The sequence below is a fragment of the Arthrobacter sp. UCD-GKA genome, from assembly GCF_001863355.1.
In the GTDB taxonomy this organism is placed as follows: Bacteria; Actinomycetota; Actinomycetes; order Actinomycetales; family Micrococcaceae; genus Paeniglutamicibacter.
Map to the genome: position 1 here is coordinate 57,672 of NZ_MOLR01000007.1, position 55,176 is coordinate 112,847.

Below are 55,176 nucleotides of genomic sequence, written 5' to 3' on the forward strand. Positions count from 1 at the left end.
CCCGGCCTGCGCCAACATCACTCCTGTTGCAGCCATTGGATTGGGCATTGTTGCCGGCGTCGCCTCGGCCCTGGCCGTGGGTCTGAAGTACCGCTGGGGCTACGACGATTCCCTTGACGTGGTGGGTGTTCACTTGGTCTCCGGCATCATTGGAACCGTGGCCCTGGGCTTCATTGCCCTTCCCGTTGACGGCGTGGGTGGCGGACTCTTCTACGGCGGGGGATTCGGCCAGCTCTGGGCCCAGATCGTAGCCTGCCTGGTGGTCATGTCCTTCACCGCCATCATGACCGCCATCATCGGCCTGGCCATTCACAAGACCATGGGCTTCCGCATCACCACCGAGCACGAAATCGCCGGCATCGACCTGATGCAGCACGCCGAGACCGGCTACGAGTTCGGCGGCCTGGGTACCGGCGGGACCTTCGTCCCGCACCCGGCCACCTCGGCACACCTGAAGTCCGCCGCCCAGAAGGATGCGGATCGAGTCAAGGAAGAGGTCAACGCATGAAACTCGTGACAGCCATCATCCGGCCTGAAAAGACCGACCAGACCCGGGAGGCACTCGAGTCCTACGGGGTCCAGGGCATGACGATCAGCCAAGCCAGCGGTTACGGTCGGCAGCGCGGACACACGCAGGTCTACCGGGGCGCTGAGTACACTGTCGACCTCCTTCCCAAGGTCCGCCTCGAAATCTTGGTGGAGGAGGACTCCTGCGACGACATCCTGGATGTCTTGATCTCCACGGCAAACACCGGTAGCGCCGGCGACGGGAAGATCTGGGTCACCCACGTGGAGGAAGTGATCAGGGTTCGCACCGGTGAGCGCGGCCTGGCCGCGGTCTAGAAGATCGATATCAAGAGGCAGGGTGTTCATGGAGCACCCTGCCTCTTTTTGAGCCCCAATCGCTAGGGTGCTGCCTTGGGTCACTCGACCTCGCCGGAATCGATGGCGTTCGAATGAAACAAGAAAGACTTCAATTGTTCCTGGCGATCCGAGACCAAGGAATCCACCGCAGCCAGGAAAGCCCCGGTGGAGTCGCCCTTCTTCCGGTCCCCGAAGTAGAAAGAACTCATCTGCCGGCGGTCTTCCGCCGAGGTGGTCTCCAGGAGCGACGCGAAATCGGAAAGCATCGTTTCCCGCGAGTCTTCGCTGATCACCGGGCAGGCGCGGCTGATGGGTGCCTCGCGGTTGAGCGCTGTGAGGTCGTTGCGGCGGTCGGTCAGTACCAATGGCCGCTCCGGATGCAGGTACAGGAAGTCCAGACCCACACTGGAGACGTCGGTGACCAACACGTCCACGCTCTCGAAGAGGGCCAAGATGTTCTCGGTTTCCGCAATCACATGGTGGGCCCCCGCATCGTTTCTCTCCTCCAGGATCTCGCGAATCCGCAGGTGGGCGTTTATGACCGCCGGAAACGTTGAGGTCACCACGCGGGGGTGCGGCTTGTAGATGACGCGGGTGCCGGGCAGGTCCACCAGTGTCTGGATGATTTGTTCACCGAACAGGTCGACCGAGGTGTAGTTGTTGGCTTCGTTTTCGCCTTCCCAGGTGGGCGCATACATGACGGTGCGCCCGGCAAAGTGCGGCAATGGCGTTTCGAAGTCCAGGTCCAGCTGGGGACGTCCCACGCTGACGAGCCGGTCCAGGTCGAAGTCCAGCAGGACTTCCCTGTGGCGTTCAATGGCGGCCGGGCCTGCAACGAAGATCTTGTCGTAGGCCTTGGCCTGGTTCGAGACCATGGACAGCTTGTCGCTTTCCCCGTGGTTGATGTGCACGTGGACGAGTCGCGCGGCGCTGAGCGACTGGAAGTTTGCCACGCCGTTGTTTACATACAGGCAGAGCGTGAAGTCGTTGAAGTCATAGAGGTTCACYAGGTCATCGAGCCGTCGCACGAAGATCTTGGGCAGGTCGGTCAACTTGCGGAAATGGCGCAGGGTGGGCACCTTGCGGAAGACGAGGACGACCGGGTGCCGTTCGTGGAGCTTTTCCAACGTGGGCAGCCATTGCTCAAGCTGGTAGGCCTTGTTGGCCACGTCGCTGAAGTAGACGACGACTTCGCCGGGAACCGGAATGTGGTCCATCTCCTGGTTTGCCACCGTCGCGGGGCCGATACCCAGCCAACGCCGTGTCTTCACCGCGGGTTTCGAGGTGATAGCGGTCTTGAGCTGTTGGCCTAACCAATCCTTCATTTGCTTCAACTACTTCCGTGGTGTCATGCCTGCGGGTCAGACCCGCCAAGGGGAATCCGCCCGCAAGGTCTTTCTATCGCGTGGTTGACGTCCAACATTGGCGTGGCCACCTGTGTGCTTCATGAGGATTTGCTTGATGGAACCTATCTTCCGGCACGCAAGGGAGTATTGATAGGGCGGGGCGGCCGACCGCGGTCAGCGGATTCCGACGTACGAGCTCAGGGATTCCTGTCGCTATTTGAAGCTCAGGTTTCCGTAGGCCGTGAAATAGGGCACAGAAGCCGGTTTCGGCGTGGCGCCGAGGCGGATGGTGCGTTTCAGACCGCCAACGTCAAGGACGGCGTTGATGTCCAACGCATCGGATCCCGGAAGCTGGGCGCGCAGGGAGGCTGGAATCCTGAAACCGAAGATGCCGTCCGATTCGTTGTACGGTTCGAACGACCTTCCCTGGCTGGCGTCGGTTCCCCGTTCGGTGACCACGAGCGTGAGCCCCCCGAGTTGCTCGGAGCCGGTGTTGACGGCCACCTCCAGATCGGTGTCGCCGTCGGGGTGGAAGCGCAGCCCGGCCAGCCGGATCGTGGCGGCCGCGAGGACCTCGCGGTCTTTCTTGTTTAACCGGGCCATCTCGAGGGCTTCCTTCCATTGGGTGAAGATTTGCTCGCTGCTGTACTGCCTGGCCGATTCAAGCGCCCGGGCTGACATCCCGGCGCACAGCGCATCGTCAGCCAGAAGCCGTCCCACGGCCATGGCTGCGGCTTCCTGGTCGCCAAACGGGACCAGGAAGCCGTTGTCTCCATCCTGTATGACATCCCTGGGGCCGAAGTCCACGTCGTAGGCGACCGGCACGCAGCCGTGGGCCTGGGCTTCAAGGATGGCCAGTGACTGGCCCTCGAACCTGCTGCACAACAGCAGGATACGGGCCTTGGACAGTCGCCGGGCCACGTCATGGACGTGCCCGTGGAACGTCACCAGATGACCGATGCCGAGCTGGCCGACCTGCTCTTCCAGGACCGGGCGTTGGTCCCCGTCTCCGATCAGGTCCAGGTGGACAGGAACGTTCGCCGCGGCCACGGCGTTGACGATGTCAATGACCGCGCCGATGTTCTTGCCCTTGGTGAACCGCCCCACGTGGACCACAGCGCCGGGGTCCCGTTCCTCATAGGCCGGCAACACGGCCGGCCCATCCACGGGGTTGCTGATCACCACGGTGTTGGCGCAGTCGCCGAACCTCCGCACAAAGGCGGTGCGCTGTGATTCGGTCAGGAAGGTGATCCCGTCCCAGGCGTCGCGGTTGTCGATGATCTTCCGGTGGGCGGGGGAGAGCTTGCCGGTCAGCGTGTCCTGACCGGCTGCGACATGGGTGCTGTGGAAGTTGACGAACTTCAGTGCGGTGGGATGCTGCCAGGCGAAGAGGAACCCGGCGGAGAACTTGCTGTCAATGATTACATCGGCATTGCTTCGATCGACCAATTCGGTCAGCCAATGCCGGTATAGCCGTGCGGCACTGGTGAATTCGAGCTGGACGGTTCCGTCGGCGGCCAGAAGCTGCAGTGTCCTGACTGTCTGGTCGGGATCGTGCGGGGCCGGGAGCGTGGCGTCCACCAGGTACACGCTGCCGTCGCGCCGGTGGTATTCACGCTTGGACAGCTTGTCGTTGCCGGCGGAAGTGTAATCAACGCAAAACAGCGACCCGTCCAACGACCGGTCGAGCCGCGCGGCCTCGGTCCAGGGAATCCCGGTGCCGCGCAACTTCAGCTCGCGACCCCCTGCCGTGGCCGGAGCCTGCTCGGCGTAGTACTCGTGGAGATTGAGCAGCGGAACCTCGGGGTGGAGCTTTCCGTTGGCCTTCAACGCGGTGCGAATGGCGTCGAGTTCCGGGTTGGCGTCAAAGGTCACCACGGCGCTGGGAACGCCGCCCTCGTGGAAGAGCCCGGCACGCTTCAAGCACATGGCCGTCATGCCGCCGAAACCCTGCTCTATCGCCCACGTGACCATGAGCGCGCCCCTAGGCGCCCGGTGGGGCTGTGCCGGCTGGCTCACCACGTGGCCCGAAGGCCTTGGGGCTTCATGGAATGGCATGGACGGGTTCTCCTTGGGTCGGGGAAGCGGCTTCGGGGGAGTTGCCTTCGTCCACCGTAACGTCTCATCCTTGGCACTGGCCAAGAACGGATACCCCTCTTGTCTTGGAAAAACTGTTCGTCCTTGCGCAGGCATCGGAGCTTGAGGAGCCGTGAGTCTTCCCTGGACATCGCCGTACCGTACCGATGTCCGATCCAATATTCGACCTGATCGCCCAAGAGTGCCGCACCAACAATGATCGAAATCAACAGGAAGGGGGTATTCCCAGCCGTTCGTGGACCATACCGGCGGTGAACACCAAGGAATCCCCGGTGATAAAGGGGGAAAAGGAGACCGGAATCGACAAAGACGATCTCCGCAATGGAACCCAGAATCCAGGGTTCGGCGTTCTCCGGGAGTGTGAGTGGATTGGCAAGGTCCGTGCTGCTGATTCCGAGGGGGAACCAGAGCGGCGGTGGCATGGGCGAATTCCTCGGTTGGGGCATTTCCGGGCAGGTGACGCCCAGCACCACGTCTAAAGAAGCATGCCCCCGCAACACCGGGTCGTGCCGTGTCAGCTCGGTGAAGCCGGGCGACCTCGCAGCCGGGCTCGACGCCGCACGCAGCCGATTCCGCCCGGAATCGGAACTGCTGTGCGGTAAACCATCCTTGGCCGCCGTTCCAGCGTCGCCGAGAGCGCTGTGACGCATGGTGGCAAGGTCGTTTTCGATTCCCCGCCGGCGGACGGCCGCGCAGTGCTGACGGTCTTCCCGCCCCCGTTACTGTTTTAGCACCCCCACTTCCGAACCTCATGGGCAAGGATGGGGATGCTGGCCTGTCGGCCCCGGCATGGTTCGTCCCCCCAGTTAATTCCAATGATCCGGGGGGTGCTGCCACCGGGGCTCGATAGGCACCGAGGACATCGCTAATAGGGGCCGGACCAGGACAGAGAACCAGCGTCCAAGGTCGGGCGTAACGTGGATGCCGAGCCGAGGAGCCGTAGGACAAGCCAGCACCGTTTCATCCGTCAAACCCAGGCTTTACGGAAGGTGCGCAATGATCAAAGACCACGAATCCATCGACGTGTTCATCGGCGTCGATGTCGGCAAGACCGACCACCACGCAGCGGCCCTGAACAAGGCCGGCAAGAAGCTCTGGGACAAAGCCCTGCCGCAAGACGAAGCCAAGCTCAAGACCATGATCAAGGTCCTCTTCAAGCACGGCCGTCTGCTCTTCGTCGTGGACCAGCCAGCGACCATCGGCGCGCTGCCGGTCGCCGTCGCCCAAGCCTCCGGAATCGAGGTCGGTTACCTGCCCGGACTGGCCATGCGGAGAATCGCCGACTTACATCCGGGCGAGGCCAAAACTGACGCGAGAGATGCGATGATAATTGCTTCTGCCGCCCGCACCATGCCCCACACCCTGCGCAACGTGGAGACCGCCGATGAGCAGGTCGCCGAGCTGACCATGCTCTGCGGATTCAATGACGACTTGACCAAGGAAAACACCGCGACGTCCAACCGGATCCGCGGCCTACTCACCCACATCCACCCGGCCCTGGAACGGGTCATCGGCAAGCATCTGGACCACCCGGCGATGCTGGAACTGCTGGCCAAATACCCGACCCCGACTGCCCTGCGACGGGCTGGAAAAGCCCGGGTGGAATCACTGCTGCGCAAGCATGCACCCAGGGCTTTCAAGCGCTGGGTGCCCGAGCTCTTTGAGGCTCTGGAGCAGCAGAGCGTGGTCGTGCCGGGCACCGAGGCCGCAGGCACCGCTCTGGCGCACCAGGCCCGTTCCTTGGCCCACAACCGCGCAGCCCAGGCCGACGTGCTCAGCCTGATCCAGGCTCTGGTCGAGGCGCACCCGCTGCACGAGCTGCTCGTCTCGATACCGGGGGTCGCCGTCAAGACCGCCGCCCGGATCCTGACGGAGGTCAGCGGCAAGGAATTCGCCTCACCGGGGCATCTGGCCTCCTACGCGGGCTTGGCGCCTGTGACGTGGAGGTCCGGGACTTCGATCCGCGGGGACCACTCCTCGAAGAAGGGAAACAAGGTCCTCAAGAGCGCGCTCTTCCTCTCGGCATTCGCTTCCATTTCTTCCAAGGACCCCGCTTCGAGGGTCTACTACGACAAGAAGCGCGCCCAGGGGAAGAACCACACCCAGGCCGTCATCGCACTGGCCCGGCGCAGTTGCAATGTCTTGTTCGCGATGCTGCGCGACGGGACCATCTATGACACTCTCGTGACGGAATTAGCCGCCGCCTGAACCCACCCACCACGACCTCCCAAACCAAGGTGGTCCGCGTCGAAAACACCGACCAGGACCACCTTGGCATGCTTACGAATAGGTGCAAAGATTCTTGGAATACCCCGCGAAAGACTTGACGAACCGGATAGGGGCACCCCCCTGGCCAAGGGCCGAACGGACGCCTTCCACCTGCGCCGGGCCCGCCATCATCGCTGGGGGTCGACCGCCTGGGCGTTGGCTGGCACCGTGGCCGGCAGCGTCGCGGTGGTGTCCTTCTGGCCCAGGTGAAGCGTGGCCAGGCGCGTGGCCAATACCCCGGAGAGCAAATCGTGCCCATCCTGGGTCAGATGCACGTCGTCGGCCAGGTGGCTCACCAGGCCGTACCGTGCCAACCAGTCCCCGGCTCCCACGAAGGCGATGTGGTGGCTGCGGGCGTAGTTCCCCAGCAGGCGATCCACCTCCGCGCGCCGGGAGCCGGCCGGTGACCGGACACCGGAGAGGGTCCCGATCATCAGCATCCGCGATGTCGGGTAACGGTGGTGAAGTGCTTGGACGGTTGCGTCGGCCCCCTGCAGGATCTGGGCATCGGTGGCCCCGGTCCTGGCATCGTTGCCGCCGCCTTCGATGACCACCAATGCGGGCGCCCCGGATGGAAGAGCCCATCGGCCTTGGTTGAGCGAGGTGGGGTAGTTCGGCGATCCGGACCCGTTCGATGCGACGAACCCGATTCCTCCGGCACCCACGAACTGCACGTCGTATCCGGAGGCCCGCAACGCGGTTTGGGTCCACGTCCGATGCCCGGGAACGTTCGCGGCTCCGGCCGATTGCGAGTCGCCGACCAGCAACGCGGTTTTGGCTGTTGCTGCGGGGCCCGCGCGGTGCGGCACCAGCTCTGCGTGGCCGGCGGTACTCGCGGTGCCCACCGCCGGGGGCGTCGAAAGCACCGGCGACGGCGAGGTTCCAAGCAACAAGGCGAGGGAAATGCACGCGGCCACGGCCAAGGCGCCGAGACGTTCCGGGAGGCCGGTTCGCGCCATGGCGTGCTCGCAATCGCTCGGTTTCGTGCCGGTTCTCCCCGTGGAGTTGGGGGGGGCAAACGGCAGACCGGTGTGGTCTTGCTATAAGGATGCGCCCGATCGGCTGCAATGTTGCCGGGAATCGCCGGGCGTTACCCCGATGTCTTTTCCGTGCCGGTGATGTTCAGGTTTCCAGGGATCCTCGGTGTTCTCTTGGCAACACCGGGCGAGGGTTGTTCCATGTCACGCTTCGTCCGGTGCCGGTCCGGGGCACGGCGGATCCCGGCACCACCGAGAGGCAGCCTGGGGGTGGCGTTGCACTGCTGCTCTTGACGGTGGCGAGGGTTTTCAGGGTGAATGATGGATAGCCACTGCGGCGTGGCACCCAGTACGGTGTCCGATAGGCCCTGGAGCGGGATGGAAATCATGAATTCGGCCCGGCTATCCTTGCGTTTCCCGCGGGGTCCGGGGAGCACCGGACGACGCCGTTGCGCACAGTGCGGGTGGCCATGGAATGCCGGGAGAAGAACCGTTCCTTGTCACCGCGCAGCGCAAATCAGTCCAGTGTCCCGCCGCGACTGGTCGCGAACATTGCCCGGGCCTTTGATGGTCGGCACGATGGGCCGAGCCGGTCACCCGGCAAGGCCAAGAACGTCGCGACTCCCGGCACCGGCACTGCGCCTCGCAGCCTGACAATCCCCGCTTTAATGGCCGTTGCACGGCTGGGGGACCACGGCAAGGTCCCGTGCGCGGTGGTCAACCACATGGCTGCGACCAGCGCAACGATCGCCTCTTCGTAGTCGATTTACCTGGCTGGGTGGAAGATGCCCGAGAGCACCACCAGCAGCAGCATGCCGCGCAGCGGGCGTGGGGCAGCCGAAAGCAACCCGATGCCGGCCAGGAGCGCGACCACGTGGGAGGCCATGCGCGGGGAATTGTCCCGTCGGTTTGATTGCCGTATTTTCCGTGGTGAGAGGCATCCCTGGCAACCATGGCCTCAGCGGCGTGGCGCAGCCCCAGATGGCCGGTGGTGCGGCGTTGTGCCGGGTTAGCTGGCCTGCCCGGGTCCGGTCCCGCCATAGTGGGAGGCGAGCCGATCCAGCCCCTCGTCAATGCCCACGCTGGGCTCCCAGTCCAGCACCTCGCGGGTTTCGCGCTGGTCGAACCAGTGCGCGGTGGAGAGCTGCTCGGCCAGGAACCTGGTCATGGGCGGTTCGTCGCRAACCAGGTTCCGCGACCCGGCCGCGAGCCACAAGCGCTCAATGACCGAGCCCGCACCTCTCGCCAGCCAGCCCGGGACGCTGATCCGCGGCGCGGGAACGCCTCCGGCATTGCAGATCCCGGCGATCAGCTCGCCCACCGGGCGCGGTTCGCCGTTGGTGACCACCAGTGCACGTCCGTGCGCGTAATCCATGCGCTCGAGCCCGCGCACGATGGCACCTGCGGCATTGTCGATGTAGGTGGTGTCGATCAGCGCGGCTCCCTGGTCCAGCAGCGGAAGCCTGCCGGCCCGGGCCCGCTCGATCACCCGTTCCACCAGCTGGGTGTCGCCCGGGCCCCAGACCACGTGCGGCCGGATGGCCGTGACCCGGAATTCCGGTGAGTCCCGGGCCAGCGCGTTGAGCTCGGCGGCAGCCTTGGACCGGGCGTAGTTCCCGCGGGCACGGTCCGGATCGGCAACCCCGGCCCCGGCTCCGGCCAGCGGCTCGCCGAAGTGGGCGACCGAGGGGGAAGAGACAAACACGAAGTCCATGGCTCCGGCGTCCCTGGCCGCTTCGAGCAGGGTGTTGGTTCCGGTGATGTTGGTGGCCACGAAGTCGTGCCAGGACCCGGTGAAAGAGACCTTGGCCGCGAGGTGGATGACGGCATCCATGCCCTCCACGGCACGGCGGACCGCGGCCGGGTCGGTCAGCGAGCCCAGCACCTCGTCGGTGGCCGCGGTGGAGGCCCGTCGCTGGAAGGTGCGCACCTGGTGCCCCTTGGCCCGCAGCAGCGCGGCCACGGCCCCGCCGAGCAGCCCGCTGGCCCCGGTGACCAGCACGCGGCGCGGGGCCACGGGATTCGGCTCGGTGCTCATGGGTTGCGGATCCTTCCGCCGGCCAACGTGGTGGTGGCCCATGCGGCCAGTGCGGCCCGGTCGATCTTGGAGTTGTGCCTGATGTCGGTGGGCAGCTCCGGGACCACCAGCACCGCGGAGACCTTGGTCCCGGTGCGGGCGACCGCGGCACGCACGGCCTGGGCCAGGGTCTCGGGTGCGGGGGCCGCGCGGCGGGCCGGTGGCAGGGTCTCCATGACCACCACGGAGGCCTGGGTCCCCGCGGGGCCCACGCCGACCAGCGCGGCGCGTCCGGCGCCGGTGACGGATTCGGCGGCCTGCTCGGCAGCCACCGGGGTCTTGGGCCCGGTGGGGGTGTTGAGCACGTGGCCCAGCCGTCCCTCGACCCAGAGGCGTCCGGCGTCATCGAGGTGTCCCACGTCCCCGGTGCGGTGCCAGCCGGGGATCGAGGTGCTCAAGCGCTCGGTGATCCAGAGCCTGTCGTAGCGGTCCTTCACATGCGGGGCACGGACCAGGATCTCACCGGTGTGGTTGGGCGTTGTTTCAGGCGTGTCGCCAGCCGTTCCGTTGGCGTCCAGGGGCGCAATGGCAACCTGCGCCCCGGCGACCGGGGTGCCCACGCAGACCCCGTTGCCCGATCCTGCGGCACGGATGGACTCCAGGTCGATGTCGGTGACCGGAAGGGCCTCCGTCATCCCGTAGGGGGTGTGCACCCGGGCATTGGGGACCAGCTCCTGGACCTTGGCGAGCAGGGGTTCGGGGATCGGGGCCCCGGCCGAAAGCATCAGCGAGATGCCTTCCAGGACCAGGCGCTGGGATGCGTCCAAGGAATCCCGGGTTTCCAGGACATTGGCCAGGGCCGCGGGGGAGGCAAACACCGTGGTGGCATCCACGGCCGCTGCGGCATCCGCCAGGGCGCCGGCGGTGAGCGTGCGCGGTGCGGTGACATCCATGTCCGGGGTCACCGAGGTGGCACCCAGCGCGGGGCCGAGCAGTGCGAATGGGGCGAACCCGGCCACCAGGGCCGAGCCGGCCTTCAGGTCGTAGGTCTCGCGCAGGGTGTCGCGCATCGCGGCCAGCTGCCGGTGGGTGTACACGACGCCCTTGGCTGGCCCGGTGGAGCCTGAGGTGAAGAGCACCGCGGCGTCCGCGTCCGGGTCCGCCTCGGCGAAGTCCGTGCCCGTTGGTGTTGCGTGGCTGCCTGCCTCGAGCAGCTCGGGGATCGTGTGTGCCACCCCGAGCAGCTTGCGCTTGGCGGTTGGCATGTCCGATACGGCGATCCGGGTTCCGGGCCAGCCCAGGAACCTGGCGCCGGTCAGCGCCCGGTCGATTCCTATGAGGTAGCTCGGTCCCGCCCCGCGGATGGCCCGTCCCAGTCCCTGGGTGCCCAGTCCGGCATCGGCCACGACAATGACCGCGCCCAGGCGCAGGCAGGCATAGATCAGCGAGGTCAGCTCGATGCCCGGGGGCACCAGCAGGTTCACCCGGTCACCGGACTTGACCCCGATCCCGGCCAGGCCGCCGGCCAGGGCGTTGACCCGTTGGCCCAGCTGCGACCAGGACAGGGAACGCGGCGGGTTGATGTCAACAACAGCAATGGTGTTGTCTTCGGTGCGCTCGTCGAGCTCGGCCAGCATCGGCCGGTAGACGGCCAGGGCCTGCGCGCGGTGGGCGGCTTTTGATTCGGTGTTGTGGCCGAGCCAGTCAAAGACCGGGGTGGCAATGTCGCGGTCCTCGGGCAGCAGGTGGCCGGCTCCCTCGAAGCGGTGGACCGCGGCGTGGGGGAGCCGGTCCATGAGATCGCGCAGGTAGCGGTCGGAGAAGACCGGGTCCTTCGGGCCCCAGAGCAGCAGGGCAGGGACCTTCAGGGTTTTGATGCCCTCGGCGATTGCTTCGAGCGCGGGTCGGCTGGGGTGGTCCTCGGTGAAGGGGATGTCGGCCACGAAGTTGCCCACCCCGGTGCGCCGGTTGGCGTTCGCATAGGGGGCCATGAAGGCCTTGCGGACCTCCGGCTTCAGGGCCGGGTGGGCCAAGGAATGGGTGGTGCGCAGGAACGCATCGGTGGTCTTGGTTCCCCATCCGTGCACCGCCGGGTGGGAGGCCAGGCGCAGGGCGGCGGGCAGCTCGAATCCGGCCGGGTGCACCGCGGTGTTGGTGAGCACCACGTTGGCCAGCTGCTGTTGGTGTGCCAGGGCCCAGCCCAGGGAGATGAGTCCTCCCCAGTCGTGTCCCACCGTGGTGACCGGGCCGCGGATCCCCAGCGTGGTGGTCAGGTCGCCCAGGTCGTTGACCCGGTCCGCGAGCCGGCGGAACACGCCGGTGCGGGCGGAGAAGCCCATATCCAGCTGGTCCACCGCCACCACGCGCCAGGGCAGCTCGTGGGCGGAGACGTGGTTCAGCAGGTCGCGCCAGAGGTAGGACCAGGTGGGGTTGCCGTGCACGCACAGCAGGGTGCCCACCGGATCGATGCCCTGATCCTTGAGCTCGGAGTCGTTGTCCAGCAGGTGCCACTGGTGGTTGGTGCCCGGTGCATCCACGACCGAGGTGGAGGGAACCTGGACGCGGCGGGAGTACCGGCGAGCGACGCCGGGGAAGATCTCGGTCACCAGGCAAGCTCCATCATGGCGGTGTTCAGGCCCGAGCCGACACCCATGCACAACACCCGGTCACCGGGCTTCAACGTCTTGGCTTCCTGGGAAAGCGTCATTGGCAGCGAGGCCGGCCCGACATTGCCCCACTTGGGGAACGTGATCGGCACCCGGTCCCGGACCAGGCCCACGGCCTTGATAATGGCATTGGTATAGGAATTGGATACCTGGTGGGTCACGTAGCGATCCATTGACCGCCAGTTCCAGCCCGCTTGGTGCGCCTCGTCCCAGGCGTTGACCACCAATTCCAGTCCGTTGTCCAGCAGTCCCTTGGTGTCGGTGTACATGCCGTTCAGGCCGCCCACACACAATTCGTGGTGTTCGGTCCCGGCGCGCGAGACGCCGCCCACGATCCGGTGGGCGCCGGGATGTGCGTCGGCCGGGCCGATCACCGCGGCGGCGGCACCCGAGCCCAGGGTGAGGGTGGCGAACTGGTTCAGGTAGTCCTCGCGGGTCGAATCCTCGGCGTTGAGCCGGGCAAAGGTGGTTTCCTGGGTGGTCTGGGCGTCCTCGCCCGCCACCACCAGCGCGTACTTGATCTGTCCGGAATCGATCATGTTCGCGGCCAGGGTCATGCCGTTGACAAAGCCCAGGCAGGCATTGGTGATGTCAAAGTTCATCGCAGAGGAAGGCAGGCCGAGATCGTTGTGCACCTTCGAGGCAACCGAGGGCTCGAGGTTGCGCCGGGTCACCGAGGTGTTGATCAGCAGGCCGATCTGGCCCGCCTCGATGCCGGCCTCGGCCATGGCCTTGCCGCCGGCCTCCACCGCTGCGTCGTCGAAGCTGGTGCCCTCGGACCACCAGCGGCGTTCCACGACACCGGAGACGCGTTCAAGCAGTTTCTTGGACAGGCGCAACCGCTTGAGGCTGGGGGCCAGGCGTTCGTCGAATTCGGCCGAACTCAGGACCCTGGGGGCCTGCACGCTGGTGACGGCCAAAAGGGCCGCGTTGTCGTGCCTAAACGTTGCATTGCCGTTCAAAATCTAGCCTTTGTGTCGGGGCTGTCGTGCCGGTGCCGGCCGCGCAGAATATGGTCGTCGGGGTCATCGGGGAATCCAACGATAAAGGTTGTCCTCCTCCTACCGTATTCCCTGCCGGGCCCTGCGCCACACACGGGCGCGCCCKTTGTTGTATACGGTGCGCAACGGAAGGGGCCTCCCTGTGGCCGGGAGGCATGCGCAATCAGGCCGGAATCCGGGGGCTGGAATCAGCAGTTCCTTCGCGGGAAGGCCGGTTCCGGTTTCCCTAAGAGCCAAGCGCAAAGCGGGCCAGGGCGCAAGGAACTGCGGGCGGCTAAGCGGCAGGCAACGAGCGCCGCGCAAGGAACAGGGCACCCACCGCCATGGCCGCCGCCGCGGCGCCCGTCGATGCCGCCATCACCGACTCGGCCCACCCGGCGTCATAGGCCTTGAGCGCAATCAGGGGCGAGATCACGTAGATGGCCGCGAGATAGCCTGCGAAGCCGGTGCCGAGCAGGAACACACATGCGGCGCCGGCGGCCGGCAGCCTGACGCGCCACAGGGTGGCAAGGATCAGCGGAGACACCATCCCGGCCAGGAGCACGCCCCAGGACAGCCCAGTGGCATCCGGCATCCCGGACGCGGCTCCGTTGAGGCCGGAGATGAGAGCATGGGACCCGATCACGGCGAAGGAGGCCGCGAAGAGGACGGCAAGCAGTGCCTCGCATGTGGCAGCGGCGATCCCGACGATCCTGAGGTGGTCCACCGTTGGATCCGGCAGGAACATGACGCCGGCGGCCATGGCCAGGACCCCGATCGCCTGCAGCAGCATTGCGAGACCGAACAGCTGTGCGGTCGTGCCCAGCGGGACCCAGTTCTCCACGGGGAAGTAGTAGTCGTAGCGGTGGTTTTCGATCAACAGGCCCCTGGGCCCACGGGTGCCGGCGGGGACCACCCAGCGCTGCAGGACCGCGGCCAGCTGCACGAGGCAGGAGACCAGGAACAGGGCGCCGGCAATGGACAGCCACAGGATCCTGGCCCTGCGAAAACGCAGGGCTTTGACGTCCGTTCCCGATGGCTTGCTGCCCGACATGGCCCAACCGTAGCAACGTGCCCGCACGAGTCAATGGCTGCGCTGGTTTCCGCCGCCGGGCGAGGCTGGCCGGGGCCCGGATCAATCCGATTCGGACACTACGCGGGCTCCACGCGGGCGGCCGCGCGCCGAACCACGTCCCTGGCGCCGACGGCCGCGGCCACCGCCGCGGCGGCGGTGGATGCCGCGACCACCGTCTCGGTGAAGCGGGCGGTGTCGTGGGACATGCCAAAGAAGAGCGGTGCCACCATGTAGGTGGCCAAGAGGTAGCCCGCCATCGTCGACCCGATCAGGAACACGCACGCAACACCGGCCGCCGGCAACCTGGATCCCCAGAACAGGGCCAATGCCACCAGCCCGATCAGCGCGACCAAGAGCATCGACCAGAACACCCCCGGTCCGATCTCCAGCCCGGTAGCCGTCCCGTTGACCCCGGCGACCAAGACCAATCCGCCATGGAGCGTGAAGGCGGCCGCCACCAGGAGCACCAAAACGACTTCGACCACGGCGATGCCGACGGTGGCGGCCCGGCCGAACACCGGTGACGCGGCCGGAAGCAGCATGACCGCCAGCGCCATCGCGAGCAGGCCGAGCACCTGGATGAGCAAACCCGCTCCGAGGAGCTGGGCGGCGTTGCCGATGGGCTCCCAGCCCTCAAAAGGCAGGAAGTAGTCATAGGCGTGGTCTTCGACCGATCGGTCAGTCGGCCCCTGGGAGCCGCTGAAGGTGACCCAGCGCTGCAACGAGGCAATCAGCTGCAGCGTAAAGGAAACCAGGAGCAGCACCGTGGCGGCGAGCATGAATAGGAACGATGTCTTGCGGAAGCGCACTTCCCGGGCGCACCCACCGGTTTCGTTTATCCCCAACATGGCCCAACCGTAGCAATATGCCTGCAGGAGTCAATGGTTGCCCAGGCAGCCGGCCAAGGGCCCCGGTGCTCAGTCGGTGCGGCTGGCCCTGCGCACCTGCGAACCGACTGCGAAAAGCATCGAGATGCCGGCCGCGGCGGTGGTTGCAATGAGCACCATTTCGGTGACCGGGAAGAACCCGTCGCCGGCAAACATGTAGAGCAGGGGAGTGATGACGATGGAAGCCACGAAATCGCCCAGCACGGTGGATCCGAGCAGGCACAAGCACCCGATCATCGCCGGCAGCGAGCTGCCCCGCCACCAGATGGCCGCGGCCACCAGGCCGACCAAGGAGAGAAGAAACATCATCCGCACCGGCAACGCCGGATCCATCATGAGGGTCTGGATGCCGGTGGAACCTTGGTCCCCGGCGAGCATCGCGTGGATTCCGAACGAGACGGCCACAAGGACCACTGCCACCGACCCGGCAACCACTGCCTTGCGTTTTTGCGCCACCCGCGGCAGTGCCAGCACCCCCGCGGCCATCGCCAGCATCCCGAGCACCTTGAGCCAGTTGGCCACACTGTACAGCCGAGCCGTGGCGGCGAACGGATCCTGAGGGTCGACCCCCGGCCCGTCGCCGGACAGCTCGCCGTTGAAGACCTCCCAGCCCTGGATCGAGGCCCGCTGCTGTATGACGGCCGAGGCGAGAAACAGTAGGGCGGCTCCGATCAGGAGCGTGAACGAAGAAGTGCGGAAGCCGACGCTCCGCGTGACCCGGGACGAATCGTTGATGGCCGACATGGCCCCACCCTAGCCAGCGCACCGTCGAAGTCAATGGCAGTGGACCTGCGCCGGTGCGTGGGCTTGGTCTTATCCCGCGCGCCGGTAGCGGCGCACCACGGTGCCGGCTGCGAAGACCATGGCCAGGGCGGCCGCGGCGCTCGTGCCGGCGACCACGCTTTCGAGCCAGGGGGTCGTGTCATGAGAGACGTAGCCGGCGATCATGGCAGCGACCGTGAAATTGGCGATCGCGGCACCGAACATGTTTGAACCCACCAGGAACACGCACGCCACCGATGCCGCCCTCGACATGCCGGACCACAGCCACGCCAGGGCTGCCAGGCCGCCGAATCCGCACCAGACCATGAGCGGGGCCAACACCCGCGAGTGCTGCAGATCGGAGGGCGCGCCGTTGATCCCCGAGATCAGGGCATGGGCACCCATGACGGCGAACGCGGCGGCAACCAAGAGTGCGAGCGCCCGCTCGGCGACGATGCCGATCCGGTTGGGTGCCACGCGAGGCACGGCAAGCACGCCCAGGGCCATGGCCAGGACGCCCACGGCCTGGAGGAGCGTGGCCGCCCCGAAGAGCTGGGCCGCGGTCCCGATCGTCTCCCAGGGATCTGCGGGGAAGCTGTAGTCCAATTCGTGGTCTTCGACCGTGAGCTCGTTGCCGGGACGTTGCCCGCGCAGCACCACCCAGCGTTGGATCGAAGCCAGGTGCTGCAGCACCGCCGAGGCCATGAACAGCACGGCGGCCGCAAGTAACCCGAAGACCGAGACCTTGGGGAGGCGAACGGCCAGTTCGGACTGGCCTGTTTTGCTGGTGGCCGACATGGCACCACAGTAGCTGTGCCGCGCGGCGAGTCAATGGTGGTGGAGGCGGTTCACCGGCCCGGGGCGCCCGGTCCGGTTCCGGGGCTGCCCAGGCGCTGCAACTCGGTGCGCAGCTCCTGGAGCACGGCCGATTACACGGTCATGAGCAGGGAGATCAGTACAAGGACCATCGGCCCATGGTCCAGGGCAGCATTTTCCGCTACCGCGTCGGCAATCCCCGGGGGACGTGCCCGAAAACTTCGGTTCGAGGAGGGCCGGTGGAAGCGCCATCGCGGCTACGCCACCGACTGCACCGGGAACATCGCGTCCTGGAACCCCGCGCTGGCGGTCATGCTGGGCCATGCCGAGAGCCGCGTCCTGTTCGACTGGTGCGTGTCGGTGAACTCAACGATCAACCGTGCCCACCGGCACTGCAAAACATCCCGCGCCGCGCAGGGGAGCCCATCGATTGACAAGAATATGCACCGCGGGACGCCTGACCACGCCATCGGCAGGTCCGGCAGCGGGCTGAAGGTCGAGATCCCCTGACTGGTCGAGGGGTAGCAGCGCCCCTTGGTGGCGAAGGCCGGACCGGGGCAGGCCGAGGAATCCCCGATGTTCGACAATCTCCTGGTGTCGTGAGGGTCACGGTCCCCTTGCCTGGCCGATCAAGACCCGTCCGAAGACGACCCTGGCCGACAAGGCCTACTGCTCCCGGGCAGCTGAGAATACCCGCGCGTGCGCGGCATCCAGTGAATGGCCCACCCGAAAGGGCGACCGGAAAGCCAACCGGAAGCGCATGGACCCGGCGGGCGGCCGGTGACCCGCGACCAGGGAGGGCTCAAGCGGCGCAATGAAAGTCGAGCGCAGCTTCAACGCCCAGAAGCAGTGGCGCGGCATGGCCACTCGGTGCGCTTTGCCCGCCCTGGCCGATCGCTCGGCCGCCATCCTCCACGCCCTTGCATATCGGGAGAGCCGCCCTCAGAAAATCCCGCTGGGGAGGAGCCCCCTGGTGCGCCGCGGAATCGTGCATCAGCACCTGCCGGGTCTGCCTCCCGGCCGGAACCTGCCCTGCCCGCCGGCGGTGTTCCCGGCCGCCTGTCGAAGCATGGCAAAAACCTTGTCGGCCGGCTATCGGTAAATTACGGTTGGTCCAGGACCAACCTCTGCAGACGAGAACGACGACCACGGCGGCCCGCCGCAAGGGGAGCTGCATGGCCGGATTTCCAACAGCACCAATTCACGAACGGAGCATCATGCGAGAACTTCCCACGGAACGTGGCCCGCTCAGTTCCGCCCTGTTGACGACGCTCATGCGCACGGTCTTGCCCCAAGACCTGGGCTATCTTGAGGAAATGCTTGAGGAGGCCTTCCGTGCCGATGCCGACTTCCTGTTCAACGAGGACCTCCAGCTAAGCCTGTTTGTGCTGTACGAACTGCACTACTCGGGCTTCGATTCCATCCGCGACGACTGGGAATGGCATCCGCCGCTCCTCGCACTGCGCAAGCGGCTCGAGGACTGCTTCGAGCAACGCCTGAACGACACCGTCGGAGAAGTTCCCCAACCCGCGCCGAACGCGCAATCGGTTGCCGACGCGCTTTTCGAGATGGCCCGGGCGGCGACGGGCCCCTCGGTCTCCTCGTTTGTGGCACGCCAGGCAACCCTTGAACAGGCTCGCGAATTCCTCATCCACAAGTCCATCTACCAGCTCAAGGAGGCCGATCCGCACACCTGGGCGATTCCCCGGCTGAGCGGACGGGCAAAGTCGGCGCTGGTGGAGATCCAGGCCGACGAATACGGCGGCGGGGTCCCCGGCCGAACGCATGCAGAGCTGTTTGCCCGGACCATGGAGGGCTTGGGACTCGAGCACGACTTCGGGAGCTACATCGAGGCCATCCCGGCCATCACGCTGGCTTCGGTCAACGCCATCTCCCTCTTCGGGCTCCACCGGCGCCACCGCGGCGCGACCTGCGGCCACCTCGCGATCTACGAGATGACGTCGTCGTTGCCCAACGCCAAGTACGCCCGCGGATTCCGGCGCCTCGGATTCGACTCGCCCGTCACCGACTACTTCGATGAACACGTGGAGGCGGATGCCGTCCACGAGCAGATCGCCGGAAGGGACCTCGCCGGCGGACTCATCGAAGCGGACCCCCGGATGATGCAGGACGTGTTCTTCGGTGCGGCGACCGTCATCCTGCTCGACACGTTGGCCGGGACCTGGCAGATGAACGCCTGGCAGTCGGGAACCAGCTCCCTGCGCGCCCAACTCCAGGGCGCATCGTGAGCGGTTCCGGGCCGACCAGCATCACCGTGTGTCCGCGTGGCCCGCTGATCGTGCGGGGCAGCTTCGACATCCTCGACGGAGACAACCAACCGGTCGATCCGCGGCGCGGGACCGTGGCACTGTGCCGATGCGGCGGGTCGAAGATCAAGCCGTTTTGCGACGGCACGCACAAGCTGCTTCGCTTCGACGAGCCCCAGCAGCAGCACGCCGGCCGGGATGGCGGCACTCCACCGAATCCTTCACAACACAACAACAAGGAGCAAGACACCATGAATGAAAACCAGGAACCCACCAACGACGTTTCGGATGAAGCCAAGGACCGGGACACCCGTAAGGACCACGTCTCGGACCCGGCACTGTCCACCGACCCGGGCCATGACTGGACCGACGAAGGCGGAGCCACCGAATCCGGACCGGCTCTCGACGCCGACGACAGCAAGTAGGACTTCGGCACCAAGGCCGTTGATCCGTGGTCCCGGGCGTCGCACGGGACCACGCAAGCCCGGCATCCCCCGAGCGGATGCCGGCGGGCCTTCCCTGCCACCACGACCCGAACGATCGTCCCGCCGGCCGTTGGCCGGCCGCGCCACCAGCACCATGCTTCGTCCACAGACCGTCCGGGAGGACCCCCATGAGCACGTTCGGCATCGAAGAAGAGTTCTTCCTGCTCAACCCGGACACCGGGATGCCCGGCGTCCCGGATCCCGCGGCCTCCGCCGCACTGATGGACATCCGGGCCGGGGGGAATTCCACCCAGTCCGAGCTGTTGGCCTGCCAAGTGGAGACCGCCACGCCGATCTGCAGTGACGGACCGGCGGCGCTTGCCTCGTTGCGCGAGTACCGCAAGGAACTGGCCCGCACCGCCCAGGAGCTGGGCTTGCTGCCCGTCGGACTCGGAGCGGCACCGGTGGTCCCCACCGGTCCGGCGGTCATCGCCGACCAGGAACGCTACCGCAGGCTGCACGAGTACCTGCCCGGAATCAGCTCGGAGCAATACGTCTCGGGTCTGCATGTCCACGTCTCGGTGCCCGATGCGGATGCCGGTGTCGTGGCCCTGAACGCCCTGCGGCCCTGGCTGCCGCTGCTGCTGGCGATCGGGTCGAACTCCCCGTGGTGGCACGGTGCCGACACCGGCTTCGCTTCCTGGCGCAGCATCCATTACCGGCGGTGGTCGGTGCAGGGCATCCAGCCGTATTTTGCCGACGGGCACGAGTACCGGACCCGGTTGGACACCCTGTTGGCTTCCGAGGTGGTCGTGGACCAGGGCCACATCGGCTGGGCCGCGCGCCTGTCCAGCCGGTATCCGACCGTTGAGGTCAGGATCGCGGACGCGCAGCTGCGCGCCGAGGACTCGGTGTTGCTGGCACTGCTGGTGCGCGCACTGGTCGACACGAGCCTGCGTGCCCCCGCAACGGGCAGGCCGCTGTTGCCCGAGGTCCTGGACCTCGCCTTCTGGCAGGCAGCCAAGCACGGCATGGTCGGCAACCAAGTGGACCCCGGCAGCGGGCGGACCTTGGGGACCGGCCGGTTGCTTCAGGCATTGCTGCAGCTCATCGGCGAGGCGTTGTCCCTGAACGGCGACACGGATTTTGTCCACGGGGGCCTGGAACGCCTGGCACGGCACGGCAACGGTGCCCAGCGCCAGCGCAACAGCTTCCAGCGCGGAGGCCTTGTCCAGGTGGTCGGCGATGCCGGTGAGGAGCTGACGGCCTGAGCCGTTGGCCGGTTCGCAGGGGCCCGGCGGTGCCCGGGCACCGCCGGGCGACCCCGGGCGCGGAGGTGCCTTTTTACCGGAAGACGGCCCCGTTGATGGCCACGGTCACCTGCAGGTTGCCCAGCTGCCATGTCCCCGAGGCAAACAGGGCATCGTGCATTTTGTCCGGGCCCCGTGCCCTGCCTGTTTTTTGCCACCGGAGATCGTCGCCCACCCGCCGGCATCAACGGAAATCGGGTCCAAGGTCAGGCCAAGCCGCAGGCAGGGGCGAGAACAAACGCGACTGGAGTACTGCCGGTCCTGCTGATCCCGTCCGGCTCGGGGTGGAAGGACCGACCGGTGTATCCCCGGTGCGCCGTCCTCGTCGATGCGAGGGGAACCGATCTCCCCGATGATGAGCGATTCCACGGGCAGGGCGGGGAGATCGGCCCAGGACCACCGGGTCGTGGTCGAGGGCGGCATCCATCGCTACCGTGTCAGCTTCGCCTGCCGAGACCTGCCCGAACACCTCGGTTCGGGCGCCGCCGCCGCGTGCCCGCCGTCGGCACCGGAGAGGCCGCGCCGGCTATTTTGCCGGGCCACGGCAGCGCGTAGCGCGTGGTCAACTGAGAGCTATGGTGGACTCCACGATCAGCTGTGCCCACCATCACCCGACCAACCTCCTGCCGCCCGCGGGAAACCACCATCGGGAAATCTCCTGGCTGTGTCGCGCGGCGAGTCAATGGCGGCGGTTCACCGGCCCGGGGTGCCCGGGGTGCCAGGGGTCGTTCCGGGCCTGCCCAGGCGCTGCAGCTCGGTGCGCAGCTCCTCGATCATGGCCAGCTGCGCCCGGTTCATCTCCATCAAGAGGTCCAGGTCCCTCTTCGAGCCCATGTCCGTGTCCAGGTCGTGCTGGGCCATGGCCGCGGCGATCGCGTCCTGGCGCTTGGCCGCGATCAACAAGATGGCGCCCTGGAGCCCCGCCAGCATGCTCAAAAACAGGTTCAGTAGGATATACGGGTACGGATCCCAGACCTGGCCTGGGCGGATGAAGCTGTTGGCCGCCACCCAGAGCAGCATGAACAACACGAAGCTGCCCACAAACGGCCAGCTTCCCATGGAATTGCGCAGCACGTCGGCCGAGCGCTGGCCCAGGGTCAGGGAGTCCCGGTGCTGCTGATGCCACGTCTTCTGGTGTGTACCCATGGCATCAGCGTAATGCCCGGTCGGGCACCGCGGTTCGGCATTCCTTGCATGGCCTGCCCAGGCTCAGCGGGCGCCTACGGCTACAGGGTGCAGTTGGTGTCCCAGCCCGCCGGGCCGTTGCCCCCGGCCGGGTACTCGTCCAGGTCCACCATGTCATCGGCCCACGCGGTGAGGATCGGGTCCACGATCCGCCAGCATTCCTCCGCGGTGTCCCCGCGCACCGACAGGGTCGGGTCCCCGGAGAGCACCCCGAGCAGCACTTCGCCGTAGGGGAGCAGGTCCGGGGAGTTCAGCTCCGCGGCCAGGGTCACGTGGTCCAGGGTGTACAGGTCGCCGGGGCCGTTGACGTCCAAATCCAGCGAGAGGGTGTCGGGGCCGAACCCGATCCGCAGCTTGGTGGGCTTGTCGGTGCCCTTGAAGCCGGTGGGCAGGTGGGAGACCGGGCGGAAGGTGATGATCGCTTCCTTCCGGGCCGTGCCCAGCGCCTTGCCGGCGCGTAGGATGAACGGGACCCCGGCCCAGCGCGAGTTGTTGATGTGCAGCGTGACCTCGGCCAGCGTCTCGGTCTTCAGCGCCGGCTCCACGCCCTTCTCGGCCGCGTAGTCCGGCACCGGGCGTCCCTTGGAGGTGCCGGCGGTGTACCGGGCCCGGCGGGTGAACTTCCTCGGGTCCCCGGCCAGGGCCGTGGCACGCAGCACCGAGCCCAGGTGGTCGCGCACGTCGCGCTCCTTCAGGGTTGCCGGGGCATTCATGGTCAGCAGTCCCAGGATCTGGAGCAGGTGCGACTGGATCATGTCGCGCAGCGCCCCGGCCCCGTCGTAGTACCCGGCCCGGTCCTCCAGAGCCAGTTCCTCGTCGTAGAAGATCTCGATCTTCTCCACGTGCTCGGAGGTGAACAGGGGCTCGAGCAGCCGGTTGGCGAAGCGCAGGCCCAGGATGTTGAACACCGTGCCCTTGCCCAGGAAGTGGTCGACCCGGTGGATGTTCTCCTCCGGCACCAGGCGGATCAGCGTGCGGTTCAGGCCCTGGGCGGATTGCTGGTTGGAGCCGAAGGGCTTTTCCATGACCAGGAGCGTGGTTTCGGGCAGWTGCCCGGGTTCCAGCACCTCGCAGGCCTTCTGGCTCACGGCCGGGGGCAGGGCGAAGTAGAGGGCCACCGGGCCATCGAGCGTCTCGACCAGGTTGGCCAACTCGTTGGGCTTGGTGACATCGAGTTCGGTGAAGGAGGTGTGCTTGGCGACCTTCGCCAGTTCCGCCCGGCCCGCCTCGGTGGCGTGCTCCATGGCGGCCTCGCAGGTTTCCGTGACGCGCTGCTGCCATTTTTCCTGGCTGTAGCCCGGGCCCCCGGCCCCGGCCAGGTGCAGCCCGGTGGCGCGGCCCGATCCGATCAGCCGGGCCAGGCCCGGAAGCAGCAGCCTTCCGGTCAGGTCGCCGGAGGCTCCGAGGATCAACAATGTGCTTACGTGGGTGCCGCCGTGATGGCCTGTTTCAATGCTCACTCCTCTACATTGCCACGTGTTGCCCAAAACGCTCAGTCTTTCTTGGTAATCTTGGATGTTGAGTCCAGCGGGTTAGACCGCGCCTGAATCCCACAACGAAAGAAGTGCACGGCACGTGTTCAATTCACTCTCCGACCGCCTGACATCCACCTTCAAGAACCTGCGCGGCAAGGGCAGGCTGTCCGAGGCCGACATCGACGGCACCGTACGCGAGATCCGCCGTGCCCTGCTGGACGCCGACGTCGCCGTTCCGGTGGTCCGCGCCTTCGTGGCCCAGGTCAAGGAACGCGCCCTGGGCGAAGAGGTCTCGGCCTCGCTGAACCCGGGCCAGCAGATCGTCAAGATCGTCAACGAGGAACTCGTGGGCATCCTCGGCGGGGAGACCCGCCGGCTGAACCTGGCCAAGAACCCGCCGACCGTGATCATGCTCGCTGGCCTCCAGGGCGCCGGCAAGACCACGCTGGCCGGCAAGCTGGCCAAGCACCTCAAGGCCCAGGGCCACACCCCGCTGCTGGTCGCCTGCGACCTCCAGCGCCCCAACGCCGTCAAGCAGCTCCAGGTCAACGGCGAACGTGCCGGGGTGCCGGTGTACGCACCGCACCCGGGCGTCTCCTCCGAGTTCGAGTCCGCCACCGGCGACCCGGTCGCGGTGGCCCGCGACGGCGTGGCCGAAGCCCGCACCAAGCTCCACGACGTGGTCATCGTCGACACCGCCGGCCGGCTGGGCATCGACGCCGAGATGATGGCGCAGGCAGCGGACATCCGCGCCGCGGTCAACCCGGACGAGGTCCTGTTCGTCATCGACGCGATGATCGGCCAGGACGCGGTCAACACCGCCCAGGCGTTCAACGACGGCGTCGGCGTCACCGGCGTGGTGCTGACCAAGCTCGACGGCGACGCCCGCGGCGGCGCGGCCCTCTCGGTGGCCTCGGTGACCGGCAAGCCGGTCATGTACGCCTCCACCGGCGAAAACCTGGACGACTTCGAGATCTTCCACCCGGACCGCATGGCCTCGCGGATCTTGGACATGGGCGACATCCTCACCCTGATCGAGCAGGCCGAGCAGAACTGGGACAAGGGCGAAGCCGAGCGGATGGCGAAGAAGTTCGCCGACCGCGAGGACTTCACCCTCGATGACTTCCTGGCCCAGATGGCCCAGATCCGCAAGATGGGCTCGATGAAGAAGATCCTGGGCATGATGCCCGGGTCGCAGATCTCCCGCCAGCAGCTCGAGCAGTTCGACGAGTCGCAGATGGACCGCATCGAGGCCATCGTCCGCTCGATGACCCCGCACGAGCGCGTGGCCCCGAAGATCATCAACGGCTCGCGCCGCGCCCGCATCGCCAAGGGCTCGGGCGTGCACGTCTCCGAGGTCAACTCGATGCTCGAGCGCTTCGGCGAGGCGCAGAAGATGATGAAGAAGCTGGCCTCCGGCGGAGCGATCCCGGGCATGCCCGGCGGGCGCGGCGGGGCCAAGAAGGGTGCCAAGGGCGGGAAGAAGAAGCCGGCGAAGTTCGGCAACCCGGCCAAGGCCGCCCAGCTAGCCGCGGCCGAGGCCAACAAGCCCAAGGCACCGGCCGGTGCCGCCTTCGGCGCCGGGCCCAAGGACTTCGACCCGTCGGAACTGAACCTGCCCAAGGGGTTTGAGAAGTTCCTTGGCAAGTAGCCCCCACCCCGGGCCGGGAGGCGAGAGCCCGCAGTGGCTGATCGCCTCCATGGCCCTGATCTTCGACGAGCCCACCGGGAGCGATGCACACCGGCGGATCTCCGAGACGCTGCGCGCCAGGCAGTCCATTGCGCTGCTGGCCGAGCCGGTCTCCTGGGGTGAGCTCTGCGTGATCGAGATGGTCCTGGCGGTGAACGCCGAGGGGTTCATCGTCATGGCCGATGCGGACGGCAACACCAGCTTCGGGCAGCAGATCGAGGGATTTGCCATTGCCCTGAAGCGGGGGACCGGGGCCCGCTGGGCCGACTTCGACGGGGTGGATGCCGAAAGCGGCGAACCCATCGACGACGCGGCCCTCGAGTACCCCACCGGCGGGCGCTCGGTGCTGCTGGGTTCCTTCAAGGGCTCGGAGGTCGCGCTCTTTGCCGGGGCGACCAAGACCGCCTGGCAACACTTCTCCACCCAACACGGCGACGTGGCGGTGCACGAGGGCTACATGCCCGAGATCATGCTCTCCCGCGCCACCTTCCCCGCCATCATGCTTTCCCGCCTGGGCCCGCGCTTTTCCATGGTCTTCTGGTTCGAGGGACAAAATCGCAAGCTCCACGGCTACCCGGGCTTCGGCCACGGCTGGTCGGTTGCCGCAGCTCCGGTGCTGGACACCGTGCCCGGAACCGATGCCGCAGAGGTCGCCGACTTCCTGTCCCGCGAATGGCTGGCCCCGGACCTGGAGTCCATCGCCGAGCTGACCGAATACGGCATCGGCGAGGACGTGATCGCCCAGCTCAACGAGGCCCTGGGCGGCAGCGGGTCGGTGGACAAGCTGCGCACCGTGCTGAAAATCTTTGGCCGCGATGAATCCCTGGCCGACTACGTCGAGGAAGGCACGCTGCCGGAGGCCGCCGTGCTGGTGGAGCCCAAATCCCTGGGCTCCACGATTGCCAGCGGCATGAGCGCCGACGCGCGCGAGGCCACCGGTATCCGCAAGTTCTTCAACGTGCTGGCCTGGCGCCCGCGCACCCAGGTCATCTGGGGCGTCGTGGAGGCCCTGGTTGCCCTGGCACTGGTGATGCTCACCGACTGGCAGCAGCCGTGGCTGCCGTTCTGGGCGGTGGCGCTCATTGCCGCGTTCTGGGGCGTCGATGCGTTGACGAACCTTGTCGTCGGCGGCTGGCGGTTGTGGGGCAAACGCAAGGCATAGGGCCAATCTGACTGTGCTTCACGTTAGTCTCGGGCCATGGACATCACCAATGGCTTGACGCTCAGCAAGGCCGTGAAGGACAAAAGTACGCCCCTATGGCAATTCCTCGACCAGAGGTTCCCGAACACCGCCCCCATCCGCCGGGAATACAAGGTTCGCGTCGGGGAGATCATCSTCGACTCGATGGGGGCCCACGCCGGCACCGTTGGAACTGCGATGGACCTGGCTGTGCGTCTAATGTTGGAACCAACGGACGTGCCGCAGTCGGCGCGATTCCTTTTGCGAGCGGACAAAAATTACACAGGCACAGTGGATGAGCTGGCTTCGATCGCCGGTTCGTCTGTACACGCCGGGGAGCGGGGAGCCGAAAGCTTTGCCCGGGCCGTATGGGGGCTGGCCTTGTGCGCAACGGCCCACCGGGTTGGCATGGCTGCTCCGTCGGTTGTGTTTGAACTACTGGGCTCCAAATCATTCAACGTGTCTTCCATGATGTCCCAGGCACCGGAAGTTGCCGTCCGGGAAATGACGGCGTTGTGTGGCCTGGCTGGCCGGAACCTGCTTCCTGCCTTGAAGACGCCCTTCCACCTTGGTCCCGAATTTGACGCGTCGCGTCGAAGCGGGGGAGCCGACGATCGCTTAATCGCTGCCGAAGCGGACCTGATCTGCAATGGATTGTTGATCGACATCAAGACCCGGCTGGGAACCAAGAACGCCAAGAGCGGCACTCGGAGCGACTCGTTGGGCATTGATGAAATCTACCAATTGCTGGCCTACGCTTTGCTCGATCGCTCCGACTCGTACAAAATCAACTCCGTGGGCATCTACTCGGCCAGATACGGTGCCTTGGTCAGCTGGTCCTTGGAACATGTCACCACGACGTTGGCCGGTGGGTCGTTTGATTTCGTGGAGGCCAGAGAACAGCTTTGGGAAATGCTTCGGGCCTAACCGCGCCGCGAGAAGTTTCGCCAGCAGAGGTAAAGCCACGCCTCCGTCACCGATCTTGAAAGGATATATGGAGTTGTCGACTCTCGTCGGAAAAAATCCGGATTCCAGCGACGGCGAAGTGCTTTTGCGGCTACTCCTGGAATCGCAAAGTTGGGCCCATCGGAGGGTTGATTCGCTTCGCATGAGTGCCGATGGCCGGACTCGTCGTCATGTATCCGTAGACGTCACTGTCCCCGAGGATGCTCAGATCCAAGGCAGCAAAGGCCGCATTGTCGTTCCACTGGCTGTGCTGAACAAGGGAACTAAAACCCGGCTGGATGCTCGATTTGAGGGGAAATCACTACCGATTCTTGGACGCAAGGACAACTCCAAGCTCGCTGTGGAGATGCTTTGCTCGGCGATCTGAAACCTCAAGAACTTTTCTCCAAGCGATGAATCCAGGGCTGTCGAGGTTATTTCAAGTGTTGTCCATTGCAACGAGCAAGCACGGGTCGAAGAACTCAGCAAGTATAAAATTTGGGCCGCGAGCGAGCAGATCGAGGTTCCGCAGGAGCTTGATCTGCTGATCAGACTGCTGGCCGGAAACTATCTGTTTATGGTCGAAGTCGATGAGTCGATGGTAGGTGTTCGGTGCACCCTGAAATATGCTTTCGACCAAGACGTCCAAGCACGTTCACCGGAGCACTTCATCGAGGCGGATTTCAGCCAGCTCGTTCCGGACTATGGGTTCAGCGCGAGCCAGCACTTTGAACTGGAGGTACCTTCGAGTCTGACCATCGTCTCATTGGACTTCGTCGAGTTCGACTTCGCCGGGTCTTCTACAAAGATTGATCACCTTGAATTGAGGAGCCGCAGTGAGCCACCTTTTATCGCCCACTCTGTTCTTGAACCGGGACATAGATTTTACAACGGTCTCGTGATTGCGCGGCTGACTCCGGCCAAGGCCGGGCTGCTTAGCTTTACAAAATCGGCACTTGTCTTCACATCATTCCTCGTGCTCAGTGCAACACTGGTTCGGATATTTAGCGACGTGGTCCTGGCAAAGGCGGCCGTTATTCCCTCGCCATCGGCATCCATACTCTTAATCGGTCCGGCATTGCTCTTGTCATGGATCAGTAGGCAGGTAGAGCACCCGTATGAGGGGCATTTGCTTAAGCCTCTCAGATGGATCTTGTACTTGTGCACGACAGTTCTGGTGCTCATGGCGATTCTTGCAGCAATTCCCGTAGCCCAACCGGTGTGGCACGGGGCTTGGATCTTAGTTTTCGGCTCGGTACTTGCGGCCTGGTTTGTCTTCGCATGGTATTTTCTGGGGGAGACGATAAAAGGCCACGTTTCACGGATAAGATGGAACAGCAACAGGGAGGTAGATCATGGCTAAGTCGGTACGGAGCGTCGCAAAACGAAGCAGTCGATTCGTAGAAGATGCCCGAGCTGGGCGTGTGAAACTTGATGTAGTCATGAAGAACGTTGACTATGAAATCGTATCTGGCGGCGGATCGATTATTGGCGAGTACCCCTATACCGGTACCGAAGAAGAAGCCACGAAGGCCATCCGAAAAATCGTGGCTGGGGCCTCCACCAGGCAGAAGCTCGCGTAAGTGCCATATTCGGAAAGTCTGGTCGATTGGGGCAACTGAAACACCGCCCCTGATTTTGAAGCCCAGCACATCAATCGGACTTTGCCTCGGAGAAGTCGGCCGAACAAGCGGCTTGCTCGGGCTCAAAGGGCGAAGTTCCCGAAAGTTCATAATTGATGGGCATCAGGCACGTTCAGGCAGTTGCATGTGCGTGGAATCGGTCTTCCTGGAACTTCCGTTAAGGGCAATAAAAGGTGCCCACGGACGTCCAGCAAAATTCCGCCACCCCTGCCGCCCCCAGCGCTGGCAGTGGCATCAACATGGCGACCGGAACTCTAGTTCGACGTAGGCGGAATCGCAGTCCCGGTCCGTTCGCTGCTTTTGGCTTAGTCCCCCAGCAAGACGCAGGGGACCGGAGCTCGAGTAGTGCCGAGCGGACGGGTTCCTTCTGGGTCACGCTGACGGGCGTGGTGCCACGGGGCCGCGAAAGTTCTTCAGCGTGCTGGCGTGGCGTCCGCGCACCAAGGGTGGCGATGCGTTGACGAACCTTGTTGTCGGCGGCTGGCGGTTGGCCCGAAGGCGGACCTCCGGTCGTTAGCGCGCGCTGCCGCGCATATCCACCGGCAACCCGATTCCAGGTTCCTCCGGCACCATGGCGGAAGCGATATCCGTTGCGCTGATTCCGTGTTTCAGGGCCGTGGCGCTGATAGCTTCAAAGGCATCCTGGCGTTGGCGCAACAGCAGCAGTGCCGCTGCCACGTCCTGGGCGGCCGCGCGAACCAGGTCCAAATCACCCATTGCTTGCCCGTCGTTCCGAAGTTCGCCTCATTGCCCTTGCCCCCAATGATCCGTGTGCCACATCCGTGGCGGGGTTCTTGCTGCCCTTGTTCACAGTCAAGCATTCGGGCAGCCACGGAGCAAGGATTTGTGCGGCCACCGGCACCCGAGCCAGGGACCAGGCAAGGAAAAACGGCAATTGGCCGGTGCTGGTGTCAAAAAGGTTGTGCAGCCGCGCCGATATTGGTTTGCTACTTATACAACCCGATTTCCCCAAGCAGGCGATCGGAGTTGCAATTTGGTTGGGTGTCCCGGGCCGCGGTCCGGGACTCTGCGGGGGTCATGGCCCGCGGGGAACCCGTTCGATATCGAAGCAAATTCATTTGACCGCACCGGATCCCCGGAACCGGTGCGAGGCACAAAGCGGGTCCGCCAAGCAAACCGCGGGACGCACTTTCCGACGAATACGGCTCGCCCAATGGCGGCGGGCATGGATCAACTGGAGGTCACCAATGAGTGAGAACGATCTTAACGCTGCCTATCGGCCCAAAGACAACATCGAGAGGGACCGGGACGCAGCTGACGACAGGGGACTGGAACCGGATGTGCACACGCATCCCGGCGTTCCTGTCGAACCGATTGGGCCACTGGAACCTGCCGGCCCTCCGGCACCGGTGAGCCCGCAGGATTCGGGCTCGTTCGCTGCGGCGGGCACTGAGATGCCGTTGGCACCGCCGCCGGCCACAACAGAAACCCCCATGGAGGGCGAATCCGGCATGGGGGCGCAAGCCAAGGAGGAAACCCGGGCGCTGGCTCGCGAGGGCGTGGATTCCGCCAAGCACGTGGGCCAGACGGCCAAGCGCGAGGCCGAAGAGGTCCTGGACCAGGCCAAGGAGCAGGCATCCAACCTGTTTTCCGAGCTTGGATCGGACATCCGCGAACAAGCGGGAACCCAACAGCAAAAGATTTCGGCCAACCTGCGCCAGATCAGCGGGGACCTGCGCAACATGCTCGCGTCCTCCGATGCCTCGGGCAGCGCGTCGATGTTGGTCGACCAAGCCGCAAAGCACAGCGGGAACGCGGCGGACTGGCTTGAACAGCGGGAGCCCGGTGACCTGCTTGACGAGGTCAAGGGCTTCGCACGCCGACGGCCCGGGGCCTTTTTGGGCATCGCGCTGGGTGCGGGTCTTCTCGCCGGGCGCATCACCCGCAATGCCGGAAGCGGGCCGGACCAGAGCCGGAAAAACGCCGTTGAAACCCCCGGATTCCCGGAGGCCGCCCAACCGCGAACGGCCAGCCCGCTGCCGCCGACGGTGAACCCAACCATCGGTGAAGGCGCGGTGGGCGGCACCGGGAGCAACCCGGGTGTCGGCTACAACCCGTCGGCGGTGCACGGCACCGAGCAGGGGTACACCGGGCCATGAGCGAATATCCAACAACGGCATCGGGAGCCCACAGCACCGACATTCCCCCTGGGCAGGCGAAGGGAGTCCCGACCTCGGATGCTTCCCTCGGAGAACTGTTCAGCGACCTGAGCCAGAACGTCTCGGAGCTGGTGCGCCAGGAAGCGGAGCTGGCCAAGGCCGAGCTGCGCCAGACCGCACGTTCGACGGGCAAGGTGGCGGGGCTGTATGCAGGCGCCGGCGTGGCCGGCCACTTCGTACTGCTCTTCCTCTCGCTTGCGGCAATGGTCGGACTAGCCTCCTGGATGGGCTATGGCTGGTCCGCGGTGGTGATCGCGGTGATCTGGGCGATCATTGCCGCCATCATGGCCACGCTGGGCAAGAAGCATTTCAAGGAGGTCAAGGGCATGCCCAAGACGGCCGAAACCATTAAGGACATTCCGCCAACATTCAACCCCCAGGAGGAAACCCCATGAACCGGAATCCGGAAGAGATTCGTGAGGACATCGAACGTACCCGCGGCAACCTTGGCGAGGACGTTGACGCGATTGCCGACAAGGTCATGCCCTCGAACATTGCCCATCGGCAGAGCGAGAAGATCAAGGGCTCCGTGCGCCGGGCCAAGGAAGCTGTCATGGGCTCCGTGGATCAGGCCGGCTCGGCCGTCCCGGAGGCCTTGCACGAGGCACCGCGCGCCATGGCCTCCCAGACCCGCGGAAACCCGCTGGCCGCCGGGCTGATCGCCTTCGGCGCAGGATTGCTGATTTCCTCCCTGGTCCCCGGGAGCGAGAAGGAACGCGACATGGTCCACACACTCAAGGACAAGGCGGAGCCGGTGACAACCGAGATCTCCGAGGCCGCCAAGGACATCGCACAGGACATGAAGCAACCTGCGGCCGAGGCCATGGAAAGCCTCAAGGACTCGGCCAGGGAATCGGCGCAAACGGTCAAGGAGGAGGCCTCGGACGAGGCCAGCTACCTGCAGGACGAGGCCAGCGGCGCCGCGGCGAACGTGAAGGATTCCGGGGGCCAGACCGGGCCCGGCGTCCCACCGGGCGATCCGGCTCACCGTACCGGCGGTATTTAGGAACGCCACGCACCACGCGGAGGGGCCGGGATTTTCCCGGCTCCTCCGTCATCTGGGGATGCTGACCGGCGCCATCCCCGTCCACCCCCGATCGACCGAACGCTGGAGGAACGATGAAGGCCTGCGAGACGTGCGGAAACGCCTCCGGTAACACCTTCACCATGACCCGCGACGGCGAAACCAATATGTTTGACAGGTTCGAATGGGCCATACATGGCCCATCCCATCMACCACGCCACCGGAGGAAACCATGAAGGCATTGACCTGGCAGGGAAAACGCAAGATTGAATATTCCGAGGTGCCCGATCCGCGCATCGAAGACCCGGGGGACATCATCATCAAGGTGAGCTCCACCGCGATCTGCGGATCCGACCTGCACCTCTATGAAATGATGGGCCCGTTCATGCATGCCGGAGACATCGTCGGGCATGAGCCCATGGGCATCGTCCAAGAAGTCGGATCCGCGGTCCGGCGCGTGAAGGTCGGGGACCGGGTCGTCATCCCCTTCAACATCTCCTGCGGCCACTGCTGGATGTGTGAGCGCGGACTGCAGTCCCAGTGTGAAACGACGCAAGTGCGCTCCCAGAACAAGGGCGCGGCGTTCTTCGGCTACTCGGAACTCTATGGCCAGGTTCCCGGGGGACAGGCGGAGTACCTTAGGGTCCCGCATGGCGATTACGGGGCCATCGTGGTGGGCAGCGAACTACCCGATCACCGCTACCTCTTCCTTTCCGACATCCTGCCCACCGCGTGGCAGGGCGTTGCATACGCGGACGTGCCCAAGAACGGGACCCTGGCGGTTTTCGGGCTCGGGCCCGTCGGCCAGCTGGCAGCGCGCATCGGCACGCACCTGGGCCACCGGGTGATCGGGGTGGACCCGGTGCCCGAACGGCGCACCATGGCCCAGCGCCACGGCATTGAAACCATGGAGTTCGACAAGGACATCGCCGAAAGGCTGCGCGAAGCCACACAACGCGGACCCGACGCCGTGCTGGACGCGGTCGGGATGGAAGCCCATGGCTCGCCCGGCGCACAGTTGTTGCAGCAGGCCACCGGCCTGCTGCCGGACAAGGTGGCGCAACTGGCGATGGAAAACGTCTCGGTGGACCGCACCGCCGTGCTGCATGCGGCGGTGCGCACGGTGCGCCGCGGCGGCACGATTTCGCTCAGCGGTGTCTATGCGGGGGCCGCCACTCCCATGCCAATGCTGGAGATGTTCGACAAGCAGATCCAGCTTCGCCAAGGCCAATGCAATGTGCGTCACTGGACCGCACAGCTGCTGCCGATCGCCGAGGATCCGGGGGACCCGCTGGGCCTGGATGACCTGGTGACCCATACCGCGCCGCTGTCCCGGGGCCCGGAGCTCTACGAGACATTCCAGAAGAAGCAGGATGGCTGCATCAAGGTGGTCCTTGAGCCGTAGGGAATCGCAGTGGGCGGGGCCGGGGACGAAAACAGGCCCCCAGCCCCAACTCGTTAACGAGTCGGGGCCTGGATGGCCGAAGCGGATCAGGCGGCGAGCATCGGACGCTCTCCGGCGAGCTCACGGTCGTCGCGAAGCAGGGACGGTTCGCTGGCCACATTCACCTTCTTCTCGGGGATCCCGTGGTCGAGAGCGGTCTGGACGATGGCATCCAAAGCTGCCATGCGCTCCTGCAGAAGGACACGCGCGGAGGCCACGTCCTCCGCGGCTGCGTGGATCAAATCCAGTTCATGCACGTCAAGAACCTTTCGTTGTCGTTGACATTATATAATTTGAATCCTAATAGGTTTGAAATTATCGTTCAAGCAAATCGGCGCACGGCAGGTTGCGGGTGGTGGGAAACCGCGAAGCCCCCTGGCTGAGAGGACCTGCAGGACTGCCCGGTTTCGCCCGAACACGGATGGTGCCTACACCTCTTCCTCTCCAGTGGGGAAGAGGACACCAGCGGCGATGCCCATCGGCACGAGCCAGTCATTGACCCCCACTGAAAAGGACCTCGGCCCCGGCCGGGCTGCTGCGGGGTCCGCCGGGCGGCTCCCTGCCGGGATCCGCGCTCAGGCGTTGATTTCGTGCTGTTCGCTGTTTTCGCCGTATCGGCGATCTTGCGCGGCTTGGCCCGCTCAGCGACCGGGATGCGCAAGGTCAGCACCCCGCCGTCATAGGCGGCCCCTATGCGTCCGGTATCGAGGTTCTCGCCAAGGACCCCTTGCGGTTGTAGCGCCCGCGGGAGCGTAGTCCGCGAGGATCTCGGCGCTCTCGGCCAGCGGCTCACGTTCTGCCTGGTCGGTGGCCACATCACGTTCAACGTCCAGGTCCATGGAATTCGGGCTGACGCCGGGCAGGTCGAATTCCACGTGGAAGACATCGCCATCCCGTCGCGCATCCATCGGCATGGGGGCCGGCCGGGCAGTGCACCCCGGTAGTTGCTGGGCGAGCCGGTCGAGGTCCCGAAACGGATCGGTGCGCATCAACATGGTTTTCACTCCTTGTCGGTAACGTTGTCCGTTGCATCCGCCGCCACGGTCTCGGCGGGTGCAGCATTTTTATGGCATTGCCACCGAGGTGATGCAATAAACTGTCGTGGAATTTCTTCGGGGAACGTTTCAGCGGGACCGACCCTGCAAATAGCGCCTTGACCACCAGGCGCGGCTACACGGTAGGAGCCAGGCGAAGCGCAGGGAGGCTGTCCGCCCAGATCCGCCCGGCGGCCTCGAGCCGCTGAAACGGCCTTTCTACCGCTCGTCCTTGGCATCCCTGCCCTGTTCGGGATCGGCGGCTTCGGCTTCCAGGCGCAAGTCCCTTCCGTCCCGGATGTCCTTGTCTTCCTGCTTCCGCAGTTTTTCGCTGGCCTTGGTGTCGCGCGGGGGCAGCTGGAGGGACTCCTCGGCCTCGATGCCGCCTTGCAGTTCGCGTCCGCGTTCGGTTTCGCTGTCGAAGATGGCACCAAAGAGCAAGGAGAGGTTGGCAATCCAGATCCAGAGCAACATCACGATGACCCCGCCGATGGCACCGTAGGTCTTGTTGTAGTTGCCGAAGTGTGAGACGTAGAAGAAGAATCCGAGGGTGGCGATCGCCATGACGACCAGGGCGATCACGGAACCCGGGCTCAACCAACGGAATTTGGGCTGCTTGACGTTCGGGGTGCCGTAGTAAAGCACGGCAATCAGTACCACTGCGAAAATGACCAGGACCGGCCACTTGGCAATGTTCCAGACCATCACCGCCGTCTCACCAAGCCCGACCGCATCGCCGATGGTCTGGGCAAGCGGTCCGGAGACGACAAGCAGAACGGCCACGACCACGGCGATCAACAGCAGGACCAGCGTCAGAAGCAGCATCAACGGCTTCAACTTGTAGAAGGGGCGCCCCTCTTGCACATCGTAGATCTGGTTGACCGCGCGCCCGAAGGCACCGACATAACCCGACGCGCTCCACAGGGCACCAAGCAGACCGGCGATCAACGCGAATCCCGCCGATGGGGCGCTGGCCAACTGCCCGATGGGCTGTCGCAGCGTATTTGCGACCTCGGGACTCGCGACGCCCTCCACGATCTGCATCATTGTTTGGGTCGTGGACTGGGCCTGTCCCACCAGACCGAGCAGCGAAACCAAGGCCAAGAGGGCGGGAAAGAGCGAAAGCATGGCGAAGTAGGTCAGTGCGGCGGCAAGATCGGTGCACTTCTCGCGGGAGAATTCGCGGATGGAGCGCTTGAAGATGTACTTCCAGGATGCGCCACCGAGCTCGGTGGGCGCATCCGGCTTCCGTTCGTCATCGGGCGCCGGAGCCGACCGGCCCTTTTGGGCTGTACCGGCGGCGGTTCGGCTCGCGCTTCTGGATTCATTTCGACTGGACATGCCAACACCTCAACAATTGATGGTCTTCCGCGGTCGGTTTCCCCCCTCGCCCAAAGTTAAGCACGCACCATGACACGGGGCAAGGATTTGCACACGCCTCTTAGGGCGGTCCTGATCGGGTCCTCATCACACGGGCGGATACCGCCCGCTCGGGTGATCCGTGCGTCTGCGGTGCCTTTTCTTCCGTCCCGCCAAGGCTGTCCCGATCCCTTTGGGCCGGATCCACGGCAGGGTTGCCGGGGTGAACACCGTTCCGGCCAACGGGCCGTCCTGGACGGCCAAGACCATGGACACGCACCTCGTCCGGGAGCAAGGGAACGAGGCATCCATCGGTTGCATTGCCGGGCAGCGGGAACGGGTTTCCACCTGCCCAGCCCGCAGACGATGGAAGGTAGGCCGTGTCTTCCCGCACCGCCGTGGACGGCCCATCCTCCGATGCACGCCAATGGCCGAACCGGCTTGCGGCCCGCAGAACGAGTCGATGGGTCGCCGCGTGGTCCGAAGCCCGCAGAACTGCTCGCACTTTCCGCACCAGCATTCGAAGTCCCGGACCGGAGGCGCTGAACCACGTCGCCGCCAAGGACGAACCATTCGCCCCGGAACGTGTTCGGTGCCGAGTCAGCCATGCAACCGGCTCACTCGGGTTCCTCCCCGTCGCCCTCCATCAGCAGGGCGAGCACTGCGCGGTCGGGTTGGCGCCGCGGATCGGCCACGACGCCGCGCTCAAAAAGATCGATGAGCCGCGGGTTCACATATGACCCGCGGGCGACGGCCGGGGTGTTGTGCAGCCACTGGGCCGCCTCGTCGATGGCCGCAGTCACTGCCTCCGGGGAGGTGGCACCGGCGCGCAGGGAACGGACCAGTGACAGCGCGGCCACGACGGTGCCCTGCCAGGTGCGGAAATCCTTGGCGGTAAAGCCGTGCCCCGCCACCTCGCCGAGGTACGCATTGACCTCGCCGTCCGAAACGGGCTTCCATTCCTTGCGCCGCCCCACGGGCACCGCATGGCAAATAGCCGGGCCCGAACGGGGGGTGTGCGGCAGGGCGGCAAAGTACGCGGCCAGCAGCTTGTCCGTGAGCGCGACGTCCCAGTCACCCGCGGACTTGCCGCGGAACCTCAGGTGGACCGTGTCGCCCTCCAGGCTCAAGTGGCGCTTGAGCAGCGTGGTGGCGCCAAAAGAACCATTCTCTTGGGCATAGGCGGCGCCCCCGACCCGAAGCCCGGCGCGGTCCATCAGGCGTACCGCGGCAGCCAGTGCGCGCAATCTGGGGTCACGCTCTTGCTTGAGGTCGCGGGTGACGCCTCGACGGATCGTGGGCAGGCGCTGGGCGAAGGCCAGGGAACGAATGAACTTCTCGTGTTCGCGCATTTGCCGCCACCGGGGGTGGTAGATGTATTGCAGCCGCCCGGCGGCGTCCACGCCGGTGGCCTGGATGTGGGCCGAGGGGGCGGAGGCGATCCACACCTGGGTCCAGGCCGGGGGGATGGCCAGCGCGTTGATGCGCTCGAGCAGGCGATCGGAATGGATCCTGCGGCCGTTGGCCGAGACGTAGCTGAATCCGCGTCCGGCGACCCCGCGGCGGATGCCCTTGGTGCCGGGCTGGACCCGTTCCAGCTCCAGGTCCATCTAGGCTCCCTTGCGGGTCTTCGTCCGGGCTGCAGTGGACTCGGAGGCCTTCGTCTTGGTGGGCGTTTTCTTCTTGGCCGGGGCCTTCTTCTTGGTGGAAGACTTCTTTTGAGCGGCCGTCTCAGCACGCTTCGAATCAGGGGTGCTCCTGGTGACCGAGCTCTTGCCCGCCGCCGGTTTGGCGGAGGTTCGCTTGTTGGCGATGCTGCGCTTGAGCGCCTCCATCAGGTCGATCACGCCCCCCTCTTCCCCCATGTCCGAGGTGTCGCCGGTCCCGAAGGTGGCCTCGGTGTCCAGTGCGTCGCCTTGCTTGAGCTTTTCGCGAATCAGCGTGCGCAACTGCACCTGGTAGTCGTCCTCGAATTCCTCCGGGGTGAAGTCGGTGGTGAATTGCTTGACCAGGGCCGCGGACATCTTCATCTCCTGCGGACTGATCTTGCTGGCGGTGCGGGCGGAAGCGAAGTCCGCCTCGCGCACCTCATCGGCCCACAGCATCCCCTGCAGGACCAGCACGTCCCCGCGCACCCGCAGGATGCCCAGGCGGGTCTTTTGCCGCAAGGCAAACTTCACCACCGCCGTCAGTTCCGTTTCCTCGAGGGTCTGGCGCAGCAAGACGTAGGCCTTGGGCGATTTCGAATCCGGGGCGAGGTAGTAGCTGCGCTCCAACATGATCGGGTCGATCTGATCGTTGGGAACAAACTGGACGACGTCGATTTCCCGGCTTTTCTCCGCGGGAAGGGCTTCCAAGTCCTCGTCGCTGAGCACAACGGTGCGTTCCCCGTCGTCAAAGGCCTTGTCGATGCGTTCGTAGGGGATCTTCTTCCCGCATTTCTCGCACTTGCGCTGGTAACGGATCCGTCCGCCGTCCGCGTCGTGCACCTGGTGCAGGTCCACATCGTGGTCCTCGGTGGCGCCGTAGGCCTTGACCGGCACATTGACCAGTCCAAACGCGATGGATCCACTCCATATTGCTCTCATGGACCCAGTCAAGCACCCGTGCCCGGCCTTGGCCAGAGAATGCGCGCCGGGCCGGGCATCGGTACACAGTCGCCTACGGGTCAGTCCGCCGGCTTCAGGTCCTCGGTCGCCGGGCCCTCAATGAGGAAGCCGGTCGGTGTGAAGCGCGACCCGTGCAGCGGGCAGTCCCAGGATGCTTCCTCGTCGTTCCAGGTGAGGATGCCACCGAGGTGGGTGCATACCGCCGATACCCGGCAGGTCCGCCCCTCGACGGTGGAGACCGCCACCGGGTGCAGTCCCTCGCGAACGACACTGCCGCGGTGTGGTGCAGGGGGATCTCCTTTTTCGCGGGGGGCAGTCTCGGCGGTCGGGGGTCTTCCAGCCTTTCTTCTTTTCCCTTGCCGCTTTCGGTGAGCGCGTGGGCCCATCCCGAGAGCAGGTCCCTGGCGACCCCGGCGTTGAATTTTCCGGTCTCCGCCAAGGCCTTGGGTCCGGAGACGCGGTGGCCCAGCACCTCGGCCCACGGCATCCGGCCTCCCAGGATCGAGGCGGAGAGCCGCAGCGCCGCCGCCACGGAATTGGTCATGCCCCATTTGTTGTATCCGGTCGCCACCATGATCTTGCCGCCGGAGCGCGGCATGGTCCCGACGAACGGCACGGAGTTGACCGAGCGATAGTCCTGCGCCGACCAGGCATGGGTGCGCTCGCCGAGCGAGAAATGCCCGCGGGCCCAGCGATCGAGGTCGCGTGCGGCTTCCCGCGGCGCCCCCGCGCCGACCGGATGGCCGTTGCCGCCCACGAGCAGCACCTCGCGACCATCGTGGCTGGCCGTGCGCAGGGAACGGGATGGGAAATCGATGGACAGGTACATGCCTTGAGGAAACGGCGACGCGCCCGGGGAACCGGTGTAGGCGGCGACGTAGGATCTGAAAGGTTCCAGCTTCGCAAAATAGCCGCCGCGGTCCAACACCGGGGTTCCGGTGGCCAGGATGAGGGTGTCGGCGCCGAGCTGGCCCCGCGAGGTGGCGATTTCCAGGGGTGCCGAGTTTGTCGAGTCCTTCAGGCGCGTGTCCTCAAAGATCCTGGCACCCCGGCCGCGCAGGTCGGCGCAGAGCGCCGTGATCACGGCAATGGGGTCGATCTGGGTTTGGCCGGCCAGGGTGAGGGCAGCGGCAACGCCAAAAGGCAGGCCGGTCTCCGGCCCCTCGATCATCCGCACCTCCAGACCCGCCCCATGGCTGACTGCGGCCTCTTGTTCCAGCGTGTCACGGTGCTTGGCCTCGACGGCATAGGTGAAGGCGTCCCGGGACTCGTGGGGGACCGAATGCTCGGCCAGGTACTGGCGCAGCCACGCCTGGCCCTCGAGGTTCCCCTCGACGTAGGCGCGCATGACCTCGGCAGAAGAATTCTTGCGGATCTGCTGCAGGGTGGTGCCTTGCAGGAGGCTGAGCTTGGCGGTGGTGTTCCCGCTGGTCCCGGCACCCACGAACCGGGATTCAAGGACGGCAACCCGCTGCCCTGCCCGGCTGAGCAGCAATGCGGTGACCAATCCGGTCAGGCCGGCACCGGCCACGACGGTATCGAAGCGGGCGCCGGGTTCGAAGGGATCGGTTGGTATTCCTGGTTTCGGATCCAGCCAGATTGATTCCACGGTTTTCTCCTCGGTGCATCTAGTGTGGTTCGATGTCATCGACGGCTCGCGGAACGGCATCGATGGCCCAATTCCCCGACCGCCTTTCGGTCCGTTCGTTGTCTTGGTTCGCTGTGGTCCGGGAGCCGGCGCCGGTCAGGACGAGCACCAGGAGCAGGCCCGAGACCTGGATGGCCGTCATGAGCACGTTGGCCCGAACCGACTCCTTGATGCCACGTGCATTCAGCAGTGCCACCACGAGCAGGAACACGATGGCGGCGGGGAGTGCCGGTACGTCCAGGAACGGTTTGAGGTAGTCCCCGGCGAAGGCAATACTCAGCCCGGCGGCACTGCTGCCCCCTGCAGCGAGCATGGAGAAACCCACGAGAGAGGAAATCCAGGGCCAATTGAAGTCACGTTCCGCAAAGACCGCCGCGTCACCGGCTTTTGGATACCTTGCCACGAGCCCGGCGTAGGAGTCGGCGGTCAGCATCGCCAGCACCAGCGCAATGGCCAGCGGAATCCAAAGTGCTCCTCCGACTTCACCGGCGATCTCGCACACCAAGGCAGAGATGCCGACCGAGCCCGTCGCCCAGGATGAAGAAGGTCGCCCAGGATGAAGAAGTACAGCAGTCGATCGGTGATACCTTGTTTCAACTTTGATTGCGGAAGGTCTCCTTGCTCTGCCATGGTGCCACCCTATGTCGCGGCTCATCGGGCTGGAAGGAAAATGCGTGCCATGCCTTGCATCCAATGGCGGTGTTCCGGGAGGATCCGCTGCATGCGGGACCTCGGTCTTCGGGTCGGTACCCGGCGTCGAAGCGTTCGTGGCCCCGCCCCATGGCAATACCGGGCGATCCCGGCGAAGCGCTTGCGGTGCTTTTCGCCCGGGCGCTTGCAATGGCACAACTGCCTGGCGACGCAGTCGGCCGGCGGCCGCGACCACAGGTCTCCGGAGCCAGGGGATCGACCCAAAGCCCGGGCAGTTCAATGCCGCTTTCGGCGCGCGGAAACGGCTAGGTCGTGGCTCGACGGAAATACTGGGAGAGTCGTTGACCAATGCTTCCAATTCCGTCAGCGCCTCCAGGATTGGTATCTCCATTGCGCCCTGCCTCACATCGGGGGTGGATGGATACGGGCCCAAACAGCGGGGGAGCTGCAGTGGAACCGCTGGCCCGCATCAAACTACCGGCAGGCTGCGGGCGTGGGCCACAGCGACGGCAATGTCGCCGTGGTATGGGTCGCCGTGGCCGGGAAGGAAGGTTTGCGCGCCGGTGTCCGCCAGCAGCGCCAGTGAGTGCAATGATTCGTCGGTGTCCGCGGTTGCTGCGGCCGCCACGATCCTGGGCCGGTCTTGGCCGTGTACGGGTCCAGTGTGACCAGTGCGTCCCCGGTGACGACCGTGTTGCGTTCGGGGAAATGCAAGGCACAGTGCCCGTTGGTGTGTCCCGGGACGTGGATGACATGGGGGATCCGGGCAGGAATGGTGCGGGCCCGGGGTCCAGGGCGTGGTAGTTGGTGACGCCCTTGACGTTCAAGGCGCCGGCCGCCGCCATCTGTGCCAGGATCGGGATGGCCCGCGGGTATTTGAAGGGATAGACCCAGCGTGCCTTCTCATGCGCATACCGGTAGGGGTGGGCGGGTATGTGTGCGTCCTGCGGTTGGATCCACAGCGGTGTCCCGTAGTGGCGTTGCAGGCGGGCGGTGGTGCCCAAATGGTCGAGGTGGGCGTGCGTCAGCACCAGCGCCTCGGCACTTTCCGGGGCGCTAGCCCAAGGCCACGGAGGGCATCGACGAGCATGTCCCAAACCGCCGGAAGCCCGGCATCGACAACCATGAACCGCTCGTCCTGCTGAACGATGTAGCAATTGACATTGGCGTGGCGAACCATGTGGATGCCTTCGGCCACATTATTTTGGATCATGCGAGCCTCAACTCCTTGACGTCTTTTCGATGTCCCCGTGCCTTGGTGCCGGGGGTGGAGGGAAGGCAGCGGCGGAACACATCCGCCGCCACCTTCGCGGGACGGGATCTAGCGGAGTCCAGCGTCCCGGTTCCCGCGGTTTGGGCGGCTGAGCATCAGCCCGAGTGCCACCATCCCGATACCCAGGACGAGGTGCAGCCAGTTGTCGGCATTGTTGAGCGGGATGAAGTTCGCCGCGCTGTCATGGTCAATGAGCAGTCCGTAGATCCACAGGGCCAGGTAGATGATGCCTCCCACGAGCAGGTAGGCCTTCGCCAGGCGGGCGGACCTGGCCATGGAAAGCCCGGCGACGCCGAAAATCAGGTGGACGGCGTTGTGGAGGTAGGAAACCTGGAAAACCCCGAGCAACAGTGCCCCGGAATGGTGTCCGGCGCCCGCGAGCTGGTCATAGTTGCTGGTGATGCCCGGGATGAATCCCAGGATGCCAAAGAGCAGGAAGACCGCTCCGACGACCATTGCCGCCTTCTCGACGGCGCTTCTGTCTTCAGCTTGTCCCGTGTTCTCGTACGTGGCCATGATTTGCTCCCTACTTGATGGCTTGCGTTTGCGGGTTTGAGGAAATTCCGGGGGGATCCAGGCCGCGCGGTCCTTCTGCGGGGCCAGCGGCATTGTTTGGGGTCCCCGCCGGAGTCGGTGGCCCAGCTGTGGCTGGCCTTCCAGGTGTACGAAGCGAACGGTCCGGCCGAACGCTCCTGAGCGGCCGCCCGGCCCCGATGCGTCAACGCCTTGCGTCGCCCACGGGGTTCCGGATCCCGGTGGGGGAGAAGCCGCCGGCCACGGCGACGTCGACGGCCGGGATCCCTCGAGCCAGGGCATCGCGGTTGATGGCCGCCAGGGTATCCAGCCGTTGGCGCAGCAGCGAACGGGCCGCGGCAACGTCTTGCGCGGCTGCACGGATCAGCTCCAGCTCATGCAAGGGATCCGCCGTTCGCCGGTGACTTCATGGTCTTGGTTCCTTTCGGTGTCGTGGCCTGGCAACCGGCTCGTGGTGCGCCGACGGGAAGGCCGGGCATGTGGGGTGTCCGGTGCAACGAGGGAATCACGAATTCCCATTCGGACCGTCCGGCCCGGATTTCCGTAAGAATGATCGAGGGACACGCGGGCCACTGCCTGGTCCCGGCGACGCGTCGTCACGGGGCCATCTTCCCGTACATCCAAAGTCAAGCATCCCCTCCATGGCCGATCAAGGATTTAGCAAACCCTGCAGGATGCACCGCCGGAAAGGTCTGCACGCCGGCCGCGAAAAGCCCACGGAACCCTGCGCTTTTGGAGGCACAAATGTGTAGGCTTGAAGGAGGACGCCCGTTCTTCGTCCTCCAGTGAAAGGTGTGCTCATGGTCCAGGTCGAGAGGTCCCTCCCGCTTGCCCAGGAGCTGGCCGCGGTTGCCGCAAGCGCCGCGGGCCTGTTGCTGACCGAGAACACAGTCGCCGAAACGTTGAAACTCATCACCTCGGTGGCGAAGTCGATTGTCCCCTATGCCGCAGGTTCCGGGGTGACCCTGATAGACGCCAACGCCCGGAAGACCAGCGCCGCGGCCTCCGACGAAGTCGTCGAGCGGGCCGATGCCCTGCAATACGAACTCGAGCAGGGCCCGTGCCTCTCCGCCTGGGCGAGCGGGGAAACCATCGTCGTCCAGGACATCGCCAAGGACGAGCGATGGTCCGACTGGTCTGCCGCCGTGGCGCCGCTGGGTGTCGCTTCATCCATCAGCGTTCCGCTGGTCTACGCCTCGGAATCCTTTGGCGCGGTGAAGGTCTACGCGACCGAGCCCCAGGCCTTCACCGAACGCTCCCGCGCGGTCCTTGAAATGCTGGCCCGGCAGGCTGCCGTCCTGCTCAAGCACGCCACCACCGCGGAGCAGGCCAAGAAGCTCAGCGAGGATCTGCGCAGAACCTTGCATTCACGCGACGTCATCGGCATGGCCAAGGGCATTCTTATGGAACGCCACGGGCTCGACGCCGATGCGGCTACGCGCCACCTGATGAAGCAGGCGGTCTCCGAGGGCCGAACCCTGGGGGAGATTGCGGCAGGGCTAGTCGAGGCAGCCGGCCGGCAAGGCTCCTGACGACAGGGGGATTGGCCATGGAAATTGACGACGACGACCTGCAACTCAAGCAATTGCGCCAGGCCCTGCCGCTGGCCGGCCTGAGCGTGGGGGAACTGTGGCTGCGCTATTTCGGCATTGGCGGCTCGGCCGGCCAGTTCGAGATCGAGGCTTACCTTTACGCCGCGCACTCCCTGCCGACGCTGGAACGCGACCTGGTGGCCCACGCCATCAACGAACGGTTCATGGACCTCGGCCTGGACGTGCGGGTTCCCTATTCCGCGGATATCGATCCGGGCCAGCAGGAGAGCTGATGGGCAGGCAGCGAAACGATTCGCGGCACCAGGAGGAGCTCCAGGACCTGTTGCTCGACAGCCGGGGATTCACCGAATTCATGCTGGAACTGGTGCTGATCGCCGCCTCCGGGATGGGCGGGGGAGAACCGGTGCTGTGCTCCATCACGGTGGAGCGCGAAGGCTTTCCGCTCACGGTGGCCAGCAGCGCCGCCGCGGCCATGGCCCTGGACGAACGCCAGTATGCCGTTGGCGACGGCCCCTGCCTGACGGCGCTGCGTCAGCAGCGCAAGGTCCATATCCAGGACCTTGGCGCGGCGCAGGATTGGGAAGGCTACGCGCAGGAAATCTCCTCCAGCGGCGTGCGTTCGATCCTTGCCGTCCCCGTGGAAGCCGGCAGCGGCACCCAGGCGGCACTGAATTGCTATGCCCGCGATCCGGCAGACATGGACGAGGACTTCGTCGCCGCCGTCGAGGCGTTTGCCGAATCGATCTCGCGCATCCTGCGCCTGGCCTTGCGGTTCCACCTGCCCGCATTCGCCGGGGCCGACCTGGACGCGGAACTGCGCGTCCGCGCCCTGGTGGATGCGGCCGTTGCGGTGATCATGGCCAGGGACAAGTGTGGTCGGTCGGAGGCCTTTTCCCGGCTTGGCCGCTCGGCCTTCGAGGGCGGGGTGCGCCTCAAGGAACGGGCAATCCAGGTGCTGCGCGAGGCGCGGCGGGCCCAGGGGATTGAATAGGCTAGGGTACATGGTGGCAAGGCAGGGACACCGTCTTGGGTGGACTGCGACCGGCCCGGGAAAGAGAACACCAATGGGCAGCGATCCGGCCGAAATCGACCTCATGCATCGGGCGGCCACGGGGAACCAAGCACCCCTGGATGCCAAGGATCCCCAGTTGCCGGAGGATCCCGGCCTCCCCGGGTTTCTGGCCAGTCTCTGTGCCCTTTCCGCTGTGCTCGGCTCGATCGGGGAGCGGGAGCTGGAATGCTCGATCACGTTGGTGCGCAGAGACCTCGAACCGCTGCACGCCGGCAGCAGCGCGCGCGCCACCGAACTTGGCAGCTTGKTTTCCGGCAGCCTGCCCACGCCATGGACGCAGGACCCGCACGGCGCCGCGCTGCTGGTGGTCCAGAACGCCGCCCGCGAATCCGGCTGGCCCGAGGGCGCACGCAGGCTGCGTGCCGAAGGCATCCAGGCAGCACTTGCTGTGCCCATGCTGCTGGATGGAGGGGACCTGGCCGTGTGCGTGTTCTATTCACCCGTTGCCGAGGTCTTTGGCCACGGGGTCGTCCTGGGTGCCACACACCACGTGTCACGGATCCGGAACGCGCTGCTGCTGGCCTTGCGGCATCCCGCCGGGAACCCTGCGACTCCCGGCGAGCTCCACTGTGCCCTGGCCTCCCGCTCCGACGTCGACCTGGCCGTGGGCGCTGTTGCCCGGGCGCAGCACTGCTCGCTGGAGGAGGCATTGGCAGCACTCGTCCGTGCCGCGTCACACGGCGACAGGAAACTGCACGCCGTGGCCGCCGAGCACCTGCAGGAGGCGAAGTCGATTACCGCAGGCAGCGGGTCCGGGTGCTAGGCGCCCAAGAGCCAGGTGCCTGTGCCGTAGCCGCGCAGCAATGTTGAATACGGGAGCGCGGGTGGCGTGGAGGTGCGAAAGCCTTGGTACTCCTCGCACTTGCCGCACCAGCATTCAACATCCCACTGCGCCGGGCCCGGGCCGTGTCGCGGCACCGGCTTGACTTCCTCGTAGACCAGGTACTGGTCGCTATGGCACGTGCCGCAAATCGCCGGGGAGCCCTGTTGCCGCGGGGCAATGATCGCTGCGGTGGTTCTTTCGGCGCCGCGCGGCGCCGGTCTTTCATTTGGGGTTGTCATGAGCCCGATCCTCGAAATTCCGAAAAGTTGCCAACGGATGACGTGTTTCCCGGGGTCTGGAGAAACCACGCGTGGCCGGCGAACGCGTCGCCAGCCCATCGATAAATTGATTATGCACAAAGCCCCAAACCAAAGACAAGGAATTCGACACGCGCGGGCGCGTTCCATGGAGGATCGCAGACGACGCACCGCGTTTTCTCGATGCCCGGCGGTGGCCCGCCCTTGGCAGCCCGAGGCCGCTTTCGGTGTCCGTGCTTCCGTGCCTGGCTTAGGCTTCCCAACCCTCGGAATACCTCACGTACACGTGCGGGGTCCGGGTAACCAGGTCGACGAAGTCGGCCAGCGAGTTGAGCACCTTCAGCCCGGCCATTGCCCGCGTTCTGGCCCGCCGTGTGGTGCTTTTCCGTTCCTATGGGAAACGTGCCACCGGTAGCCATGCCGCACTTCTTGCCGTGAATCCGGCGGCGGCCCGGACCCTTCCGGGGGTGCCGTCCGTAGCCCGACTCAAACGGCCCCTGGGGGCGGTGCAAAAAGCTTGCCGCCGGGCAGCGGCGTCGTTAAGTTGGGTCGTGTCATCCCGCTTGGACAGGGGTCGAAGCTTGAAAAGGAGAAGAACCATGGCCGACGAAGACACCTCCGGACAGTTCGAAGACGGGTCCGAGGAGCAGACGGAGAACCGGATGGAAGACCGCTCGGGCGCCGCAGGCGGCCCGGAGGTCACCGAGGATCCGGAATCCGGGCAGTTTGTCGCGGGCAGTGGCGAATCCGGCGGCGATGTGAGCACCGGCGGCTACGGCGGTAGCCGGGCCTCGGGTGGTTCGCAGGCCACTGCCTTCGATTCGGGGCTCCAGGCCGGAGCCGGCGGCGAAGCGGGCACCGGCGCCTTTGCCGGCGGCCAGGGCGCCGACAAGGAGCAAACCAGCGCCTTCGATTCGGAGGGCCAGTCGGGCTTCCGCAACGACCCGGATGACGGGTCCGAGCGTCTGGGAGCGACTGACCAAAGCCCCCTCGCCGGGGACACCGGCACCGGCGGCTTTGACGCGGGACGCGAGGCCGAGCGAACCGAATCCGGTGAAACCGGCGACCGGCAGCGCCCGGACGCCGAGGACACCGAGGACGCATTCGAACGCGGGAACGACTGAACGCCCGCAGGCACCCGCCGGCCGCCGGAGGTGAATGGACCGGTGGCCGGCGGGCCCCGGGGGAGTTGGGGGAGGATGCCACCACCTCGATCATGATCGAGGCGATCGCCGCCCTGGCCACGCAGGATTCCTGGATCGTCCCGGTCCAGGACCTGGCCATTGCGCTGAACACCATGCCCGCCGGGCCCCGCAGCGGATTCACCATGCTCAAAAAAGCGCAGGCCCCCGACACCGAAGGAGCAGGACCATGAAAACCCTCAAGCCGCTGAAGGCCGTTGACCGGCTCGAACGGCTCGAATCCCTCGATCCGGCCACCGGGGTGCTGCAGCGCGCGGTGCACCGGGTGCTGGCCGCACGCGGCGCGGCGGATGTGCTGCACGGCGTTCCGCTGGGCCACCCCGCCCACCCCTTCCTCGTCCAGCTGCCCACCGGGGCCTTCGCCGCGGCCGTGTTGCTGGACGCGGTGCCCGGGGCCGAACGCGCGGCGAAAACGCTGCTGGCTGCGGGACTTCTCGCGGTGCCGCCGGCAGTGGCCACCGGCCTGGCGGATTGGTCGGCCGGACACCCGCAGCAACTGCGCGTGGGGCTCATCCATGCCGGGGGCAACACGCTGGCCACCTCGTGCTTCGCGCTCTCGCTCGCGGCCCGGATCCGCAACGCCGGCACCGGACGGGCCTGGGCGCTGGCCGGTCTGGCCCTCATGGGCGCGGCCGGCTTCCTCGGCGGGCACCTGTCCTTCAGGCTTGCCTCCGGGGCCAACCACGTCGAGGCGCTCCCGCACCTGGTCCCGGCCGGCTGGAACCACCTGGCCCTGCTCGAGGAGATTCCCGAAGGGCGGCTGGAGGGCCGGATGCTCGGGCGTGTGCCGCTGCTGGTCTGGCGGCAGGGCCAGGGCCCCTCGGTGATTTCCGGCGAGTGTCCGCACCTGTCGGGCCCGCTGCAGGAGGGCACCGTGCACGGGAGCGGAGCCGATGCCTGCGTGAGGTGCCCCTGGCACGGCAGCGAGTTCTCCCTGTCCACCGGGGCGGTCGTCCACGGTCCGGCGACCGCACCGGCGGCCGCGTTCGAAACCAGGGTCGCCGACGGCATGCTGCAGGTGCGCCTGCCCGGCGCAGGCTAGGAAACGCGGCCCGGGGATCCGGGCCGGGTTGCAAATTCATTGATCGGGGCGCCCCACTTGTCCTAGCGTGGGGCGTGGAAGCAACATCGCCCACACCGACCACCTGGAGGATTCCCATGGATGAGCGCGACCCCGGCGCCTTTGACCCCGAGGTGCAGCTTTCACTGGACAACCCGGTGAACCGCCACCCGAAGATCTCGCCGCCGAAACAGGACCAGCCCGAACCGGGCCTGGATGCAAAGCTGGAACCGGCGGCCGACCACGGGGAGGACTCCTACGTCGGCACCGGGCGGCTCAAGGGCCGCAAGGCCCTGGTCACCGGCGGGGACTCGGGCATCGGCGCCGCGGTGGCCATCGCCTTCGCCAAGGAAGGGGCGGACGTGGCCATCGCCTACCTGCCCGCGGAGGAGCAGGACGCCCGCCGGGTCATCTCGGTGATCGAGGACCAGGGCCGCGTCGGCATCGGGCTGGTCGGCGACCTGCTGGATCCGGAATACCGCAATTCGCTGGCGGACAACGCCGCACGGATGCTCGGCGGGCTGGACATCCTGGTGAACAACGCCGGGAAGCAGATCGCCGTGGCCAAGCTCGAGGACCTTGACGACGAACAGCTGATGCAGACCTTCCAGGTCAACATCCTGGCCATGTTCAGCATCACCCGCGCGGCGCTGCGGCACCTGCCCGAGGGAGCCAGCATCATCAACACCACCTCGGTCCAGGCTTACGATCCCTCGCCCACGCTGCTGGACTACGCCTCGACCAAGGCTGCGATCAACGCCTTCACCAAGGGGCTGGCGGTGCAATTGGCACCGCGCGGGATCCGCGTGAACGCCGTGGCCCCGGGCCCGATCTGGACCCCGCTGCAGGTCTCGGACGGGCAACCCAAGGACGCCCTGCCCGAATTCGGGCACAACGTGCCGCTGGGCCGTGCCGGCCAACCCGTGGAGCTGGCCCCGGCCTACGTCTTTTTGGCATCGGCCGAGTCCAGCTACGTGGTGGGGGAGACCCTGAATGTCAACGGCGGCAAGTCGACGCCCTGAGCGCCCCGGAACGCCAAACGCCAAAGGAGCATGCGATGGAGAACGAACAGCAGCCGCCGGTCCAGCGGGACGACGGCGATCCGCTGGACCTGGAACCCGACGATCCCGAATGGAGCGACAGTCCCCGGAAACACGGGGCCGTGCGTGAAAGCGGCGACGAACCTCCTGCCGCCGAGACGGAGGCGGGCGCAACGTCCAACCCCGACCCCCTCGAGCAGGTGATCACGGGCCTGGAGCCCGGTGGCGGGGTCCCTCCCGGGGAAACACCCCCGGGCGAGGGGTCCATGAGCATGGACCAGGGCCACGAGGAATGATCCGGACTCCGGCGCACACCGGCACCCCAGGCTCCGGGCCCGCCGCCGGCTGTTGATCCGCTGGAACCACCAGGTCCACCGGGAGGAACACCATGACCGAAGAAGTTTTCACTGCCCCGGCACGGCGTGCCCGGGGACCTTCACCCACGCGCTTGCGGCGCTGCACGCCGGCCGGGAACCATGCCCCGGTCCCTGACAGGCCATGACCCATGGAGAAAGAACAACCACGGGCCGATCTCCGGGGCACGGTTGCGCCCTCCTGCGAACAGCCGCTGGAACCCGCCGCGCGGACGGCGATTTTCACGGCACTTGGCGGCACCCTGGCCACGCTGCTCAGCCAGGAATTCAAGCTGGCCAAGGTCGAGGCCAGCGTCTCCGCGGGCCTGGCCCGCAGGGGCGCCGGATACACCGGCGCCGCGGCCATCGCGGGGCACCTCGTGTTGCTGGCCCTTTCGCTGGGGGCCGCCGCGGCCCTGGCGCTCTTGACGGGGCACGGGACCGCGGCGCTGGTTGTCGCAGGTGCATGGATCGTCGCGGAGTTCACCCTCGTGGTGCTGGCCAGGAAGAAGCCGGCGCGGGCCAGGGGAACGCCCGGTGCCGCCCGGCGGGAGAACGGATCCGGCTCCGCCGATGCGGGCACCCGGCAGCCGGGCGACACATCCGGGGACGGCGGCTGAAGGACCGAGGACCCTGCCCGGGGTGGCGGGGACGGCTTGTGCCCCGCCACCCCGGAGAGCGTTGCCGACCTGAAGCCTGAAGAAGGCACCCGGTCCGCACGCCGGATTTGCCGGCCGGCGATGTCAAAATCCTTGTGCCCGGGCGGCACTCTTGCTTTGCTCTTATTGGAGGGACTTTCCGGGGAACCGGAAAGGTCCGCAACGCGGAACCACGCAAGCCGGAGCACCCATCGTCTCGGCGAGGGGTGTGCCCACGCTGGCCGGAACGACGCGGGAAACCGGGAATCACCAAGCTGGATCGAGGTATGAAGCGGCAGGGCACAATCGCCCGGCGGGTGTCCAAGGCGATGCACGGACCCCCGGGGTTTACAGGCCGTCGGCGACCATCGCCGACGCCAACCGATCGGAGGAAAACCTTGAGCGAGAACGACTTCAGTGCGGCCTATCCTCCCGAGGTGCCCAAAGGCCGCGAATCCGAACGGCCCGCCGCCGACATGCAGCAGGACGGCTCAACCGTCGCCGTGCCGCCGGCACCCACGGCACCCACGGCGCCCGAGGCCGGATCCCGGCGGATCGAAGCACCTCGGGTGCCGCACGGCCGGGGTCCCGGCGCCGCAACGCACTCGACACGGGAGGCCGGGACGCATGCCTCCGGCGTGCTTGACGAACTCGGCCGCGGAATGCATGAAAACGCTGCCATGGGGCAGCGGAGGGCCGCAGCGAACCTGCGGCGGATCGACGATGATCTTGCCTGGATGGTCAAGGACCAGCCGCCCGGAGGAACCGCGTCGGCGCTGGTCGAGCAGGCCGCGTGGGCCAGCGAGAGCCTGGCCGATTGGCTTGACGAACGCGAACCGCGCGACCTGCTGTCCGCGGGACAGCAATTCGCCCGGCGTCGCCCCGTCGCCTTCCTGGGTATAGCGGTGGGCGCAGGCGTGCTGCTTGGGAGGCTGGCAGGCCACGTGGCCGCGGACGCCTCCGCAACCACGGACACGGCACGCACAGTGCCGGGGCAACCCGTGAACCCGCTCCGGCAAGAGCGCCGGGAACCATGAACGCAACGGCGGGTCGGGGCTCGCGGAGGCCCTTGCCCGGCACACCTCCCTCTTCGAGGTCTTGACAAAGGAACCAAGATGAACGTCGAAACGCACAACAACAGCCACGGATTCGAAGGTGGCTTCGCGGGCGCGAACAGTGCCAACGGGCGCCGGCCGTTGGTGGTCGGTCCGTCGGAAAGCCTGCCCAGGCCGCCTCAAAGAATCAGGGGAACCATTTACAGCGTCCGCCGCCCGCCCGTGGAACGGACCGACAGGGCGGCCGGGGTGGCCCGGAGCGCACCGCGGCCGGCCGGCCGGGGTTCCCTGGGAAATCCGGTGGCCGCCGGGCTGCTGGTCTTCGGAGCGGGATTGCTGCTGGGTACGGCCGCGGGCAGGGGCGTTTTCACCGGCCGGCGCGCGGCGGTCCCCGGGGCCGTTCGCGGCATCGGGCGTCGGCACCGCTGACGCCAACGACTCCTGCAACCGGGCGGGCCAACGGCAACCCACGACATGCACCAAACCAATGGAAGGAAAGTTCGATGGCGATCTGCGACATGTGCGGCAACGACTATGACAAGACGTTTACGGTGACCCGCGGCGAGGACACCCGGACCTTTGACAGTTTCGAATGCGCCATCAACATGATGGCGCCACACTGTTCACACTGCGGCTGCCTGATACTGGGCCACGGGGTGGAAAACGGCACGGGCATGTACTGCTGCGCCCACTGCGCACGGGAGTCCGGTTTCGACCAGGCCACCGACAGGGCATGAACCTGCCCCGACACGGGCCGTGCAGCGAACCCAAAACGGGGCCGCCGGCCGCCATGGCTTCGGGCCCGGAGTCCCACCCGGAGGGTTCGGGGAACTGCTGCCCCGGCAGCACCGGGGAACCGCGTCGCGCTCCACCCCGGCTACACCAGCCGGAGCGAAGCGGCGGAGCCGCAGTGCATGACAAATCCATGGACGCCACACACCTCAACCGCTAACGTGGTGGAACGAAGCCGGGGCCGTGGCGGCCCGATCTAAACCAACAAAGGGGTTTTAACATGGCAGCGAAGAACACTGCACGGACCGGCTTCACGGTTCCGGGGCTTTCACTTGAGGACGGCCGGAAGATCGCCACGATCCTTCAAGGGAGGCTGCACTCGCTCAACGACCTGCAGCTCACCTTGAAGCATGCGCACTGGAACGTTGTCGGTCGCGACTTCATCGGCGTGCACAAGATGCTCGATCCGCAGATCCTGCTGGTCAGGGCGATGATCGATGAGGTTGCCGAACGCATTGCCACGTTGGGCACGGCGCCGAACGGACTTCCCGGGGCACTGGTCAAGGAGAGGGACTGGGACGACTATTCCCTCGGACGGGCCCAGACCGCCGAGCACCTGGCGGCGTTGGACCTTGTCTACAACGGCGTGATTTCCAGCCACCGGGACGCCATCGAGAAAACCGGAGAGCTTGATCCGGTCACCCAGGACATGCTCATCACCCAGTGCGCGCAGCTCGAACTCTTCCAATGGTTCATGCGTGCCCACCTGGAAGACCCCAGCGGTGTGCTTGAGACCGCCAGCGCGGAAACCGAAAAGACCGCGGCAAGGAAAACAAGGTAGCTGCGCCGCGGCGTTCCTGCCGCTGCGCCCAATGAATGGAAAGAGGAGAAATCATGGGTTTCATCGGATGGATCATTCTTGGATTGATCGTTGGCGCCATCGTCAAGATGGTTCTCCCCGGACGGGTGGGCGGCGGCTGGATCACCAGTCTGGTCCTCGGCGTCGTCGGGGCCATCTTGGGCGGCTGGATCGGGGACGCGCTCTTCAATGACGGTGAAATGAGTTTCTGGAGCCTCGGTTCCTGGCTGCTGGCCATTCTGGGCGGGCTCATCGTTGCCGGCGTCTACGGGGCCATCACCGGAAGGAACAGGACCGCCAGCTGATTTGCCGAATTCTTGTCAACGCACACCTGTGGCCCCGGTCCTTTGACCGGGGCCACAAACGTGGTCGGGGCGCCCCCATGGGGGAGTGCAGCCAGCCGCGCCCACACCTTCGAAGGGTCGTGGGGACACCGCCATTCCCGACGCTTCTGGTTTGCATCGATCAGGACCAGGTGACGCGGGCGATGCCAGCGGCTCTCGGACCACGCTGTGCCCGGACGCGGCCACCCGGTCAAGGGCGAAAGCATATTGGGCATTCACCCCGTCCGAGCCAACGCTTTCCTTCAGCGCCGCGGCCGCGGTGGCGGTGCACAACCGGGTGTTGCCGTCCATATGCGGGGTGCCGATGCCGGCCTTGCCGATGATGCCCAACGCATAGTATTCCTCCAGGAACAACTGGCCACTGGTGTAGAACGCGTGTCTCAGGGGCCCCTTGTCCCGCAGCAAGGATCGGCTGGCATCAACGATCCGCGACATGGCGGTTTCCCAGTCGGTTTCCACCAGTTCCCCGCCCTCGCACACCAGCGGCCGGGTCAGCCGATCTGGATTCGCCACCCCTTGCCAACCGGCAAGCAGCCCCTTGGGGCCAAGCCGCCCGTGGTTCACCCCGTCGTTGGAGCGGCCGCGCACGCCGAGCATTTTCCCGTCCCGGACCGCGATGTCCAATCCGCACCCGTTGGAACACAGCAGGCAGGCCGACTGCACCCAGGCCTGGACGTCCTGCTCGGCTACGCCTTCCGCCAGCAGCGAGTCCACTCGCACCGGCCACGGGGAGCCCGGGGCATAGGGCGTCCGGGAGCCCCAGACATCGGTGATTCTGTCGCTCATTTCGATATCCCTTGCAGCCTAGCGTTCGGGTCATGGCTGACACAATGTGGCCAGAGTATATCCGGGCACGGGGCCCAACAAGGAAATTGCACACCGGTCCGCCTTGCGGCTCCGGACCCGTTCGGCGACGAAGGGGGCCATGGCATTCGGGGCCCCGGGGAACCGGCTGCCGGCGCGCGAGATCGCGCCCGGATTGCCCCGGCCCGCGGCCGGCAACCGGGCCACGCATGTCCGGGTGCACCGGGGTGGTGCCGGGCTGCGCGGGCATGCAGAAGCCTTGGCGGCACGGAGCCGGAACAGTAGCGTGGGTTCCACGAATAATCCATGGGTGGAACCCGTACGGCAACAGGATCCCGGGAGGCACGACTTGTCATCGACACCGCGCAGGACGGACGACGGGAAGGCAGGAGGCAGCGTGCCGGAGGTGCCGGAGCGGCGTCGGCCGAGGCAAGCCAGCAGCATGCCCGGCGAAGCCGAGCGGAGAACCGTGATCGGGTTGATCGCCGATCCGGGGCTTCCGATATCCCTGGCCTTGGGACTGCGCGACTCCCTGCCCGGGCTGCTGGAAAGCGCGCTGGACCCGGAAACGGATTGGGAAGTGGACGTCAAGGAATTCTCGCTGCCGCTGGCCAAGCAGGGCGAAGTGGAGTTGAACGCCCACTCGCAGCAGCTGCGCGAGGCGAACCAGTGGGACTACCTGGTGTACCTCACCGACCTGCCGAAGTTTGAGGACGGCGAACCACTCGCCTCCAGCTTCAATGCAGGGTACGG

The 55,176-nt window shown here is 66.0% G+C and carries 58 protein-coding genes and 3 pseudogenes (2 of these 61 running past the window's edge); 33 read left to right on the forward strand and 28 right to left on the reverse strand.

Translation table 11 applies throughout. The annotated features are described in order from the left end of the window. Both BLJ79_RS13315 and BLJ79_RS13320 read left to right on the forward strand, forming a co-directional pair. A protein-coding gene (locus BLJ79_RS13315) for an ammonium transporter (RefSeq protein WP_071215246.1) crosses the window boundary here: on the forward strand, positions 1-508 show its 3' end. 821 nt of this gene lie to the left of the window's left edge; the window shows 508 of its 1,329 coding nt (coding positions 822-1,329); its start codon lies off the left edge, out of view; it ends in the stop codon at positions 506-508. Continuing rightward, positions 505-843: a P-II family nitrogen regulator gene (locus tag BLJ79_RS13320; RefSeq protein ID WP_071215247.1), complete on the forward strand. Its 339-nt coding sequence runs from the start codon at positions 505-507 to the stop codon at positions 841-843. Before BLJ79_RS13315 ends, BLJ79_RS13320 begins: the two co-directional genes overlap by 4 nt. 80 nt (positions 844-923) lie before the next feature. Here BLJ79_RS13320 and BLJ79_RS13325 read toward each other — a convergent pair whose 3' ends face one another. Next, on the reverse strand, positions 924-2,189 hold the full coding sequence (locus tag BLJ79_RS13325; protein WP_071215248.1) for a CDP-glycerol glycerophosphotransferase family protein: 1,266 nt from the start codon (positions 2,187-2,189) through the stop codon (positions 924-926). A 234-nt stretch (positions 2,190-2,423) separates the two neighbouring features. Continuing rightward, on the reverse strand, positions 2,424-4,184 hold the full coding sequence (locus tag BLJ79_RS13330; RefSeq protein ID WP_071215249.1) for a glycosyltransferase: 1,761 nt from the start codon (positions 4,182-4,184) through the stop codon (positions 2,424-2,426). 1,119 nt (positions 4,185-5,303) lie between these two features. Between BLJ79_RS13330 and BLJ79_RS13340 the strand changes: the two genes are divergently transcribed. After that, positions 5,304-6,515, forward strand: coding sequence for an IS110 family RNA-guided transposase (locus tag BLJ79_RS13340; RefSeq protein ID WP_071215251.1), 1,212 nt, complete (start codon positions 5,304-5,306; stop codon positions 6,513-6,515). A 188-nt stretch (positions 6,516-6,703) separates the two neighbouring features. Here the strand turns inward: BLJ79_RS13340 and BLJ79_RS13345 are convergent, their stop codons facing one another. From BLJ79_RS13345 to BLJ79_RS13380, 8 genes are all read right to left on the reverse strand, one after another. Beyond that, positions 6,704-7,534, reverse strand: a complete 831-nt coding sequence (locus tag BLJ79_RS13345; RefSeq protein ID WP_071215252.1) for an SGNH/GDSL hydrolase family protein — start codon at positions 7,532-7,534, stop codon at positions 6,704-6,706. Positions 7,535-8,561: 1,027 nt separating this feature from the next. Beyond that, a complete protein-coding gene (locus BLJ79_RS13350) occupies positions 8,562-9,590 on the reverse strand; it encodes an NAD-dependent epimerase/dehydratase family protein (RefSeq protein WP_071215253.1) in 1,029 nt (342 codons plus the stop codon). After that, positions 9,587-12,175: an alpha/beta fold hydrolase gene (locus BLJ79_RS13355; RefSeq protein WP_083411291.1), complete on the reverse strand. Its 2,589-nt coding sequence runs from the start codon at positions 12,173-12,175 to the stop codon at positions 9,587-9,589. The genes BLJ79_RS13350 and BLJ79_RS13355 overlap by 4 nt, the downstream gene beginning before the upstream one ends. Continuing rightward, positions 12,172-13,197 carry a 3-oxoacyl-ACP synthase III gene (locus BLJ79_RS13360; RefSeq protein WP_071215254.1) on the reverse strand — a complete coding sequence of 342 codons (1,026 nt, stop codon included), beginning with the start codon at positions 13,195-13,197 and terminating at the stop codon, positions 12,172-12,174. Before BLJ79_RS13360 ends, BLJ79_RS13355 begins: the two co-directional genes overlap by 4 nt. A gap of 313 nt (positions 13,198-13,510) precedes the next feature. After that, positions 13,511-14,269 carry a hypothetical protein gene (locus BLJ79_RS13365; protein WP_071215255.1) on the reverse strand — a complete coding sequence of 253 codons (759 nt, stop codon included), beginning with the start codon at positions 14,267-14,269 and terminating at the stop codon, positions 13,511-13,513. A 98-nt stretch (positions 14,270-14,367) separates the two neighbouring features. Next, positions 14,368-15,138, reverse strand: a complete 771-nt coding sequence (locus tag BLJ79_RS13370) for a hypothetical protein (protein WP_175475478.1) — start codon at positions 15,136-15,138, stop codon at positions 14,368-14,370. A gap of 69 nt (positions 15,139-15,207) precedes the next feature. Beyond that, a complete protein-coding gene (locus BLJ79_RS13375; RefSeq protein ID WP_071215257.1) occupies positions 15,208-15,921 on the reverse strand; it encodes a hypothetical protein in 714 nt (237 codons plus the stop codon). A 69-nt stretch (positions 15,922-15,990) separates the two neighbouring features. Further along, positions 15,991-16,737 carry a hypothetical protein gene (locus BLJ79_RS13380; RefSeq protein ID WP_071215258.1) on the reverse strand — a complete coding sequence of 249 codons (747 nt, stop codon included), beginning with the start codon at positions 16,735-16,737 and terminating at the stop codon, positions 15,991-15,993. Between the two features lie 141 nt (positions 16,738-16,878). Between BLJ79_RS13380 and BLJ79_RS22925 the strand changes: the two genes are divergently transcribed. From BLJ79_RS22925 to BLJ79_RS13405, 4 genes are all read left to right on the forward strand, one after another. Further along, entirely contained in the window at positions 16,879-17,265 is a 387-nt protein-coding gene (locus BLJ79_RS22925; protein WP_139194867.1) for a hypothetical protein, read from the forward strand. Between the two features lie 707 nt (positions 17,266-17,972). After that, complete coding sequence (locus tag BLJ79_RS13395; protein ID WP_071215261.1) at positions 17,973-19,004, forward strand: iron-containing redox enzyme family protein; 1,032 nt, start codon at positions 17,973-17,975, stop codon at positions 19,002-19,004. Continuing rightward, positions 19,001-19,447, forward strand: coding sequence for a CDGSH iron-sulfur domain-containing protein (locus BLJ79_RS23935; protein ID WP_083411293.1), 447 nt, complete (start codon positions 19,001-19,003; stop codon positions 19,445-19,447). The genes BLJ79_RS13395 and BLJ79_RS23935 overlap by 4 nt, the downstream gene beginning before the upstream one ends. A 188-nt stretch (positions 19,448-19,635) precedes the next feature. After that, entirely contained in the window at positions 19,636-20,718 is a 1,083-nt protein-coding gene (locus BLJ79_RS13405; protein ID WP_071215262.1) for a carboxylate-amine ligase, read from the forward strand. A 732-nt stretch (positions 20,719-21,450) separates the two neighbouring features. Here BLJ79_RS13405 and BLJ79_RS13410 read toward each other — a convergent pair. Beyond that, on the reverse strand, positions 21,451-21,903 hold the full coding sequence (locus BLJ79_RS13410; protein WP_083411295.1) for a DUF1003 domain-containing protein: 453 nt from the start codon (positions 21,901-21,903) through the stop codon (positions 21,451-21,453). Positions 21,904-21,983: 80 nt separating this feature from the next. Further along, positions 21,984-23,402 (reverse strand): glucose-6-phosphate dehydrogenase, encoded by a 1,419-nt coding sequence (locus tag BLJ79_RS13415; RefSeq protein WP_071215263.1) that lies wholly within the window; start codon positions 23,400-23,402, stop codon positions 21,984-21,986. 115 nt (positions 23,403-23,517) lie between these two features. On the opposite strand from BLJ79_RS13415, the gene ffh reads away from it, so the two are divergent. The 6 genes from ffh to BLJ79_RS22935 all read left to right on the forward strand — a co-directional run bounded on the left by ffh (position 23,518) and on the right by BLJ79_RS22935 (position 28,815). Further along, a complete protein-coding gene (gene ffh / locus BLJ79_RS13420; RefSeq protein ID WP_071215264.1) occupies positions 23,518-25,068 on the forward strand; it encodes a signal recognition particle protein in 1,551 nt (516 codons plus the stop codon). Next, positions 25,058-26,269, forward strand: coding sequence for a hypothetical protein (locus tag BLJ79_RS13425; protein ID WP_139194869.1), 1,212 nt, complete (start codon positions 25,058-25,060; stop codon positions 26,267-26,269). Before ffh ends, BLJ79_RS13425 begins: the two co-directional genes overlap by 11 nt. Positions 26,270-26,305: 36 nt before the next feature. After that, a complete protein-coding gene (locus tag BLJ79_RS13430) occupies positions 26,306-27,214 on the forward strand; it encodes a hypothetical protein (RefSeq protein WP_071215266.1) in 909 nt (302 codons plus the stop codon). A gap of 67 nt (positions 27,215-27,281) precedes the next feature. Further along, positions 27,282-27,620 (forward strand): hypothetical protein, encoded by a 339-nt coding sequence (locus tag BLJ79_RS22930; RefSeq protein WP_139194870.1) that lies wholly within the window; start codon positions 27,282-27,284, stop codon positions 27,618-27,620. 189 nt (positions 27,621-27,809) lie between these two features. Then, entirely contained in the window at positions 27,810-28,595 is a 786-nt protein-coding gene (locus tag BLJ79_RS13435) for a hypothetical protein (protein WP_071215267.1), read from the forward strand. Then, a complete protein-coding gene (locus tag BLJ79_RS22935; RefSeq protein WP_139194871.1) occupies positions 28,588-28,815 on the forward strand; it encodes a hypothetical protein in 228 nt (75 codons plus the stop codon). Before BLJ79_RS13435 ends, BLJ79_RS22935 begins: the two co-directional genes overlap by 8 nt. 573 nt (positions 28,816-29,388) lie before the next feature. Here the strand turns inward: BLJ79_RS22935 and BLJ79_RS13440 are convergent. Then, positions 29,389-29,592: a hypothetical protein gene (locus BLJ79_RS13440; protein ID WP_071215268.1), complete on the reverse strand. Its 204-nt coding sequence runs from the start codon at positions 29,590-29,592 to the stop codon at positions 29,389-29,391. Positions 29,593-30,329: 737 nt separating this feature from the next. On the opposite strand from BLJ79_RS13440, the gene BLJ79_RS13445 reads away from it, so the two are divergent. The 4 genes from BLJ79_RS13445 (at position 30,330) to BLJ79_RS13460 (ending at position 33,484) form a co-directional block, all read left to right on the forward strand. Beyond that, entirely contained in the window at positions 30,330-30,995 is a 666-nt protein-coding gene (locus BLJ79_RS13445) for a hypothetical protein (protein ID WP_071215269.1), read from the forward strand. After that, positions 30,992-31,450, forward strand: a complete 459-nt coding sequence (locus tag BLJ79_RS13450) for a phage holin family protein (RefSeq protein ID WP_071215270.1) — start codon at positions 30,992-30,994, stop codon at positions 31,448-31,450. The genes BLJ79_RS13445 and BLJ79_RS13450 overlap by 4 nt, the downstream gene beginning before the upstream one ends. Then, positions 31,447-32,061 carry a DUF3618 domain-containing protein gene (locus tag BLJ79_RS13455; protein WP_071215271.1) on the forward strand — a complete coding sequence of 205 codons (615 nt, stop codon included), beginning with the start codon at positions 31,447-31,449 and terminating at the stop codon, positions 32,059-32,061. Before BLJ79_RS13450 ends, BLJ79_RS13455 begins: the two co-directional genes overlap by 4 nt. A 250-nt stretch (positions 32,062-32,311) precedes the next feature. Further along, positions 32,312-33,484, forward strand: coding sequence for an alcohol dehydrogenase catalytic domain-containing protein (locus BLJ79_RS13460; protein WP_071215272.1), 1,173 nt, complete (start codon positions 32,312-32,314; stop codon positions 33,482-33,484). An 86-nt stretch (positions 33,485-33,570) separates the two neighbouring features. On the opposite strand, the gene BLJ79_RS13465 is transcribed toward BLJ79_RS13460, so the two are convergent. The 13 genes and pseudogenes from BLJ79_RS13465 to BLJ79_RS13510 all read right to left on the reverse strand — a co-directional run bounded on the left by BLJ79_RS13465 (position 33,571) and on the right by BLJ79_RS13510 (position 43,013). Continuing rightward, on the reverse strand, positions 33,571-33,780 hold the full coding sequence (locus BLJ79_RS13465; protein ID WP_071215273.1) for a hypothetical protein: 210 nt from the start codon (positions 33,778-33,780) through the stop codon (positions 33,571-33,573). A gap of 341 nt (positions 33,781-34,121) precedes the next feature. Then, a pseudogene (locus tag BLJ79_RS13470) lies at positions 34,122-34,518 on the reverse strand (Hsp20/alpha crystallin family protein); the annotation flags it as partial. 258 nt (positions 34,519-34,776) lie between these two features. Further along, a complete protein-coding gene (locus BLJ79_RS13475; protein ID WP_071215275.1) occupies positions 34,777-35,898 on the reverse strand; it encodes a YihY/virulence factor BrkB family protein in 1,122 nt (373 codons plus the stop codon). A gap of 635 nt (positions 35,899-36,533) precedes the next feature. Next, a complete protein-coding gene (locus BLJ79_RS13480; protein WP_071215276.1) occupies positions 36,534-37,526 on the reverse strand; it encodes a DNA topoisomerase IB in 993 nt (330 codons plus the stop codon). Further along, entirely contained in the window at positions 37,527-38,504 is a 978-nt protein-coding gene (gene ku / locus BLJ79_RS13485) for a non-homologous end joining protein Ku (RefSeq protein WP_071215277.1), read from the reverse strand. 80 nt (positions 38,505-38,584) lie between these two features. Then, positions 38,585-39,076 carry a Rieske 2Fe-2S domain-containing protein gene (locus BLJ79_RS23750; protein ID WP_353615482.1) on the reverse strand — a complete coding sequence of 164 codons (492 nt, stop codon included), beginning with the start codon at positions 39,074-39,076 and terminating at the stop codon, positions 38,585-38,587. Positions 39,077-39,099: 23 nt separating this feature from the next. Continuing rightward, positions 39,100-40,194, reverse strand: a pseudogene (locus BLJ79_RS13490) (NAD(P)/FAD-dependent oxidoreductase); the annotation flags it as partial. Further along, positions 40,154-40,675, reverse strand: a complete 522-nt coding sequence (locus tag BLJ79_RS13495; protein WP_353615481.1) for an amino acid permease — start codon at positions 40,673-40,675, stop codon at positions 40,154-40,156. The pseudogene BLJ79_RS13490 and the gene BLJ79_RS13495, both read right to left, overlap by 41 nt. A gap of 618 nt (positions 40,676-41,293) precedes the next feature. Next, positions 41,294-41,452 (reverse strand): hypothetical protein, encoded by a 159-nt coding sequence (locus BLJ79_RS23755; protein WP_286135423.1) that lies wholly within the window; start codon positions 41,450-41,452, stop codon positions 41,294-41,296. A 199-nt stretch (positions 41,453-41,651) separates the two neighbouring features. Continuing rightward, positions 41,652-41,855 (reverse strand): annotated as a pseudogene (locus BLJ79_RS23760) (MBL fold metallo-hydrolase); the annotation flags it as partial. Next, positions 41,849-42,037, reverse strand: a complete 189-nt coding sequence (locus BLJ79_RS23765; protein ID WP_286135404.1) for an MBL fold metallo-hydrolase — start codon at positions 42,035-42,037, stop codon at positions 41,849-41,851. The gene BLJ79_RS23765 and the pseudogene BLJ79_RS23760, both read right to left, overlap by 7 nt. A 108-nt stretch (positions 42,038-42,145) precedes the next feature. Next, positions 42,146-42,613, reverse strand: coding sequence for a DUF4383 domain-containing protein (locus BLJ79_RS13505; RefSeq protein WP_071215279.1), 468 nt, complete (start codon positions 42,611-42,613; stop codon positions 42,146-42,148). A gap of 202 nt (positions 42,614-42,815) precedes the next feature. Next, entirely contained in the window at positions 42,816-43,013 is a 198-nt protein-coding gene (locus BLJ79_RS13510; protein WP_071215280.1) for a hypothetical protein, read from the reverse strand. A gap of 418 nt (positions 43,014-43,431) precedes the next feature. Between BLJ79_RS13510 and BLJ79_RS13515 the strand changes: the two genes are divergently transcribed. The 4 genes from BLJ79_RS13515 to BLJ79_RS13530 all read left to right on the forward strand — a co-directional run bounded on the left by BLJ79_RS13515 (position 43,432) and on the right by BLJ79_RS13530 (position 46,019). Next, positions 43,432-44,163, forward strand: a complete 732-nt coding sequence (locus BLJ79_RS13515) for a GAF and ANTAR domain-containing protein (RefSeq protein WP_071215410.1) — start codon at positions 43,432-43,434, stop codon at positions 44,161-44,163. 17 nt (positions 44,164-44,180) lie between these two features. Then, on the forward strand, positions 44,181-44,456 hold the full coding sequence (locus BLJ79_RS13520; protein WP_071215281.1) for a hypothetical protein: 276 nt from the start codon (positions 44,181-44,183) through the stop codon (positions 44,454-44,456). Further along, positions 44,456-45,175 carry a GAF and ANTAR domain-containing protein gene (locus BLJ79_RS13525; protein ID WP_071215282.1) on the forward strand — a complete coding sequence of 240 codons (720 nt, stop codon included), beginning with the start codon at positions 44,456-44,458 and terminating at the stop codon, positions 45,173-45,175. Before BLJ79_RS13520 ends, BLJ79_RS13525 begins: the two co-directional genes overlap by 1 nt. Before the next feature lie 73 nt (positions 45,176-45,248). Next, positions 45,249-46,019 (forward strand): ANTAR domain-containing protein, encoded by a 771-nt coding sequence (locus BLJ79_RS13530; protein WP_071215283.1) that lies wholly within the window; start codon positions 45,249-45,251, stop codon positions 46,017-46,019. Here the strand turns inward: BLJ79_RS13530 and BLJ79_RS22940 are convergent. Continuing rightward, the gene (locus BLJ79_RS22940) at positions 46,016-46,318 is read right to left on the reverse strand and encodes a hypothetical protein (RefSeq protein ID WP_139194872.1); all 303 of its coding nucleotides are present in this window, start codon (positions 46,316-46,318) and stop codon (positions 46,016-46,018) included. The two genes, BLJ79_RS13530 and BLJ79_RS22940, sit on opposite strands and share 4 nt — an antisense overlap. Before the next feature lie 617 nt (positions 46,319-46,935). Between BLJ79_RS22940 and BLJ79_RS13535 the strand changes: the two genes are divergently transcribed. The 11 genes from BLJ79_RS13535 to BLJ79_RS13585 all read left to right on the forward strand — a co-directional run bounded on the left by BLJ79_RS13535 (position 46,936) and on the right by BLJ79_RS13585 (position 53,580). Continuing rightward, on the forward strand, positions 46,936-47,460 hold the full coding sequence (locus BLJ79_RS13535) for a hypothetical protein (RefSeq protein WP_071215284.1): 525 nt from the start codon (positions 46,936-46,938) through the stop codon (positions 47,458-47,460). 65 nt (positions 47,461-47,525) lie between these two features. Then, on the forward strand, positions 47,526-47,711 hold the full coding sequence (locus tag BLJ79_RS13540; RefSeq protein WP_071215285.1) for a hypothetical protein: 186 nt from the start codon (positions 47,526-47,528) through the stop codon (positions 47,709-47,711). Beyond that, entirely contained in the window at positions 47,708-48,580 is an 873-nt protein-coding gene (locus BLJ79_RS13545; RefSeq protein ID WP_071215286.1) for a Rieske (2Fe-2S) protein, read from the forward strand. Before BLJ79_RS13540 ends, BLJ79_RS13545 begins: the two co-directional genes overlap by 4 nt. A 116-nt stretch (positions 48,581-48,696) precedes the next feature. After that, on the forward strand, positions 48,697-49,620 hold the full coding sequence (locus BLJ79_RS13550) for an SDR family oxidoreductase (RefSeq protein ID WP_071215287.1): 924 nt from the start codon (positions 48,697-48,699) through the stop codon (positions 49,618-49,620). Positions 49,621-49,655: 35 nt separating this feature from the next. Next, complete coding sequence (locus BLJ79_RS13555) at positions 49,656-49,934, forward strand: DUF6480 family protein (protein WP_071215288.1); 279 nt, start codon at positions 49,656-49,658, stop codon at positions 49,932-49,934. Positions 49,935-50,143: 209 nt separating this feature from the next. Continuing rightward, complete coding sequence (locus tag BLJ79_RS13560) at positions 50,144-50,611, forward strand: phage holin family protein (protein WP_071215290.1); 468 nt, start codon at positions 50,144-50,146, stop codon at positions 50,609-50,611. A 416-nt stretch (positions 50,612-51,027) separates the two neighbouring features. Beyond that, positions 51,028-51,666 carry a hypothetical protein gene (locus BLJ79_RS13565; RefSeq protein ID WP_071215291.1) on the forward strand — a complete coding sequence of 213 codons (639 nt, stop codon included), beginning with the start codon at positions 51,028-51,030 and terminating at the stop codon, positions 51,664-51,666. Positions 51,667-51,744: 78 nt separating this feature from the next. After that, complete coding sequence (locus BLJ79_RS13570) at positions 51,745-52,113, forward strand: hypothetical protein (protein WP_071215292.1); 369 nt, start codon at positions 51,745-51,747, stop codon at positions 52,111-52,113. Between the two features lie 74 nt (positions 52,114-52,187). Next, complete coding sequence (locus BLJ79_RS13575) at positions 52,188-52,421, forward strand: metallothionein (protein ID WP_071215294.1); 234 nt, start codon at positions 52,188-52,190, stop codon at positions 52,419-52,421. A 275-nt stretch (positions 52,422-52,696) separates the two neighbouring features. Further along, the gene (locus BLJ79_RS13580) at positions 52,697-53,257 is read left to right on the forward strand and encodes a Dps family protein (RefSeq protein ID WP_071215295.1); all 561 of its coding nucleotides are present in this window, start codon (positions 52,697-52,699) and stop codon (positions 53,255-53,257) included. Positions 53,258-53,310: 53 nt separating this feature from the next. Further along, a complete protein-coding gene (locus BLJ79_RS13585) occupies positions 53,311-53,580 on the forward strand; it encodes a GlsB/YeaQ/YmgE family stress response membrane protein (protein ID WP_071215296.1) in 270 nt (89 codons plus the stop codon). Between the two features lie 15 nt (positions 53,581-53,595). On the opposite strand, the gene BLJ79_RS13590 is transcribed toward BLJ79_RS13585, so the two are convergent. Further along, the gene (locus tag BLJ79_RS13590; RefSeq protein WP_071215297.1) at positions 53,596-54,405 is read right to left on the reverse strand and encodes a molybdopterin-dependent oxidoreductase; all 810 of its coding nucleotides are present in this window, start codon (positions 54,403-54,405) and stop codon (positions 53,596-53,598) included. Between the two features lie 460 nt (positions 54,406-54,865). Here BLJ79_RS13590 and BLJ79_RS13595 point away from each other — a divergent pair, with 460 nt between their 5' ends. Then, on the forward strand, positions 54,866-55,176 hold the 5' portion of the coding sequence (locus BLJ79_RS13595) for a hypothetical protein (protein ID WP_071215298.1). The gene runs 808 nt beyond the window's last position; only the first 311 of its 1,119 coding nucleotides appear in the window; its start codon is at positions 54,866-54,868; its stop codon lies beyond the right edge, outside the window.

Bases quoted from the DNA above. Each gene is read 5' to 3' on its own strand.
- BLJ79_RS13330 (WP_071215249.1), bottom strand. From the start codon at position 4,184: ATGGTCACGTGGGCGATAGAGCAGGGTTTCGGCGGCATGACGGCCATG.
- BLJ79_RS23750 (WP_353615482.1), bottom strand. From the start codon at position 39,076: ATGGGGCATGACCAATTCCGTGGCGGCGGCGCTGCGGCTCTCCGCCTC.
- BLJ79_RS13525 (WP_071215282.1), top strand. From the start codon at position 44,456: ATGGGCAGGCAGCGAAACGATTCGCGGCACCAGGAGGAGCTCCAGGAC.
- BLJ79_RS13370 (WP_175475478.1), bottom strand. From the start codon at position 15,138: ATGTTGGGGATAAACGAAACCGGTGGGTGCGCCCGGGAAGTGCGCTTC.
- BLJ79_RS13365 (WP_071215255.1), bottom strand. From the start codon at position 14,269: ATGTCGGGCAGCAAGCCATCGGGAACGGACGTCAAAGCCCTGCGTTTT.
- BLJ79_RS13555 (WP_071215288.1), top strand. From the start codon at position 49,656: ATGGAGAACGAACAGCAGCCGCCGGTCCAGCGGGACGACGGCGATCCG.
- BLJ79_RS13435 (WP_071215267.1), top strand. From the start codon at position 27,810: ATGGTCGAAGTCGATGAGTCGATGGTAGGTGTTCGGTGCACCCTGAAA.
- BLJ79_RS13410 (WP_083411295.1), bottom strand. From the start codon at position 21,903: ATGGGTACACACCAGAAGACGTGGCATCAGCAGCACCGGGACTCCCTG.
- BLJ79_RS13475 (WP_071215275.1), bottom strand. From the start codon at position 35,898: ATGTCCAGTCGAAATGAATCCAGAAGCGCGAGCCGAACCGCCGCCGGT.
- ku (WP_071215277.1), bottom strand. From the start codon at position 38,504: ATGAGAGCAATATGGAGTGGATCCATCGCGTTTGGACTGGTCAATGTG.
- BLJ79_RS13320 (WP_071215247.1), top strand. From the start codon at position 505: ATGAAACTCGTGACAGCCATCATCCGGCCTGAAAAGACCGACCAGACC.
- BLJ79_RS23765 (WP_286135404.1), bottom strand. From the start codon at position 42,037: ATGATCCAAAATAATGTGGCCGAAGGCATCCACATGGTTCGCCACGCC.
- BLJ79_RS13345 (WP_071215252.1), bottom strand. From the start codon at position 7,534: ATGGCGCGAACCGGCCTCCCGGAACGTCTCGGCGCCTTGGCCGTGGCC.
- BLJ79_RS22930 (WP_139194870.1), top strand. From the start codon at position 27,282: ATGGAGTTGTCGACTCTCGTCGGAAAAAATCCGGATTCCAGCGACGGC.
- BLJ79_RS13405 (WP_071215262.1), top strand. From the start codon at position 19,636: ATGAGCACGTTCGGCATCGAAGAAGAGTTCTTCCTGCTCAACCCGGAC.
- BLJ79_RS13445 (WP_071215269.1), top strand. From the start codon at position 30,330: ATGGAGGGCGAATCCGGCATGGGGGCGCAAGCCAAGGAGGAAACCCGG.
- BLJ79_RS13380 (WP_071215258.1), bottom strand. From the start codon at position 16,737: ATGTCGGCCACCAGCAAAACAGGCCAGTCCGAACTGGCCGTTCGCCTC.
- BLJ79_RS13575 (WP_071215294.1), top strand. From the start codon at position 52,188: ATGGCGATCTGCGACATGTGCGGCAACGACTATGACAAGACGTTTACG.
- BLJ79_RS13515 (WP_071215410.1), top strand. From the start codon at position 43,432: ATGGTCCAGGTCGAGAGGTCCCTCCCGCTTGCCCAGGAGCTGGCCGCG.
- BLJ79_RS13460 (WP_071215272.1), top strand. From the start codon at position 32,312: ATGAAGGCATTGACCTGGCAGGGAAAACGCAAGATTGAATATTCCGAG.
- BLJ79_RS22940 (WP_139194872.1), bottom strand. From the start codon at position 46,318: ATGACAACCCCAAATGAAAGACCGGCGCCGCGCGGCGCCGAAAGAACC.
- BLJ79_RS13395 (WP_071215261.1), top strand. From the start codon at position 17,973: ATGCGAGAACTTCCCACGGAACGTGGCCCGCTCAGTTCCGCCCTGTTG.
- BLJ79_RS22935 (WP_139194871.1), top strand. From the start codon at position 28,588: ATGGCTAAGTCGGTACGGAGCGTCGCAAAACGAAGCAGTCGATTCGTA.
- BLJ79_RS22925 (WP_139194867.1), top strand. From the start codon at position 16,879: ATGAGCAGGGAGATCAGTACAAGGACCATCGGCCCATGGTCCAGGGCA.
- BLJ79_RS13505 (WP_071215279.1), bottom strand. From the start codon at position 42,613: ATGGCCACGTACGAGAACACGGGACAAGCTGAAGACAGAAGCGCCGTC.
- BLJ79_RS13455 (WP_071215271.1), top strand. From the start codon at position 31,447: ATGAACCGGAATCCGGAAGAGATTCGTGAGGACATCGAACGTACCCGC.
- BLJ79_RS13550 (WP_071215287.1), top strand. From the start codon at position 48,697: ATGGATGAGCGCGACCCCGGCGCCTTTGACCCCGAGGTGCAGCTTTCA.
- BLJ79_RS13520 (WP_071215281.1), top strand. From the start codon at position 44,181: ATGGAAATTGACGACGACGACCTGCAACTCAAGCAATTGCGCCAGGCC.
- BLJ79_RS13580 (WP_071215295.1), top strand. From the start codon at position 52,697: ATGGCAGCGAAGAACACTGCACGGACCGGCTTCACGGTTCCGGGGCTT.
- BLJ79_RS13375 (WP_071215257.1), bottom strand. From the start codon at position 15,921: ATGTCGGCCATCAACGATTCGTCCCGGGTCACGCGGAGCGTCGGCTTC.
- BLJ79_RS13590 (WP_071215297.1), bottom strand. From the start codon at position 54,405: ATGAGCGACAGAATCACCGATGTCTGGGGCTCCCGGACGCCCTATGCC.
- BLJ79_RS13340 (WP_071215251.1), top strand. From the start codon at position 5,304: ATGATCAAAGACCACGAATCCATCGACGTGTTCATCGGCGTCGATGTC.
- BLJ79_RS13560 (WP_071215290.1), top strand. From the start codon at position 50,144: ATGGAGAAAGAACAACCACGGGCCGATCTCCGGGGCACGGTTGCGCCC.
- BLJ79_RS13480 (WP_071215276.1), bottom strand. From the start codon at position 37,526: ATGGACCTGGAGCTGGAACGGGTCCAGCCCGGCACCAAGGGCATCCGC.
- BLJ79_RS13545 (WP_071215286.1), top strand. From the start codon at position 47,708: ATGAAAACCCTCAAGCCGCTGAAGGCCGTTGACCGGCTCGAACGGCTC.
- BLJ79_RS13450 (WP_071215270.1), top strand. From the start codon at position 30,992: ATGAGCGAATATCCAACAACGGCATCGGGAGCCCACAGCACCGACATT.
- BLJ79_RS13570 (WP_071215292.1), top strand. From the start codon at position 51,745: ATGAACGTCGAAACGCACAACAACAGCCACGGATTCGAAGGTGGCTTC.
- BLJ79_RS13585 (WP_071215296.1), top strand. From the start codon at position 53,311: ATGGGTTTCATCGGATGGATCATTCTTGGATTGATCGTTGGCGCCATC.
- BLJ79_RS13440 (WP_071215268.1), bottom strand. From the start codon at position 29,592: ATGGGTGATTTGGACCTGGTTCGCGCGGCCGCCCAGGACGTGGCAGCG.
- BLJ79_RS13535 (WP_071215284.1), top strand. From the start codon at position 46,936: ATGGCCGACGAAGACACCTCCGGACAGTTCGAAGACGGGTCCGAGGAG.